This is a genomic window from Streptomyces sp. DT2A-34 (assembly GCF_030499515.1).
Classification (GTDB): domain Bacteria; phylum Actinomycetota; class Actinomycetes; order Streptomycetales; family Streptomycetaceae; genus Streptomyces.
Genome location: NZ_JASTWJ010000001.1, coordinates 2,863,700 through 2,921,370, shown reverse-complemented (window position 1 = coordinate 2,921,370; position 57,671 = coordinate 2,863,700). Strand labels below are relative to the sequence as shown.

Sequence of the window (57,671 nt, the reverse complement as noted above, 5' to 3'; positions counted from 1 at the left end):
GGCGGTCTCGATACCGGTCGGACCGGCGCCGACGACCGTCACCGGCGCCTTCGCGGACGCGGCGTCGAGAACCGGCCGCAGCCGCTGCGCCTCCTCCAGGCCGGCGATCGGATAGGCGAACTCGGCCGCTCCGGGCACGCCCGGGTCGGCGCTGCCGCTGCCCACCGCGTAGACCAGGTAGTCGTAGCCGACCGTGCCGCCGGCCGCCAGCGTCACGCTGCGCTCGGCCGCGTCGATCCGCGTCACGCTGTCGACCACCAGCCGGACGCCCTCGGCCAGGACCTCCCGGTAGTCGACGACCGCGTCGTCGGACCCGCCCACCAGCTGGTGCAGGCGGACCCGGTGGACGAAGGTCGAGCGCGGGTTGATCAGCGTCACGGTCACGTCGTCGCGCAGGGTCAGGCGATTGGCTGCCATGACGCCCGCGTATCCGCCGCCGATCACGATGACGTTGTTGTTCTCGGTCATGACGTTGCTGTTCTCGGTCACGGTGCCTCCTCCGGTTCCAGGGGGTTCGACCTCAAGACACCGGGGCCTCGCTCGTTGTGACATGACGTGACCCAGATCACTGCACCGCTGCCACGTAACCGGGCGGTGAACTCAATGAACGGAAGGGTGACCGCCCTCACACGGCAAGGGATAGTCACCGCATCGCTGGAGTACGACGACCCCCGCTCCCCGGGGCGCGCTTCCCCGTCAGCGAACCCCCACCCCGGACGTGAGCCGCACGCCGGTGATACCGACGAAGACGTCAAGGAGGGCAGCCGTGGCCGCCGCCAAATCCCCCGATACGGCACCTGCCGCACCCGTCGCCAAGCGGGACCGCACGCACTACCTCTACATCGCGGTGATCATCGCGGTGGCTCTCGGTATCACCGTGGGCCTGGTCGCGCCCGACTTCGCGGTCGAGCTGAAGCCCATCGGAACGGGCTTCGTGAACCTGATCAAGATGATGATCTCGCCGATCATCTTCTGCACGATCGTCCTCGGCATCGGCTCGGTACGCAAGGCCGCCAAGGTCGGTGCCGTCGGCGGTATCGCGATGGGCTACTTCCTCGCGATGTCGCTGGTCGCCCTGGGCATCGGGCTCGTCGTCGGCAACATCCTGGAGCCGGGCACGGGTCTGCAGATCACCGACGCCATCAAGGACGCCGGTCACGAGCAGGTCGACGCGGAGGCCAAGGACACTACCGAGTTCCTGCTCAGCCTCATCCCGACCACGATGGTCTCCGCCTTCACCTCGGAAACGGTCCTGCAGACCCTGCTCGTCGCCCTGCTCGTCGGTTTCGCGCTCCAGGCCATGGGCTCGGCGGGGGAGCCGATCCTGCGCGGCGTGCAGCACATCCAGCGGCTCGTCTTCCGCATCCTGGCCATGGTGATGTGGGCCGCCCCCATCGGTGCCTTCGGCGCCATCGCCGCCGTCACCGGGTCCGCCGGCGTCGACGCGCTCAAGCAGCTCGCCATCCTGATGGTCGGCTTCTACGTCACCTGTTTCCTCTTCGTCTTCCTCGTGCTCGGCGCGCTGCTGCGCATCGTCGCCGGCCTCAACATCTTCACGCTGTTCAAGTACCTGGGCCGCGAGTTCCTGCTGATCCTGTCCACCTCCTCCTCCGAGTCCGCGCTGCCGCGCCTCATCGCGAAGATGGAGCACCTGGGTGTCAGCAAGCCGGTGGTCGGCATCACCGTCCCGACCGGCTACTCCTTCAACCTCGACGGCACCATGATCTACATGACCATGGCGTCCCTGTTCATCGCCGACGCCATGGGTACGCCGATGTCGATCGGCGAGCAGATCCCGCTGCTGCTCTTCCTGCTGGTCGCCTCCAAGGGCGCCGCCGGTGTCACCGGTGCGGGTCTGGCCACGCTGGCGGGTGGCCTCCAGTCGCACAAGCCCGCCCTGGTGGACGGCATCGGCCTCATCGTCGGCATCGACCGCTTCATGAGTGAGGCCCGCGCCCTGACGAACTTCGCGGGCAACGCCGTGGCCACCGTCCTGATCGGCACCTGGACCAAGGAGATCGACCGCGGGCGCGTCGACCAGGTGCTCGCCGGTCAGCTCCCGTTCGACGAGGCGACCCTCCAGGACGACGGCCACGGCGCCCCGGCTGCCGAGGCGTCGGAACGGGGCGACGAGAAGGAACTCGCCAAGGCGTAGGCGCTGCGCCGGGCGAGCCGGGGACGACTCGGGGCTCGCCGCCCCGACGCCCCTCGGCACCTTCCGCCCCTCCTCGCTCCGGACGTCCGGCCCCTCCTGAACCGGGGCCGGGCGTCCGGCCGTCATACTCCGGGCGGCTGGGATGCTCCCCCGTCTCTCAGCCGCCCGGTCGCAATCTCTCCACCCCGGCCCCACCACAGGCGCACGGCAACTGCCGTGCGCCTGACGGCGTTACCGGAAGCTTGCGTTCCCTGGCCACCGGGGCCGTGCGCCTCACGGCCGGCGTGGTTTCCGACCCCAGCCGTCCACGGGGCGTGACCACAAGAGCATGGCCCGCCCCGCCGGGGTGATGTCCACGGGAACGCTCCGCTCGGTCTGCGGCCGAGCTGCGGTCCCGGTGCCCGGCCGACGCACAGGCGCGCACACGGCCGAGCCGGGGCGGCCGCGTCACTCGGCACCCGGCCCGCTGCTCGCCGTGCCCAGCAGCGCCACCCCCGCGTTCAGGGCACGCCTGTCGGCGCGGTGGCCCATGTCAGCCGGTCGTTCCGAGAGTCTCGGCGACGGCCTTCGGGAGCCACTGCCGGGCGGGTGTGAAGGGGAAACCCAGGCGTGCGGCACGGGAGTTGTCCATGCCGTAGGCGCGGGTGAAGGAGAGCGGCGAGACCTCGCCGACCTCGACGTGCCGGAAGACGGGCTTGCCGTCCGGGATGTGGGCGGCGATCGCGTCGCACAGGTCGCCGGTGGTCAGCAGGCCGTGCGAGGCGGCGTTGACCGGCCCCGTGAAGTCCTGGCCCACCGCCCAGAACAGGAAGTCGGCGATCTCCTCGACATGGATGTACGTCGCCGGCTGGTTCACCACGGGCACGGCGATCGGCGTGCCGGTGCGGATGCGGTCCGCGTAGTACGTCATACGGCCCGTGAAGTCGTCGTCCCCGCCCAGCACATGGGCGACGCGCACCGCCGCGTACGGCAGGTCGGGGCCGGCGGCGAAGACGGCCTCCGCCTGCCGCTTGCCCTCGCCGTAGTGGGCGTCGAGGAACTCCGGGTCGTCCCAGGGCAGTTCGAGGTCGACGGTCACGTCCAGCGGATCCACGTCCGTCTCGCGCACGGGGGCGATCGAGTCCTCGTACTCGTACACCTCCACCGTCGATGTCAGCACGTAACGACGGGTACGGCCGGCGAGGACCCGGCGGGCGATCTCCGCCTGCCGCGGCGTGTAGCAGACCTGGTCGACCACGGCGTCGAACGTCCGTGAACCCAGCGCCGCCGTCAGGGACTTCTCGTCGTTCCGGTCGGCGACAAGGTGGACCGCGCCCGACGGGGGCGCCGACGATCCGCGATTGAGAACCGTCACCCGGTCCCCGGCCGCCAGCAGTCGCGCGATCAGCCGCTTGCCGAAATAGCGGTTGCCGCCGATGACCAGTACCTCTCGTGCCTTTCGCATGACCATAATTCTCCGGGCCATACACCGCGTCCTGAAGGGGAAGACATGGGAGATCAGGCCGCCGTGCCGAAAGAACCACGGTATCTGCGCCCAGCCACCAGCGAAACACCGGTGGCCTTCGACGCCCTGGACCGGCAGATCCTCGAACTGCTCCAGACGGACGGCCGGATCAAGCTGAGCGAGCTGGGCCGCCGCGTACGGCTCAGCCCGGCGGCCGTCACCGAGCGCGTACGGCGACTGGAGGCGGCGGGCGCGATCACCGGGTACGGCGCCCAGGTCGCCCCCGCCCGGCTCGGCTACGGCATCCAGGCCTTCATCCGCGTCAACCCGCACGGCGGCTACACCCTCAAACACCCCCGCACCCTGGAACTGCTCGACCGCCCGGAGATCATCGAGGTCCACCACGTCGTCGGCGAGGACTGCTGGGTCCTCAAGGTCGCCGTCGAGGACACCGTCCACCTGGAGGAGGTCCTCGAACAGACCTCGGCGCTGGGCCGTACGACGACATCGATCGTGCTGTCCTCCCCGGTGCGCGGAAAGCCGCTCCTGCCGCGGTTGCCCTGACGTCGGCGTCAAGGATTACGTTCGTACGCATGCGAATCGGCGAGCTGGCCGCACGGGCCGGGACCACGACGCGCACGTTGCGCTACTACGAGTCGCGGGGGCTGCTGCCCGCGCGGCGCAGCGGCAACGGGTACCGGACATACGACGAGAGCGACCTGAAGCTGCTTCGGCAGATCCGGACGCTGCAGGACTTCGGGTTCGACCTGGAGGAGACGCGGCCGTTCGTGGAGTGTCTGCGGGCCGGGCACCCGGAGGGCGACACGTGCTCCGCCTCGCTCGCGGTCTACCGGCGCAAGCTGGACGAGCTCGACGCGCTGATCGGGGAGTTGCAGACCGTGCGCGCCAAGATCGGGCTGCGGCTCGCACTCGCCGAGGGGGAACCACCGTTGTGCGAACTGGGAGGGCAGGAGCTGTGATCAAGGCGGCGGGCGTGGCAGAGGTGACGGACGAGGACTTCGAAGCGGAGGTGATCGGCTCCGACCTGCCGGTGCTGGTGCAGTTCACGGCCGAGTGGTGCGGCCCGTGCCGCCAGCTCGCGCCGGTCCTGAGCGCCATCGCCGGCGAGGAGGGCGAGCGGCTGAGGATCGTCCAGCTGGACGTGGACCGCAATCCGAACACCACGATCGCGTACGGCGTGCTGTCGACGCCGACGCTGATGGTGTTCCGGGGCGGCGAGCCCGTGAAGTCGATGGTGGGCGCGCGGCCCAAGCGCAGGCTCCTGGAGGAGCTCGCCGACGTGCTGTGACCCACTTCGGATACTCGGATACGAAGAAATCCCCCGGGCAATTGCGCCCGGGGGATTTCTTTGCGTATATTCAATGGTTCGCGACTTCAAGTCGGATTGGGCCCGACGAAGTTGCGGTGAAGTCCAGTGAGCACACTATATCCGGGCGGGAGCAGAATTGTCAAACACCGAATTGCAAGACGGTGAAATGCGACGCGAGCAGGAATTCATCGACTCCCTGTACGTGCGCGTGGACGCGCTGCGCGGCGACACCGAGGTCTCCGTGGGGGACGCGCTCGCCCAGGGCAACACGCCCATGCAGGCCCGGCTGGAGCGGGACATCCTCGTCGCCGAGCGCTCGGGGCTGCTCGCCGCGCTGAACGCGGTGGACGGTTCGCTCTGCTTCGGCCGGATCGACCTCGCCTCGGGCGTCCACCACCACATCGGCCGCATCGGCCTGCGCACCGACGACGCCGAGCGCACGCCGATCCTGATCGACTGGCGGGCCGACGTCGCCCGCCCCTTCTACCTGGCCACCGGCCACACCCCGATGGGCATCAGGCGCAGGCGGCACATCACCACCAGCGGCCGTACGGTCACCGCCCTGCACGACGAGATCCTCGACCTGGGGGACCAGGAGCGGACCGGCCACGAGGACCCGACCGGCGACGCGGTCCTGCTCGCCGCGCTCAACTCCGCGCGCACGGGCCGGATGAGCGACATCGTGCAGACCATCCAGGCCGAGCAGGACGAGATCATCCGGGCACCGCACCGCGGAGTGCTCGTCGTCGAGGGCGGCCCCGGCACGGGCAAGACGGCGGTCGCCCTGCACCGCGCCGCCTATCTCCTCTACGAGCACCGCGAACTGCTCGCCAAGCGCGCCGTTCTGATCGTCGGCCCCAACCCCGCCTTCCTCGGCTACATCGGCGAGGTCCTGCCCTCGCTCGGCGAGACCGGCGTCCTGCTGGCCACGGTCGGCGAGCTGTTCCCCGGCGTGAAGGCGACCGCGACGGACACGCCGCAGGCGGCCGCCGTGAAGGGGCGGGCGGAGATGGCCGACGTGCTCGCCGCCGTCGTACGCGACCGGCAACTGCTGCCCGACCCGGTGATCGCGATCGAGCACGACCGCGAGGTCCTGATGCTCGACGACGACCTGGTGAACGTGGCGCGCGAGCGGACGCGGGCCGCGAAGCTCCCGCACAACGGGGCGCGCGAGCACTTCGAGGGCTACATCCTCAACACGCTCACGGACATGGTCGCCGAGCGCATCGGCACGGACCCGTACGACGGCGGCAACCTCCTCGACCCGAGCGACATCACCCAGATCCGCGACGAACTCGCCGAGAACCCCGAAGTCTGGTCCGCCATCGACCAGTTGTGGCCGGTGCTCACCCCGCAGCGGCTGGTCGCGGACTTCCTCGCCGACCCCGAGGGATACGTCCGCGACGAGGACGCCGCCGCCATCCGCCGCCCGGTGACGCGGGCGTGGACGGTCGCGGACGTGCCGCTGCTGGACGAGGCGGCCGAACTGCTCGGCGAGGACGACCGGGTCGCGCGGGCGCGTGCCGAGCGCGAGCGGGAGACCCAGATCGCCTACGCGCAGGGCGTGCTGGACGTGTCGTACGCCTCCCGGACGTACGAGTTCGAGGACAAGGAAGACAGCGATCCCGACGGCTCCGAGGTGCTGTCGGCCCACGACATCATCGACGCCGAGCGCTTCGCCGAACGCCAGGAGGAGGACGACCACCGCAGCGCCGCCGAGCGTGCGGCGGCCGACCGCACCTGGGCGTTCGGGCACATCATCGTGGACGAGGCGCAGGAGCTGTCGCCGATGGCGTGGCGGCTGCTCATGCGGCGCAGTCCGACCCGCTCGATGACGCTGGTCGGCGACCCGGCCCAGACGGCCGAGGCGGCCGGTGTCGGCTCCTGGGCCGGGATCCTGGAGCCGTACGTCGAGGACCGCTGGGACCACACCCGCCTCGGCGTCAACTACCGCACGCCGGCCGAGATCATGGAGCTGGCCGCGGCGGTGGTCCGCGCCGAGAACCCCGAGTTCGAGCCCCCGAGTTCGGTGCGCTCGACAGGGGTACGGCCGTGGATCCGCGCCACCGACGACCTCCCCGGCGCCGTGGCCAAGGCGGTCGCGGAACTGACCCCGGAGGAGGGGCGGCTGGCGGTCATCGCCCCGCGCGATCTGCACCGGTCGCTGGCCGCGCGGCTGGACGGCGTGACGGCGGGCGCGGAACCCGACCTGACGCGGGCGGTCGTACTCCTCGATCCGCGCCAGGCGAAGGGGCTGGAGTTCGACTCCGTGCTGGTGGTGGAGCCCGGGCTGTACGGCACGAGCGACCTGTACGTGGCGCTGACACGGGCGACGCAGCGGCTGGGGGTGCTGCACACGGGGTCGCTGCCGCGGGGCTTGGCCGACAAGGCGCTGCCGCTGAGCTGAGCGTCTCTGGGGGCTGCCGCCCCCAGACCCCCGCTTCGGCCCTGAACGGGCCTCGTCCTCAAACGCCGGAGGGGCTGAAAGATCCAGCCCCTCCGGCGTTTGAGGAGGCGAAAACTAGGCCGGGCGCAGCCACACCGTCGCCAGCGGTGGCAACGTCAGCCGGATGCTCGCCGCGCGGCCGTGCCACGGCTGGGCTTCCGGCTTGAGCGGGTCGGGGTTGACGACGTCGCTGCCGCCGTACTTCGCCGCGTCGGTGTTCAGCGACTCGTGCCAGGCCGGGACGTCGTCCGGGACCCCGAGGCGGTAGTCGTGCCGGACGACCGGCGACAGGTTCGACACCGCCAGCAGCGGAGCGCCCTCGGCGTCGTAGCGCAGGAACGCGAACACGTTGTCGTCGGCCGCGTCCCCGACCACCCACTGGAAGCCGGACGGGTCGGTGTCCCGCTGCCAGAGGGCCGGGGTGTGGCGGTAGACCGTGTTCAGGTCGCGGACCAGGTCCCGCACCCCGCGATGGTCGGGCTCCGCCCCGTACGCCGGGTCCAGCAGCCACCAGTCCGGGCCGTGCGCCTCCGACCACTCCGCGCCCTGGGCGAACTCCTGTCCCATGAAGATCAGTTGCTTGCCGGGATGCGCCCACATGAAGCCCAGATACGCGCGGTGGTTGGCGCGCTGCTGCCACCAGTCGCCCGGCATCTTCGACACCAGCGACCGCTTGCCGTGCACCACCTCGTCGTGGGAGATGGGCAGGACGTAGTTCTCGCTGTAGGCGTACACCATCGAGAACGTCATCTCGTTGTGGTGGTACTTGCGGTGGATCGGCTCCTTGGCCATGTACTCCAGCGAGTCGTGCATCCAGCCCATGTTCCACTTCAGCCCGAAGCCCAGGCCTCCGAAGCCGCCCGGCCCCGCCACATGCGTCGGGCGGGTCACGCCGTCCCAGGCCGTGGACTCCTCCGCGATCGTCACGACCCCCGGCACCCGCCGGTACAGGGTCGCGTTCATCTCCTGGAGGAACGCCACCGCGTCCAGGTTCTCCCGGCCCCCGTGCTCGTTCGGCACCCACTGGCCCGGCTCGCGTGAGTAGTCCAGGTAGAGCATGGAGGCGACGGCGTCCACCCGGAGCCCGTCGATGTGGAACTCCTCGCACCAGTACGTGGCGTTGGCGACCAGGAAGTTGCGCACCTCGGTACGTCCGTAGTCGAACTCCAGCGTGCCCCAGTCGGGGTGCGCGGAGCGCAGGGGGTCCTCGTGCTCGTAGAGCGGACGCCCGTCGAACTCGGCCAGCGCCCAGTCGTCGCGCGGGAAGTGCGCCGGCACCCAGTCCATCAGCACGCCGATCCCGGCCTGGTGCAGGGCGTCGACCAGGAACTTGAAGTCGTCCGGCGTGCCGAGGCGGGCCGTGGGCGCGTAGAGGCCGGTGACCTGGTAGCCCCAGGAGCCGCCGAAGGGGTGCTCGGCGACCGGCATGAGCTCGACGTGCGTGAAGCCCAGGTCCTTGACGTAGGCGGGGAGCTGCTCGGCGAGCTGACGATACGTCAGTCCTGGGCGCCAGGACGCCAGATGGACCTCGTACACCGAGAACGGCGCCTCATGCGTCGGGATCTGCCCGCGCCGCGCCAGCCACTCCGCGTCACCCCACTCGTGCTGCGAGGCGTGCACGATGGACGACGTGTCGGGCGGGGCCTGCGTACGGCGGGCCAGCGGGTCGGCGCGCAGTGTCTTCGAGCCGTCGGGCCGGGTGATCTCGAACTTGTACAGCTCGCCCTCGCCGATGCCGGGCACGAACAGCTCCCAGACGCCGGAGCCGCCGAGCGAGCGCATCGGGTACCCCGTGCCGTCCCAGAAGTTGAAGGTGCCGGCCAGGGACACGCCGCGTGCGTTCGGCGCCCACACCGTGAACCGGGTGCCGGTCACGCCCTGGTGCGTCATCGGCTCGGCGCCGAGCGCCCGCCACAGCTCCTCGTGCCGTCCCTCGCCGATCAGATGCAGGTCGAGTTCGCCCAGCGCGGGCAGGAAGCCGTACGCGTCCTCGGTCTCCTGAACCGACCCCTCGTACGCCACGAGGAGCCGGTAGTCCTCCGGTACGTCCCGCAGCGGCAGCAGTCCCGAGAAGAACCCCTCCCCGTCGTCGTGCAGCTCGGCCCGCAGGCTGCCCGCGACGACGGTGACCGACAGGGCGTACGGCCGGAAGGCCCGGAAGGCGACACCGCCGGGCACGGGATGCACGCCGAGGACGGAGTGCGGGTCGTGGTGGGTGCCGGTGAGGAGGCGGTCGTGGTCGGCGGCATCGAGGGCGGGGGAGACGGCGACGTCCACGGGCGCCGACGGCTCGACGGGAGCGGCCTTCTGAGCGGGGATCTTCTTGGGTGCCGCCGCCTTCTGCGCGGGGATCTTCTTGGCGGCGGCCTTCTTCGGGGCCGTGCTCTTCGACGCGGCCGTGCTCTTCGGCGTCGTCGTGCTCTTCGCGGTGGTGGTCTTCGCGGCCGCCTTCTTGGCCACGGCCTTCTTCGCGACGGCCTTCTTGGCGGCAGCCTTCTTCGCGGGGGCCTTCTTCGCAGCTGTCTTCTTCGCGGCCGTCTTCTCCGCGGCGGTCTTCTTCGCCGCGTCGGCCTTCGGCGTCGCCTTTTTCGCTGTCCCCTTCTTCATGGCCTCCGCGGCCTTCTCGGCGGCCTTCACCGTCTTCGTCGTCGCCTTCTTCGCGACGTTCGTCTGCTCAGCCGGCTGTTCGGCCGTCTTCTTCGGATCCGAACCGGTGGAGGGAGTGGTGCGGGGGGTCACGGGCGGGGCCTCCTAGGCGAAGGTGGGGATGGGGGCGTGGAGGGGGACGGGGCTGCGGAGTCCGCGGCGAGGCGGCGTATCGCGGACAGCGGTACGGGGAGCCAGTCGGGGCGGTGGCGGGCCTCGTAGACGACCTCGTAGATCGCCTTGTCGGTCTCGTACGCGCGCAGCAGCACCGGATCGGTCCGCGGATCGGCGCCGCTGACCTGCGCGTACCCGGAGCAGTACGCGGCCCGGCAGGCGTCGGCCCAGCCCGGTACCGGAGGGTCGGCCGAGTGGGCGGCGTAGTCGAAGGAGCGCAGCATCCCCGCGACGTCCCGCACCGGCGGCTGCGGCATCCGCCGTTCGGCCAGCGGCTTCGACGGCTCGCCCTCGAAGTCGATCAGCCACCACTGCCCCGCGGGCGAGCGCAGGCACTGCCCGAGGTGCAGGTCGCCGTGGATGCGCTGGGCGGTCCAGGTGCAGCCCTCGGCGGCCAGGTCGGCCAGCGCCGCGAAGGCGGAACGCAGACCGGGCGCGTACGGCCGCAGCGCGGGCACCGCCTGGGCGGCCTCGTCCAGCCGCTCGACCATGCCGTCGACCAGCTGCTGCACCTGCGCGCGCCCCAGGGTCACGGTCGGCAGCGTGCGGGCCAGCGCCATGTGTACCTCGGCCGTGGCGCGCCCGAGTGCCCGTGCCGCGGCGGCGAAGTCCTCGCCCTTGGCCAGTTCGCGCAGCGCCAGCTCCCAGCCGTCCGCCGCGCCCTGCACGAAGGGCTGGAGCACGCCGAGGACGTATGAGTCGCCGGACAGTTCCGCCCGGATCCACGCCGTCGGCGCGGGCACCCGGTCGCAGCTCTCGCGGGCCAGCGCCAGCGGCAGCTCCAGGTCGGGATTGACGCCGGGCACGATGCGGCGCAACAGCTTCAGGATGAACGTATCGCCGTATACGACGGACGAGTTCGACTGCTCGGAGGTGACCAGGCGCGGCACCAGGCCGGACCGGATCTCCTGGCTTTCGTCCCGCTCGAAACGCAGTCCGCCGATCCGGGCCCCGGTGCGCAGCGCCTCCAGGAGCAGCTCGGTGGGGCGGGTGTCGTACAGGGCGTCGTACACCGTACGTCCGGCGAGCGGGCCCTCGGCCACGTGTCCGATCAGCGCGGGCGCGAGCCGCGGCGGCAACGCCTCGCGCTCTCCTATGAGGAGCTGGTAGCAGTCCGCGGGCTGCTCGGGGGCGCCCGTCAGGGGCGCGAGCGGCTGATGGGCGCGCACCAGCAGGTGGTACAGGCCCAGCTTGCCGCCGGGCGGCAGCAGCTCGGTGGCCGCCACCAGCGAGAACCCGGTGACCGGACGCCCCTTGCCGGCGAACCATCGCTGCCGTGGCAGCCACTCCCGCAGGAGTGGGTCCAGCGACGCGAGGAGGCTGGGAGGGGTGGTAAGGGTGCGGGTGACGGCTTTCGACATGGCGTCACGTCCTTTCCCCGGGCCGGTCGGGGTGTTACTGATGCGTGCCCCGGGCGGGGCGGGAGAAACCGCCCCGCCGGGCTGTCAGGCGGCGTCCTTGCGGAGCCGGAACCAGTAGAAGCCGTGGCCCCCGAGGGTCAGCAAGTACGGCAGCTCACCGATGGCCGGGAAGCGCACCCCGCCGAACAGCTCCACCGGGTGGCGTCCGCTGAACTCGCGCAGGTCGAGCTCGGTGGGCTGTGCGAACCGCGAGAAGTTGTTCACGCAGAGGACGAGATCGTCCTCGTATTCGCGCAGGAAGGCGATCACGGCCGGATTCGACGACTGGAGTTCGGTGTAGGAGCCGAGTCCGAAGGCCGTGTTCTGCTTGCGGATCTCGATCATGCGGCGGGTCCAGTGCAGCAGCGAGGACGGGGAGGCCATGGAGGCCTCGACGTTCGTCACCTGGTAGCCGTAGACCGGGTCCATGATCGTGGGCAGGAACAGCCGCCCCGGGTCGCTCGACGAGAAGCCCGCGTTGCGGTCCGGGGTCCACTGCATCGGCGTGCGGACGGCGTCGCGGTCGCCGAGCCAGATGTTGTCGCCCATGCCGATCTCGTCGCCGTAGTACAGGATCGGCGAGCCGGGCAGCGACAGCAGCAGGGCGGTGAACAGCTCGATCTGGTTGCGGTCGTTGTCGAGCAGGGGGGCCAGTCGGCGCCGGATGCCGATGTTGGCGCGCATCCGCGGGTCCTTGGCGTACTCCGCGTACATGTAGTCGCGCTCTTCGTCGGTGACCATTTCCAGGGTCAGCTCGTCGTGGTTGCGCAGGAAGATGCCCCACTGGCAGCCGGAGGGGATGGCGGGGGTCTTGGCGAGGATTTCCGAGACGGGGTAGCGGGATTCCCGCCGTACGGCCATGAAGATGCGCGGCATGACGGGGAAGTGGAAGGCCATGTGGCATTCGTCGCCACCGCTGGCGTAGTCGCCGAAATAGTCGACGACGTCTTCAGGCCATTGGTTCGCTTCCGCCAGCAGCACCGTGTCGGGGTAGTGGGCGTCGATCTCCTTCCGTACCCGCCTGAGGAACTCATGCGTCGCGGGAAGGTTCTCGCAGTTCGTGCCTTCCTCCGCGTACAGATAGGGCACGGCATCGAGCCGGAATCCGTCGATTCCCAGGTCCAGCCAGAACTTCAGCGCGGAGAGGATCTCCTCCTGCACGGCCGGGTTCTCGTAGTTGAGGTCCGGCTGGTGGGAGAAGAAGCGGTGGAAGAAGTACTGCTTGCGGACCGGGTCGAAGGTCCAGTTGGAGGCCTCGGTGTCGACGAAGATGATGCGGGCGTCGGCGTACTGCTTGTCGTCGTCGGCCCACATGTAGTAGTCGCCATAGGGGCCGTCGGGGTCCTTCCTCGACTCCTGGAACCACGGGTGCTGGTCGCTGGTGTGGTTCATGACGAAGTCGATGATGACCCGCATGCCCCGCTGGTGGGCGGAGTCCACGAAGTCCACGAAATCGGCGAGGTCACCGAACTCGGGCAGCACGGAGGTGTAGTCGGAGACGTCGTAGCCGCCGTCCCTGAGCGGTGATTTGAAGAAGGGCGGCAGCCACAGGCAGTCGACGCCGAGCCATTGCAGGTAGTCGAGTTTGGCGGTCAGTCCTTTGAGGTCGCCGACGCCGTCGCCGTTGCTGTCCTGGAAGGAGCGGACCAGGACCTCGTAGAAGACGGCGCGCTTGAACCAATCCGGGTCACGATCCTTGGCAGGCGTGTCCTCGAAGGTGTCCTGAACGGGCTCGTTGACGATCATTTTGTGGGTGACCCTCCGATCTGCGGGGTGGACGGTCGCAGGACGGTGAGGATGTGCGCGGGACGAGTGCCCGGTTCGAGACGCACGTAGTTCGCCCTGCCCCAGTGATAGGTCTCGCCGGTGAGCTCGTCGCGCACCGGCACCGACTCGTGCCAGTCCAGGCCGAGTTGCGGCATGTCCAACGAGACCGTGGCCTCCTGGGTGTGGTGAGGATCGAGGTTGGCGACCACCAGAACCGTGTTCGAACCGCTGCGCTTCGAGTACGCGATCACCGCTTCCTGGTCCGCGTGATGGAAGTGGAGGTCGCGCAATTGCCGCAGGGCCGGATTGGCCCGCCGGATGGCGTTGAGCTGGGTGATCAGGGGGGTGATGGTGCGGCCTTCGCGTTCGGCGGTTTCCCAGTCGCGGGGGCGGAGCTGGTACTTCTCCGAGTGGAGGTATTCCTCGCTGCCGTCGCGCAGGGGGGTGTTCTCGCACAGTTCGTAGCCGCTGTAGATGCCCCAGGTGGGGGAGAGGGTGGCGGCCAGGACGGCGCGGACCTCGAAGGCGGGGCGTGCGCCGTGCTGGAGGTAGGCGTGGAGGATGTCGGGGGTGTTGGCGAAGAAGTTCGGCCGCATGTAGGCGGCTGCTTCGCCGGTCAGTTCGGTGAGGTACTCGGTGAGTTCCTGCTTGGTGTTGCGCCAGGTGAAGTAGGTGTAGGACTGCTGGAAGCCGATCTGGGCCAGGGTGTGCATCATCGCCGGGCGGGTGAACGCCTCGGCCAGGAAGATCACGTCCGGGTCGGTGCGGTTGATGTCGGCGATGACCTTCTGCCAGAACACGACCGGTTTGGTGTGGGGGTTGTCCACGCGGAAGATCCGCACCCCGTGGGCCATCCAGTGCCGCAGCACGCGCAGGGTCTCGGCGATCAGGCCGTCCATGTCCGCGTCGAAGGCGAGGGGGTAGATGTCCTGGTACTTCTTCGGCGGGTTCTCCGCGTAGGCGATCGTGCCGTCCGGGCGGTGGTGGAACCACTCGGGGTGCTTGTGTACCCAGGGGTGGTCGGGGGAGCACTGCAGGGCGAAGTCCAGGGCGATCTCCAGGCCCAGCTCACCGGCCTGGGCCACGAAGTGGTCGAAGTCCTCGATGGTGCCCAGGTCGGGGTGGACGGCGTCGTGGCCGCCCTCGGGCGAGCCGATCGCCCAGGGCACGCCGACGTCGTCGGGGCCGGCGGAGAGGGTGTTGTCGGGGCCCTTGCGGAAGGTGGTGCCGATCGGGTGGACGGGCGGGAGGTAGACGACGTCGAAGCCCATCGCGGCGATCGCCGGGAGCCGGCGCGCGGCGGTGCGGAAGGTGCCGTGGGGCTGCTGCGGGGTGCCTTCGGAGCGGGGGAAGAACTCGTACCAGGAGCCGTACAGGGCCCGTTCCCGTTCCACCAGCAGCGGCAGCGGATCCGACGCGGTGACCAGATCCCGCAGCGGGTACCGCCCCAACACCGCATCCACCTCGGGCGTCAACGCCGCCGCCAACCGCCAGGCGGCCGGGCGGCTCTCGTCCCGCAGGGCCTCGACGGCCGCGAGGATCACCGGCTGTCCCTCGGCCTCGGGCACGTCGGCGGCCGCACGCTCGTACAGCCGCGCGCCCTCCTCCAGGACCAGGTCGGTGTCCATGCCGGCCGGAATCTTGATCTGGGCGTGGTGCCGCCAGGTCGTGACCGGATCGCCCCAGGCCTCGACCCGGTAGGTCCAGTGGCCGGGCTCGCCGGCGGTGACGGTGGCGCCCCAGCGGTCGGTGCCCGGGGCCAGTTCACGCATCGGCGTCCACGGGCCCGGACGGCCGTCCGGGTCGGTCAGCACGACATTGGCGGCCACGGCGTCATGGCCCTCGCGGAACACGGTGGCCGAGATCTCGAAGGTCTCGCCGGTCACCGCCTTCGCGGGCCTGCGCCCGTGCTGGACGATCGGCCGGACATCGAGGACTGGTATGCGCCCCACGCCGCCGGCCGTGTCGCTCGCGGAGGGTCGCTCCGGAGCCGGCGGTCCGGGGTCGGCGGTGACGGCGCGGGGCTCGGGGGGTGCGTCGGTGCTGGACGTCGGGGGTGAGGACGACTGGTGGTGCATGGCGGGCATGACCGCTCCTGTCCGCGTCAACTTGGGTGGGCGGATGGCTGTGGGGAGGTGGGTCCTGCGTGGGGCGCGCCCGGGGGCGCAAAGCTGCGGTGTACCGGAGGAGCCTTCCCACCCTATTCGGGTACGCAATCCGGCACTTTGTTAACTACTCACGCGTATGTCTACACACAAGACCGGCCCCGTTCCTCGGGGAACGGGGCCGGTGTTCGCGGTTGGCCGACAACAGACGCTACGAGCCCGGCACTTGCAGGAGTTTGTTCGGTGAACCGAGCCCCCTGCCGGAGACCTTGCCGGACACCGCCTGCGCCACCAACGCCTTGGACACCTGTGCGGGCCCGGCCTTCGGGTGGTCGGCCAGATAGAGCGCGGCCACGCCCGCCGCGTGCGGCGAGGCCATCGACGTACCGGAGAAGGTCGCCTTGCCGGTGTCGCTCGCGTACGACGCGGAGGTGATCGAGACGCCCGGGGCGAACAGGTCCAGTACCGAGCCGAAGTTGGAGAAGTCGGCCCGCGCGTCCTTCTTGTCGGTGGCGCCCACGGTGACGGCCTCCCGCACCGCCGCGGGGGAGTACAGGCCGGCCGGCAGCCCGTCGTTGCCCGCCGCGACCGTGTAGGTGACGCCGGACGCGATGGAGTTGCGTACGGCGGCGTCGAGCTGCGTGTTGCGGTAGCCGCCGAGGCTGACGTTGGCGACCGCGGGCTTCTTCGCGTGCTTGGTCACCCAGTCGATGCCCGCGATGACCTGGGCCGTGGTGCCACCGCCGTCATTGTCGAGCACGCGTACGGCGACGACCTTGGCCTTCTTGGCGACCCCGTACTGCTTGCCCGCGACGGTGCCGGCGACATGGGTGCCGTGGCCGTTGCCGTCGCTCGCGGTCCGGTCGTTGCCGACGAAGTCCCAGCCGTAGCTCGCCCGGCCGCCGAAGTCCTTGTGCGAGATGCGAATGCCGGTGTCGATCACGTACACGGTCACTCCGGCGCCCGCGGACTCGGGCCAGGTGTAGCTCTTGTCCAGCGGCAGGTTGCGCTGGTCGATGCGGTCGAGCCCCCAGGACGGCGGGTTCTTCTGGGTGTGGGCCGGCGTGACGCGGGTGTCCTGGACGACCGACGCGACGCGGGAGTCGGCTGCGAGCCGCTTGGCTTGTCTCTCGTTGGCCTGGACGGCATAGCCGTTGAGGACCGTGTCGTAGGTGTGGCTTATTTTCGCCCCGTACTTCTCGGCGAGGCTCTTTCCGGCCGCCGAGGGAGCCTTCGTTCCCCCCTTGAGTGTCACCAGGTAACTGCCGCTGACGGAGCCGGGGTCCCCGGCGCCGAGTATCTGCCCCTCCGGTGCGGCGTGCGCGGGCATGGTGGTGGCCGAAAGCGCGGCGACACAGGTCACCGCGGTCAGGCCACCGGCCCAGCGCAGACGCCGTATGCGCGTCCGTGCCATGGTGTGAGTCCCCTCCTCAACTCGGCGCAGGGCGGCCCTCGTTCGCCGGGTGCACCCGACCTGGACCGGTACGCCACCGTCAGCCTCTCGTGACGTGAGAAGTCGCCACAAGGACGCCTACGGGGGCGGAATCGGCCATACCGGCTAGGGGGGATGCGTAAAGGTTGCGGCGCTTTTCGGACGGACGTGCTCTTTCACCCCCGCTTGACAGCCGTGACCGGCCACCGACAGCCACAAAAAGGCACGGTGGTTACGAAGCCCCGCATACCGATACCGTCGGGGGCGATGACGGGACGCACACCGCCGTGCGTCCCCTGCCACGCGCTGCCCGAGGTGGAACCGTGAAGGCGATCCGTCGATTCACCGTCCGTCCAGTCCTCCCCGAAGCCCTCCGGCCGCTGAGCGATCTGGCCCGCAATCTGCGCTGGTCCTGGCATGCCGAGACCCGCGATCTCTTCCAGTCCGTGGACCCCGAGTGCTGGGCCGCCTCGGGCAACGACCCCGTACGGCTGCTGGGCAGCGTGTCGCCCGGGCGGCTCGCGGAGCTGGCCCAGGACCACGACTTCCTGCGCCGGCTGACCGCGGTCGCCGCTGACCTCGACGACTACGTCACGGGCGAGCGCTGGTACCAGGGCGAGTCCGCCGAACTCCCCGCCGCCGTCGCCTACTTCTCGCCCGAGTTCGGCATCACGGCCGCCCTGCCCCAGTACTCCGGCGGCCTCGGCATCCTCGCCGGCGACCACCTCAAGGCGGCCAGCGACCTCGGCGTACCCCTCATCGGGGTCGGGCTGCTGTACCGGCACGGCTACTTCCGGCAGACCCTGTCCCGGGACGGCTGGCAGCAGGAGCACTATCCGGTCCTGGACCCCAACGAGCTGCCGGTGGCCCTCCTGAAGGAGCCCGACGGCACCCCCGCCCAGGTCTCCCTCGCCCTGCCCGGCAGCAGGCAGCTGCACGCCCGCGTCTGGCTCGCCCAGGTCGGCCGCGTCCCCCTGCTGATGCTCGACTCGGACGTCGAGGAGAACGACCTCGGCGAACGCGGCGTGACCGACCGCCTGTACGGCGGCGGCAGCGAGCACCGTCTGCTGCAGGAGATGCTGCTGGGCATAGGGGGAGTACGGGCGGTCCGGACGTACTGCCGCCTGACCGGCCACCCCGAACCCGAGGTCTTCCACACCAACGAGGGCCACGCCGGCTTCCTGGGCCTGGAGCGCATCGCCGAACTCTGCGACGACGACGGCCTGGACTTCGACGCGGCCCTGGAGGCGGTCCGCGCCGGCACGGTCTTCACCACCCACACCCCCGTCCCGGCCGGCATCGACCGCTTCGACCGCGAGCTGGTCGCCCACCACTTCGGTCCCGACGCCGAACTCCCGAGCATCGATGTCGAGCGCATCCTCCAGCTCGGCATGGAGACCTACCCCGGCGGCGAACCCAACCTCTTCAACATGGCCGTGATGGGCCTGCGCCTGGGCCAGCGGGCGAACGGCGTCTCCCTGCTCCACGGCAACGTCAGCCGCGAGATGTTCTCGGGACTGTGGCCGGGATTCGACCCCGACGAGGTCCCCATCACCTCGGTCACCAACGGCGTCCACGCCCCGACCTGGGTCGCGCCCGAGGTCTTCCGCCTCGGCGCCCGCCAGATCGGCGGCCGGCGCACCGAGGACGCGATGACCGTCGGCGGCTCGGACCGCTGGGACGCGGTCGCGGAGATCCCGGACCAGGACATCTGGGAGCTGCGCCGCAACCTGCGCGCGCAGCTGGTGACGGAGGTACGGTCCCGCCTGCGCACCTCCTGGCGGCAACGCGGCGCGGGAACGGCCGAGTTGGGCTGGATCGACGGCGTCCTGGACCCCGACGTCCTGACGATCGGATTCGCGCGCCGGGTCCCGTCGTACAAACGCCTCACGCTGATGCTGCGCGACCGCGACCGCCTGATGGACCTTCTCCTGCACCCGGAGCGGCCGATCCAGATCGTGGTGGCGGGCAAGGCGCACCCGGCGGACGACGGCGGAAAGCGCCTGATCCAGGAACTGGTGAGGTTCGCGGACGATCCGCGGGTGCGGCATCGGATCGTCTTCCTCCCGGACTACGGCATGGCGATGGCGCAGAAGCTGTACCCGGGCTGCGACATCTGGCTGAACAACCCGCTGAGGCCGTTGGAGGCCTGTGGGACCAGCGGGATGAAGGCGGCGCTCAACGGGTGTCTGAACCTGTCAGTGCTGGACGGCTGGTGGGACGAGTGGTTCCAGCCGGACTTCGGCTGGGCCGTCCCCACCGCGGACGGCACCGGCACGGACCCGGACCACCGCGACGCCATAGAGGCGGCGGCGCTGTACGACCTGCTGGAACAACGCGTCACGCCCCGCTTCTACGAGCGCGGCCGGGGCGGCCTGCCGGACCGCTGGATCGAGATGGTCCGCCAGACCCTGACGCTGCTCGGCCCGAAGGTCCTGGCGGGCAGGATGGTCCGCGAATACGTCGAGCGCCTCTACACCCCGGCCGCCCACGCCCACCGCGCGATGACACCGGACACGGCGCGCGAGCTGGCGGGCTGGAAGGCGCGGGTCCGCTCCGCCTGGCACGGCGTCACGGTCGACCACGTGGAGACGTCCGCCTTGACCCCCACCGCGGAACTCGGCTCGACGCTCGGTCTCCGGGTGCGGGTGGGCCTGGGCGACCTCGGGCCGGACGACGTCGAGGTCCAGGCGGTTTCGGGGCGGGTGGACTCCGAGGACCGCATCGCGGACGCGTCGACGGTGCCGCTGAAGTCGGCGGGGAGTCCGGACGCGGAGGGGCGGTGGGTGTACGAGGGGCCGCTGTCGCTGGACCGGACGGGGCCGTACGGCTATACGGTCCGGGTCCTTCCGGCTCATCGGTTGCTGGCGTCCGGCGCGGAGTTGGGGTTGGTGGCGGTGCCTTCGGAGGATGTGGGGGAGGGGGCGGGGGTTTTGTTGCGGTGACGGCTCATAAAGGCTGGTGACGCTCTCGAGGGCTGAGGTGTTCCTCAGCCCTCTTCGAGCTCTCGCTCGCACAGCTGCCGCAGCACATTGCCGCACCGCCGCGCATAAGCATGCTGCAACCCCCGCGTGGCCGGTCCCCCCGCCCGCGCGTACCACTTCGCCCCGCGGCTGAACGCGTTCACCGTCAGCCACACCGTGCCGTCCCCCGTGCGGTCCACGATGAACGACTCCTCGCCGCACTCCGGATGACCGGAAAGCGTCCCGTACGCCCACCCCACCCGGCGGTACTCCTCCACCGTCCACACCACCCGGCACGGTGCCTTGATCATGCCGGCGAGGGTGACCGTGACGTCGGCGTCGGGGGCCGCGCGGTCGGCCGAGGCGTCGATGCCGACGCCCATCGCGCGGTGCATCCGCCAGGTCATGACGGCGTCGGCGGCTCTGCGGAAGACGTCCTCGCCCTCGCCTATGCGGGTGCGGACGTGCAGGGGGTGGAAGCCGGGCGGGCAGAAGCCGGGCTCCCGGGTCGCGCCGACGTCGTCGTACGTGAAGGACATGGGTCCCAAGAGTAAGGCGGCACCCGGGGATGCCTTCGTCCCGGGTGCCGCCCCACTCAGTCTTCCCGACAGTCCTGCTTCAAAGGCCGGTGCTCAGCTGACGTTGACCGCCGACCAGGCCGACGCCACCGCGTTGTACTCCGTGCTGCCGGAGCCGTACAGGGCGGACGCCGCGCTCAGGGTCGCCGTGCGGGCGGCCTTGTAGTTCGTGGTCGACGTCATGTATTCCGTCAGCGCCTTGTACCAGATCTGAGCCGCCTTGGCGCGGCCGATCCCCGTGACCGTCGAGCCGTTGGACGTCGGGGAGTCGTAGCTCACCCCGTTGATCGTCTTCGAGCCGCTGCCCTCCGAGAGGAGGTAGAAGAAGTGGTTCGCGGGGCCCGAGGAGTAGTGGACGTCCAGGCCGCCCAGCGAGGACGACCAGTAGTCGGCCGAGTTGCCGTCCTTGCTCGGCTTGTCCATGTAGCGCAGCGGGGTGCCGTCGCCGTTGATGTCGATCTTCTCGCCGATGAGGTAGTCACCGACGTCGGACGAGTTCGCCGCGTAGAACTCCACCGCTGTGCCGAAGATGTCCGAGGTCGCCTCGTTGAGGCCGCCCGACTCTCCCGAGTAGTTCAGGCCCGCCGTGTTCGACGTGACGCCGTGGGTCATCTCGTGGCCGGCCACGTCGAGGGACGTCAGGGGCTTCGTGTTGCCCTCGCCGTCGCCGTACGTCATGCAGAAGCAGCTGTCGGACCAGAAGGCGTTGACGTACGCGTTGCCGTAGTGGACGCGGGAGTACGCCGCCACGCCGTTGTTCTTGATGCCGTTGCGGCCGAAGGCGTTCTTGTAGTAGTCCCAGGTCGTCTGGGCGCCGTAGGCGGCGTCGACGGCGGCCGTCTGGTCGCTGGAGGAGCTGGAGGCGGCGCCGGTGCCCCACGTGTCGTCCGCGTCGGTGAACAGCGTGCCCGCGGAGGAGCTGGTGCTGCGGGCCTTGTTGTACGTCTTGTGGCCGCCGCGCCCGCCGTCGGTGAGGTTGTACGTCGAGCCCGACAGGGTCGTGCCGAGGGTGACCGTGCCCGAGTAGAGGCTCTTGCCGGTGCCGGTCTCGATGCCCTGGTACTCGTACAGCTTCTTGCCGGTGGCGGCATCGGTGATGACGTGCAGCTCGTTCGGGGTGCCGTCCTCCTGGAGGCCGCCGACGACCGTCTCGTAGGCGAGGGTCGGCTTGCCGTTCGCCGCCCAGATCACCTTGCGGGGCGCGCTGTCCGCCTCGGTCTTCTCCGAGCCGGCCGCCTTGGCCAGCTTCACGGCCTGGCCCTCGGCCTTGGCCGCGGTGATCGCCGGCTTGAGCGAGGCGACCTTGAGGGTGGCCTTCGTCGCCTTGGTGACGCCCAAGGCCCCGCCGGACGCCGACTCGTGGACGACCAGGTCTCCACCGAGGACGGGCAGGCCGGCGTAGGTGCGCTCGTAGCGGGTGTGGACCGTGCCGTCGGCGTCCTTGACGACGTCCTTGACGACCAGTCTCTCCTGGGCACCGAGGCCTATCGCGTCGGCGGTCTCGGCCGCCTCGGCCTGCTGGTCCTTGATGAGGGCGGTGCGTGCCGCGGGGGCCAGCGCGACCGGGACGGCGAGCGGGGTCGCCTTGGTGCCGGCGTCCACGGGAGCGGCGGCCGAAGTGCCGGTGGTCAGACCGGTGGTGAGGAGGGCTCCGGCCGCCACGGCGGTGGCGACGGCCAGAGTCGTGCGCTTGTGACGCGCGTAGAGGGGGGTCACACGAGCTCCTTTTGTGGGGGAAGTGCAGGGGGTGCTTGTGCGGCGGGTGCACGAAGAGTGACACCTGGGGCGCGTACATGTCAGGAGGGTGTGGTGATGTTGGCCGAAAGTTGACTGTCCGGTAAATGTTTCGGACATGTGAACGGGCGCCGCCCCGACGGGAGTTGAACCCACCGGGACGGCGCCCTGTCCTGGGCAGACCGCGAACGGGCCTACGGGAAGGTGAGCTTCCAGCTGTTGATGTGACCGGTGTCGACGGCCGCGTTGTCCTGGACGCGCAACTTCCAGACGCCGTTGGCGACTTCGGAGGACGCGTTCACCGTGTACGTGGTGTTGAGGTTGTCCGTGCTGCCGCCCGTGCCGTACCCCTTCAGCGTGTACGCCGAGCCGTCGGGGGCGACCAGGTCCACCTTGAGGTCACCGATGTAGGTGTGGACGATGTCCACGGCGACCTGGAGGTTGGACGGCGCGTTGCCGGTCCGGCCGGAGACGGTGATCGAGGACGTCACGGCCGATCCGTTGTCCGGAATCGATACGTCGGTTCCGCTCTCGAAGGACGTGCCGCCTCCGCCGCCCCCGCCGTCGGAGCGCGAGCCCACGTTGACGCCCGCCCAGGCGTCCTGCACCGCCTTGTACTCGGCGCTCGTGGTGCCGTACAGCTCACCGGCCGCCGCGAGGGTGCCGGTGCGGGCGCCCGAGTAGTTCGTCGTGGAGGTGAACTTGGTGGTCAGCGCGCGGAACCAGATCTTCTCCGCCTTGTCCCGGCCGATGCCGGTGACCGGAAGGCCGTCCGAGGTGGGCGAGTTGTAGGTGACACCGTTGATCGTCTTGGTGCCGCTGCCCTCGCTCAGCAGGTAGAAGAAGTGGTTGGCGGGGCCCGACGAGTAGTGCACGTCGATCGAGCCGATGCCCGAGTACCAGGCGTCCTTGGACGAGCCGTCCTGGCTCGGCTTGTCCATGTAGCGCAGCGGGGTGCCGTCGCCGTTGATGTTGATCTCCTCGCCGATGAGGTAGTCACCGACGTCGGAGGAGTTGTTGGCGTAGAACTCGACCGTCGAGCCGAAGATGTCGGACGTGGCCTCGTTCAGACCGCCGGACTCGCCGCTGTAGTTGAGGCCGGCCGTGTTGGAGGTGAGCCCGTGGGTCATCTCGTGCGCGGCCACGTCGATCGACGTCAGCGGGTTGGCGTTGCCCGAGCCGTCGCCGTACGTCATGCAGAAGCAGCTGTCGGACCAGAACGCGTTGACGTAGTTGTTGCCGTAGTGGACCCGGGAGTAGGCGCCCACGCCGTCGCCGCGGATGCCGCTGCGCCCGTGCACGTTCTTGTAGTAGTCCCAGGTCAGCGCGGCACCGTAGTGCGCGTCGGCGGCCGCGGACTCCAGGTTGGACGGGCTGCCGTTGCCCCAGACGTCGTCGGCGCCCGAGAAGAGGGTGCCGGTCCCGGAGGTGCCGCGGTTCAGGTTGTACGTCTTGTGGTTGCCGCGAGCGCCGTCGGTGAGGTTGTACGTCGAACCCGACTGCGTGGTGGTCAGGTTGACCGTCCCGCTGTACACCGTGTTGCCGGTGCCGGTCTCGATCGCCTCCCACTCGTACAGCTTCTCGCCGGTGGTGGCGTCGGTGATGACGTGCAGTTCCTGCGGGGTGCCGTCGTGCTGGAAGCCGCCGACGACCGTCTCGTACGCCACGGTCGGCTTGCCGTTCGCGGCCCAGATCACCTTGCGCGGCGCCCGGTTGACGTCGGGGCTCTTGGCGTCCTCCGCCTTCGCCGCGGCCAGCGCCTGCTTCTCCGCCTTGGCCGTGGGCACGGTGGCCTTGGTGGTGGCCGGCTTGATGGCGGCGCGGGTGGCCTTGACGACGGCCTCGGTCGCACCGGACTTCGCGGTCTCGACGACCAGGTCGCCGCCGAGGACGGGCAGGCCGTCGTACGTCCGCTCGTAGCGGGTGTGGACCGTGCCGTTGCCGTCCTTGACGACGTCACGGACGACCAGCTTCTCCTTGGCGCCGAGGCCCAGGTCCTTCGCGGTGTCCGCCTTGGTGGCGTTGGCCTCGCGTATCAGCGCGGCGCGCTGGGCGGGGGAGAGCTTGACGGACTCCGCGCCCGGTATGACCTTGCCCGCGGCCGACGGTGCCTTCTCCGGAGCTGCGGTGGCGGCGCCCGACTGGACGGCCGCGGCGATCAGGGCGGAAACGCCGACGAGGGCGACGGCGGCGGCCCGGCGGTGCGTGGTGTGACGACGCGTCGTGTGGGAGGTGCGTCTGTGGGAGGAACTGTCTCTCAACACTGACTCCTTCTGCGCGGCCGCGGGTCACGCGGCCAGGGGAGACCGGCCGGCGGGTGGGCCGTCCGGGCAGAGCGAGGTGCGAGGTGGTACGCAGAACGACGTGCGCGTGCGGAATACGACGTGCGCGTGCGGGAGTTCAGCCGCGAGCGCCACCGTGTGACGGTGCTGTGGGGTTGCTGTGTCGCGGCCGTGGGAAGAGTGCCAGCTGATTGCGGTTTCTGTCAGGACCGCGTCAGGAAGTTGGCCGGAAATCGTTCGTTGTCCGGGAGTTCATGTTCGGTATACGGACCGGAACGGTAGGGGCCCATCCACCCGAGTCGGATGGATGGGCCCACATGTCCCCGCCGCAGCGCCTACTGCTCGGCGCCCAGCACGTCGAAGCGGTCGAGATCCCGCAGCCACGCATGCGCCGTACCGTCGGACGGGGCGCGCCAGTCGCCGCGCGGGGAGAGCGAACCGCCCGCCGAGACCTTCGGCCCGTTCGGCATGGCCGAGCGCTTGAACTGTGCGAACGCGAAGAAGCGACGGCAGAAGACCTCCAGCCAGCGCCGGATCTCGGCCAGGTCGTACGCCACCCGCTTGGCCTCGGGGAAGCCCGGCGGCCAGGCACCGGCCTCCGGGTCGTGCCAGGCGTGCCAGGCCAGGAAGGCGATCTTCGACGGCCGGAAGCCGTACCGCAGCACATGGAAGAGCGTGAAGTCGTGCAGCGCGTACGGGCCGATCTTCGACTCCGTGGACTGCATCTCCTCGCCCGGCACCAGCTCCGGGCTGATCTCCGTGTCGAGGATCGCGGCCAGCGTCCTGCCGGTCTCCTCGTCGAACTGGCCGCTGCCGATGACCCAGCGGATCAGATGCTGGATCAGCGTCTTCGGCACACCGGAGTTGACGTTGTAGTGGCTCATCTGGTCGCCCACGCCGTACGTGGACCAGCCGAGCGCCAGCTCCGACAGGTCGCCGGTGCCGAGCACGATGCCGCCGCGCTGGTTGGCGAGCCGGAACAGGTAGTCGGTGCGCAGCCCGGCCTGCACGTTCTCGAAGGTGACGTCGTACACCGGCTCGCCGGACGCGAACGGGTGGCCCATCTCCTTGAGCATCAGCCGTGCGGTCGGCGTGATGTCCAGCTCGGCCGCGGTGACGCCGAGGGAGTTCATCAGCTTGTGGGCGTTGTCCTTGGTGTGGTCGCTGGTGGCGAAGCCGGGCAGGGTGAAGGCCAGGATGTCGCTGCGCGGGCGCCCGGCGCGGTCCATCGCCCGGGCGGCGACGATCAGCGCGTGCGTGGAGTCCAGGCCGCCGGACACCCCGATGACGACCTTCGGGCCGCCGATCGAGGCCAGCCGCTGCTGGAGGCCCGCGACCTGGATGTTGTACGCCTCGTAGCAGTCCAGGGCGAGCCGCTCGGCGTCCGCGGGCACGAACGGGAAGCGCTCGACCCGGCGCTTCAGCCCCAGGTCCGCCGCCGGCGGGTCGAGCCGGAACCGCACCCGCCTGAAGTCCCCGGTCCGCGCGGCGTGGGCGCGGCGGTTGTCGTCGAACGTGCCCATCCGGTGCCGCTCCTGCCGCAGCAGGTCGAGGTCGACGTCGGCCACCGCGTACTGGTCGTCGAGCGGGAAGCGGTCCGACTCGGCCAGCAGCACGCCGTTCTCGTAGATCATGGTCTGCCCGTCCCAGGACAGGTCCGTGGTCGACTCGCCCAGACCCGCCGCCGAGTAGACGTACGCCGCCAGGCAGCGCGAGGACGCCGCCCGGCACAGCAGCCGCCGGTCCTCGGCCCGGCCCACCGTGATCGGGCTGCCCGAGAGGTTGGCGAGCACGGTCGCACCGGCCAGCGCCGCCTCCGCGCTCGGGGGCACCGGCACCCACATGTCCTCGCAGATCTCCGCGTGCAGCACCAGCCCCGGGACGTCCTCCGCCTCGAAGAGCAGGTCCACGCCGAACGGCACCTCCTCGCCGCCGACGCGGATCGTCCCGCCGCGCTCGTCCTCGCCGGACGCGATCTGGCGCCGCTCGTAGAACTCCCGGTAGTTCGGCGGGTACGACTTCGGCGCGACGCCGAGGATCCGGCCGCGGTGCACGATCACCGCGCAGTTGTAGATCCGGTGGCGGTGACGCAGCGGGGCGCCCACGATCAGCACGGGCAGCAGCTCCGCCGATCCGGCGACCACGGCCCGGAGCGCCTGCTCCACCTCGTCGAGCACCGCGTCCTGGAGCAGCAGGTCCTCGATCGAGTAGCCGGTCAGGCCCAGCTCGGGGAAGACGGCGACGGCGACCCCCTCCCGCGCGCACCGGCGCGCTTGCCGCAGCACCGCCTCGGCGTTGGCCTGCGGGTCGGCGATGACGGTGTGGCCGGTGCACGCGGCGACCCGCGCGAAGCCGTGCTCGTAGATCGACCAGAAGTTCAACGGACTTCCCCAGGAGAAGCGGACAGTGCTGGTACCGAGCATAGATCGCCTGATCAGGCCTACGCCGTTCCGGGCGAGGCGGGCCGCTCCCCGTGCCACGACCGCCACAGCGCCGCATACGCCCCGCCCGCCGCGACCAGGTCGTCGTGCGTGCCGAGCTCGATGAGGCGGCCGTTCTCCATCACGGCCACGCGGTCCGCGTCGTGCGCGGTGTGCAGGCGGTGGGCGATGGCGATGACCGTGCGGCCCTGAAGTACGGCGGCCAGGGCACGCTCGGTGTGGCGGGCGGTCGTCGGGTCGAGCAGGGCCGTCGCCTCGTCGAGGATCAGGGTGTGCGGGTCGGCCAGCACCACGCGGGCGAGGGCGAGCTGCTGGGCCTGCGAGCCGTCCGTACGGCAGCCTCCGTCGCCCAGCGCCGTGTCGAGGCCGTTGGACAGCTCCCGCACCCAGGTGTCGGCGCCGACCGCGGTGAGGGCGGCCCACAACTCCTCGTCCGTGGCGGACGGTTCGGCGATACGGAGGTTGTCGCGGACCGTGCCGAGGAAGACGTGGTGCTCCTGGGTGACCAGGACGACCTGGCGGCGCAGCTGCTCCGGGCCGAGCGCGACGACCGGGACGCCGCCGACCGTGACCGAGCCGGCGGTCGGCGCGTCGACACCGGCCAGGAGTCGGCTGAGGGTCGTCTTCCCGGCGCCCGAGGGGCCGACGACGGCGAGACGCTCGCCCGGCCTCACGGTCAGGTCGACGTCGCTGAGGACCTCGCCGCCGCGGTCGTAGGCGTAGCGCACGCCCGTCACGTCGATCCGGTCGTCCGCGGGGGTCGGCGAGCCGGTCTCCGTCGCCCGCGGGGCTCGGGCCAGGCCCTCCACGCGAGCGAACGAGGCGCCGCTGCTCTGCAGTTGCTCGACCCGCATCAGGATCTCGTCCAGCGGTTCGCTCAGCCGTTGCAGATACAGGGCGGCCGCGACGACCGCGCCCAGGCTCAGCGCGCCCCGCTCCAGCAGCACGCCGCCGAGCAGCAGGACCGTCGCCACGGGGACGACGTACGACACCTCGACGGCCGGGAAGAAGACGGTGCGCAGGAACAGGGTGTGGAACCGGGTGCGGCGGGACGTCTCCAGCGCGTCGCGGCTCGCCGCCACGCGTCGCCGTTCGAGGCGCAGGGCCTCCACCGTGCGGGCGCCGGTCGCGGTCGCCGCGAGGATCTCCGCGACCTCCGATGTGGCGGCCCCCTCGGCGAGGTAGCCGTCGCGGGCGCGGCGCAGGTACCAGCGCATGGCCCACCAGATGCCGCCGAAGCCGAGTACTCCGCAGAGGCCGAGCAAGGGGTCCAGGGTGATGACCGCGGCCAGCAGGAACAGGGCCTGTACGGAGTTGATCAGCAGTTCGGGGCCGACGTCGCGCAGGGTCGTGCCGACGAGGGCGACGTCTGTGGTGCCGCGGGCGGTGAGGTCGCCTGCGCCGGCTCGTTCCACGACGGATGCGGGGAGGGCGAGGGTGCGGTCCACGAATTCCTCGCGGACGCGCGCCAGTGTCCGTTCCCCGAACCTGTGGCCGACGTACCGTGCCCAGCGGGCCAGCAGCAGCTGGGCTGCTGCGGCCATCAGGATGGCCAGGGCCAGTTTGTCGACGGCCGTTACACCGCCGCCGCGTCTGACTTCGTCGATGATGCGGCCCACCAGCCAAGGGCTTGCCAGGCCGGCGATTGCTGCGAGGGAGTTCAGGGCGAGGGTGGCTGTGAAGGCTTTGGTGTCGGCTCGGATCAGGCGGAGGGTGGCTCGGCGGACGTCTTTGGGGGTGGCGATGGGCAGGGTTCGGCGGGCGAGAGCTCGGGACTTGGGGTCGTCTGCCGGGTGCGGGTGCTTCGTGGCTTGTCGCGCAGTTCCCCGCGCTCCTGAGGGGCGCTGCTCTCCCGTCACTTGGCAAGCTCCTCGGCGTTCTCGTCCCGTGCTACCAGGGCTCGGTATCCCGGCTCGCTGTTCATGAGTTCTCGGTGCGTGCCCGTGGCCGCCACCTTGCCGTCGACCAGGAAGTGGACCGTGTCCGCCTGGTCCAGGAGTAAGGGGGACGTCGTCGTCACCACCGTCGTACGGCCCCGCCTTCCCGCGTGCAGGCGTTCCGCGACCCGTGCCTCGGTGTGGGCGTCCAGAGCGGACGTCGGCTCGATCGCCAGCAGTACCTCGGGGTCGGCCAGCAACGCGCGGACCAGGCGGACGCGTTGGCGTTGGCCGCCGGAGAGGTTGCGGCCCTGGGCGTCGATCGGGGTGTCGAGGCCGTCGGGCAGGCCCCGGACGATGTCCTCGGCGACCGCCGTGTGGACCGCCCTTGTGATGGCCGCCTCGTCCAGGCCGTCCGGGCCCGCGTGGCCGGCGATCAGCTCCCGCAGCGTGCCCGCGAACAGGTCGGCCTCGTGGTCGGCGACCAGGACGCGTGCCCGCAGCTGCGGCAACGCGATCTCGCTGAGGGGTACGTCGCCCCAGGTCGCCGCTGAGGGCACGTAGCGGCCGAGGCGGTCCACGACGGCAGTGGCGTCGGCCGGCAGTGCGGCGGCCAGGGCGGTCAGGCGGCCCGGCAGCACCCGCACCCCGGACTCGGGGTCGTGCAGTGCCGCCGGCTCCGCGGGCGCGTCGAGGGTGCCGGTGTCGGGCATCGGCTCCAGGCGCAGGAACCGTACGACTCGCCGCGCCGCCACGATGCCGCGCGAGACCTGGTAGACCATCTCGACGACGAACGCCATCGGGCGGACCAGGACCGCCACATAGCCGTAGACCGACACCAACTCGCCCACCGTGATGGCCCCTTGGGCGGCCAGCCGGGCCGCCAGCCACGTCACCACCGCCAGGAACAGCGTCGGCAGCCCCACCCCGAGCGCCTGCACCCAGCTGGTCACCGCCCCGACCCGGTACCCCTGCGCGCGCAGCCGCTGCGAGTCGCGGTGGAAGGCGTCGGCGACCAGGCCCTTGCCGCCGAGGCCGTTGAGGACGCGCAGGCCGCCCGAGAGGTCGGCGATCCGTGCGGTCAGTACGCCCTGCCGCTCCCGGTACTCGGTCTCGGTGCCTTGCAGCCGGCCGAGCAGGGGGCCGACGAGTACGGCGATCGCCGGCATTCCGAGCAGCACCACGACCGCGATCGGCACCGAAACGGACACCAGCAGCACGGCTACCGCGAAATAGGCGACGATCGCGCCGAAACCGGGGCCGATGACGGTCAGGCAGCTGCTGATCGTGTGGACGTCACCCACCCCGATGGTGACGACCTCCCCGGTCCCGATCCGGCGCGGCAGTGCGGCGCCCAGCCGGACCGACTGCCCGACGAGGACCTTGATGGTGCGGAACAGGGCGTCCATCCGCACCCGCGTCATCGTGCGGTGCCGCATGATGCTCAGCCAGGCGTTGAACACGTGCACCCCGGCCAGCACACCGGTCCAGGCGATCAGCGCCGCGTAGTCACCGGGCGCCAGGCCCTCGTCCACGGCGCGCGAGAGCAGATACGGCGTCGCCGCCAGCAGCACCATCCAGACGGCGGAGATCAGGGACCCGAGGGCGGACCGCCCCGCCTGCTGGGTGACCAGCCACCACAGGTACCGGGCGCTACCGCGACAGTCGGGCTCGCCCGGATCCTCGTACGCGTCGATCATCGTTCCCCCGTGCCTCGTTCCGTGCTCGTGCCGTTCGGCTACGCCAGACTGTCCCGCCACGCCCGGTGCAGATCCGCGAACCTGCCCGTCCCCGCGACGAGTTCGGCCGGTGTGCCGTCCTCGACGATCTTCCCGTCCGCCATGACCAGCACACGGTCCGCGATCTCCACCGTGGACAGCCGATGCGCGATGACGACGGCCGTACGCCCGTGCAGGACCGTCGACATCGCGCGCTGCACGGCCCGCTCGCCCGGGATGTCGAGCGAGCTGGTCGCCTCGTCGAGGATCAGCACGGCCGGATCGGCGAGCAACGCCCTTGCGAACGCGACGAGTTGACGCTGACCGGCGGAGATACGGCCGCCCCGTTTGCGTACGTCGGTGTCGTAGCCGTCGGGCAGCGAGCTGATGAAGTCGTGCGCGCCGATGGCCTTCGCCGCCCGCTCGATCTCCTCGCGGGTGGCGTCGGGCCGGCCGATGGCGATGTTCTCGGCGACCGTGCCGGAGAACAGGAACGCCTCCTGCGTCACCATCACCACCCCGCGCCGCAGTTCGGGCACGGCCAGCTCGCGCAGGTCGACCCCGTCCAGCAGGACCCGTCCTTCGGAGGGGTCGTAGAACCGGGCGAGCAGCTTGGCCAGCGTCGACTTGCCCGCGCCGGTGGAGCCGACGACCGCGACGGTCTGCCCGGCCGGGATCGTGAGGTCGAAGCGGGGCAGCACCTCGCCGCCGGTGCGGTAGCCGAACCGGACGCCGTCGAAGACGACCTCGCGGCCGGGGTGCTCGCTCTCCAGGGCCGGGAGCTGCGTGGGCTCCGACGGCTCGGGCACGGACGGCGTCTGGGCCAGCAGTCCGGCGATCTTCTCCAGGGAGGCCGCCGCCGACTGGTAGGAGTTGAGGAACATGCCGAGGCGGTCGATCGGGTCGTACAGCCGCCGCAGATACAGCACGGCCGCCGCCAGCACACCCAGGGCCAGCGAACCGTTCGCGACCCGGTGGGCGCCCCACAGCACGATCCCCGCGACGGCCGTGTTGGCGACCAGGCGTGAGCCGATGACGTAACGGGCCATCTCCAGCAGCGCGTCGCCGTTCGTCCGCTCGTGCCGCTTGTTGAGTACGGCGAAGTCGGCGTCGTTGGCGGCCTCGCGACGGAAGGCGCGCACCGGGCGGATGCCGTTCATGGTCTCGACGAACTTGACGATCACGGCGGCGATCGCGGTGGACCGCAGCCGGTACACCCGCTTGGCGCGCCGCTGGTACAGCCGCACGAGCCCGTACAACGGCACGAACGACGCGACCGCGACCGCACCGAGGCCCAGGTCCAGCCAGAGCAGCATCGCCGAGATGTAGACGAAGGACAGGATGACGGTGACGAGTTCCTGCAGGCCCTCGCTGAGCAGTTCGCGCAGGGACTCCACGTCCGTGGTGGAGCGGGAGATGAGCCGTCCCGAGGTGTAGCGCTCGTGGAAGTCGATGCTCAGGGCCTGGGCATGGCGGAAGATACGGCCGCGCAGGTCGAGCAGCACGTCCTGGTTGACGCGGGCGGAGGCGAGGATGAACGCGTACTGCAGGGCCCCGGCGGCCGCGGCGCACAGCAGGTAGCCGACGGCGACGGCGATGACCGGCCCGTGGTCGGCGCGCCGGAACGCCGGTACGGCCTCGTCGATGGCGTACGCGACGAGCAGCGGGCCCGCCTGGACGGCCGCCTGCTGGAGCAGCAGGAGCAGCGTGGTGAAGGCGACGTGGGCCTTCATCGGGGCGAGCAGGGAGCGCAGGAGGGCGGCGGTGGCGCCCGGGGGAGTGGGCAGGACGTCGCGGTCGAAGAGGTCGCGGGCGTCGCCGGACTGGTTCTTCGGGCTGTCCTTGGCCGGGGCGTCGGCCGTGGTGGGTGCCGTCATCGGTGGGCCTCCTCGCCGGTTCCGTCCGCTCTGTCTGCTCTGTCTGCTTCATCCGCACCGTCCGTGCCGTCCGCACCGTCCGTGCCGTCCACGCCGGACATGAGATGGGCGTACTCGGCGTTGCCGCGCAGCAGTTCGTGATGGGTGCCGACGGCGGTGATACGGCCGCCGGAGAGCAGGGCGACGCGGTCGGCGAGCAGCACGGTGGACGGGCGGTGGGCCACGATGAGGGCGGTGGTCTCGGCGAGCACCTCCCGCAGGGCGGCCTCGACGGCGGCCTCGGTGTGCACGTCGAGCGCGGAGAGCGGATCGTCGAGGACGAGGAAGCGGGGCCGGCCGACGACGGCCCGCGCGAGCGCCAGCCGCTGCCGCTGACCACCGGAGAGGCTGAGGCCCTGCTCACCGACCTGGGTGTCGGTGCCCTGCGGAAGCGCGTGGGCGAAGTCGGCCTGCGCGACCCCGAGCGCCCGCTCCAACTCGGCTCTCCCGGCGCCGCCCTCGGCCCCCATCAGCACGTTCTCCCCCACGCTGGCCGAGAAGAGCGTGGGCTCCTCGAAGGCGACGGCGACGAGCGAGCGCAGCTCTTCGCGGGTCATCGCGGTGATGTCCTCGCCGTCGAGCGTGATCCGCCCGGACGTCAGCTCGTGCAGCCGGGGCACGAGCGCGGTGAGCGTGGTCTTCCCGCTGCCGGTGGCCCCGACGAGGGCCATGGACTCGCCGGGGCGGATGTGCAGGTCGATGTGGTCGAGGACGGGAGGGGAGCCGGAGGGGGCGTCGGGGTAGCGGAACCGCACGTCGTGGAAGCGCAGTCCGAGGCCGGCGCGGTCGTCCGCCGCTGCCCGGACCCCCGGGTCCTCGGGCTTCTCGTCCATCACCTCGAAGTAGCGCTCGGTCGCGGTCGCCGCCTCCTGACTCATCGCCAGCAGGAACCCGATCGACTCCACGGGCCACCGCAGCGCGAGAGCCGTCGACAGGAACGCGACCAACGTGCCGGCCGACAACACCCCGTCGGCGACCTGCACCACCCCCAACACCAGGGCCGCCCCGATGGCGACCTCCGGCAGCGTCACGATGACCGCCCAGATGACGGCCAGCAGGCGGGCCTTGCGCAACTCCGTGCCCCGCAGCGTCCGCGACAGCTCACGGAACGCGCGCGCCTGACTGCGATGCCGCCCGAACCCCTTGATGATCCGGATCCCGAGCACGCTCTCCTCGACGACCGTCGTCAGGTCGCCGACCTGGTCCTGCGCGCGCCGTGCCACGGCGGCGTACCGCTTCTCGAAGGCGAAGCACATCGCCATCATCGGCACGGCGGGAGCGAGGATCACCAGCCCCAGCGTCCAGTCCTGAAGCAGCATGATGATCACGCCGACGAGGATGGTCACGCTGTTGACCAGCAGGAATGTCAGCGGAAACGCGAGGAACATACGCAGCAGCATCAGATCGGTCGTGCCCCGCGACAGCAACTGCCCCGACGGCCACCGGTCGTGGAAGGCCACCGGCAGCCGCTGCAGATGCCGGTACAGATCCGCCCGCATCCCCGCCTCGACGCCCGCCAGCGGCCGCGCCACCAGCCACCGCCGCAGCCCGAACAGCAGCGCCTCCCCGAGCCCGAGCAGCAGCAGATACAGCGCCCCGAGCCACACGCCGGCCGGATCCCGGTCGGTGACGGGCCCGTCCACCATCCACTTCAGGACGAGCGGAATGACGAGCCCCGCACACGAGGCGAGCACGGCCACGAACGCGGCCGTGAACAACCGCACCCGCACCGGCCGGACGTACGGCCACAGGCGCAGCAGCGTACGTACGGCGGAACGGTCGGACCGGTCGGATCGGTCGGATCGGCCAGAGCTGTCCTCGGCGGTTGCACCTGTCGTCACCATCATCAGCGAGCCTACGGATCGCCACTGACACTGCCCACCGAGTTTTGGCCGGTCCGCGATCGGCCGCTGGACCTACGACCTGCGCGTTCGAGCGGTCGTACAGACCAGACGCGATACCTCCCGGGGACTGAAGCCCCGGGGTTCCTCACGTGATTCCGCTGAAACGCCACCGTCAGCAAACCACCGTCAGCAAACCACCGTCAGCAAACCGCCGTCAGCGAACCACCCGCAGCAGCAGCACCGCCCGCGCCGGCACCGTGATCGCCGCCCCCGCCCGGTGCTCCACCCCCGGCGCCTCCCCCTGCTCCTCCCGCGACGTGTCGACGACCACCTCGTACCGCTGCGCCCACGGCGGCCCCGGCAGCACGAAACTCACCGGCTGGTCCCCGGCGTGCAGGACGGCCAGGAAGCTGTCGTCGAGGATCGGCGCCCCCCGCTCGTCCCGCCCCGGGATGTCCCGCCCGGACAGATACATGCCCAGTGTGGCGGCGGGCGCGTACCAGTCCCGTTCCGTCATCTCCGAGCCGCGCAGGGTGAACCAGGCCAGGTCCCGCAGCCCGTCGGCCGAGTGCGCCCGCCCGGAGAAGAACGCCCGCCGCCGCAGCACGGGATGCCGGTGCCGCAGCTCGATCAGCCGGGAGGTCAGGTCGAACAGCGCCTTCCAGCCCGGGTCCTGAAGCAGCCCCCAGTCCAGCCAGCTGATCTCGTTGTCCTGGCAGTAGGCGTTGTTGTTGCCCCGCTGGGTGCGCCCCAGCTCATCCCCCGCGACCAGCATCGGCACGCCCGTCGACAGCAGCAGGGTCGTCAGCAGGTTCCGCAGTTGCCGCCGCCGCAGCGCCCGTACGCGCTCGTCGTCCGTCTCGCCCTCGGCCCCGCAGTTCCAGGACCGGTTGTCGTTCGACCCGTCCCGGTTGCCCTCCCCGTTCGCCTCGTTGTGCTTGCGTTCGTACGAGACCAGGTCCCGCAGCGTGAAACCGTCGTGCGCGGTCACGAAGTTGACGGAGGCGTACGGCCGCCGCCCGCCCCACGCGTACAGGTCGCTCGACCCCGACAGGCGGTACCCCAGATCCCGCACGTCCGGCAGCGCGCCCCGCCAGTAGTCCCGTATGGCATTGCGGTAGCGGTCGTTCCACTCCGTCCACAGCGGCGGGAAGGCGCCCACCTGATATCCGCCCGACCCCACGTCCCACGGCTCGGCGATCAGTTTCACCCGCCGCAGCACCGGATCCTGCGCGATCACCGCCAGAAACGGCGACAGCATGTCGACGTCGTGCATGGAGCGGGCCAGTGCGGCCGCCAGGTCGAACCGGAAACCGTCCACCCCCATCTCCGTCACCCAGTACCGCAGCGAGTCGGTGATGAGCCGCAGCACGTGCGGCTGGACGACGTGCAGCGTGTTCCCGCAGCCCGTGTAGTCCGCGTACCGGCGCGCGTCCGACTGCAGCCGGTAGTACCCCCGGTTGTCGATGCCCTTCAGCGACAGCGTCGGGCCCAGCTCGCCCGCCTCCGCGGTGTGGTTGTAGACGACGTCGAGGATGACCTCGATCCCGGCCGCGTGCAGCGCACGCACCATCCGCTTGAACTCGCCGACCTGCTGACCGGTCGTACCGGAGGCGGCGTAGGCGGCGTGCGGGGCGAAGTAGCCGATGGAGTTGTAGCCCCAGTAGTTGCGCAGGCCCTTGCGGAGCAGATGGTCCTCGTGCGCGAACTGGTGCACCGGCAGCAGCTCCACGGCCGTCACGCCCAGCTTGACCAGGTGCTCGACGGCCGCCGGGTGCGCGAGACCGGCGTACGTGCCCCGCAGCTCCTCCGGAATCCCGGGGTGCAGCTTCGTGAACCCCCGTACATGCACCTCGTAGATCACCGAGTCGGCCCACGGCGTCTTCGGCCGGCGGTCGTCCGCCCAGTCGTAGTCATCGTGGACGACGACACCCTTCGGGACGTACGGCGCCGAGTCCCGGTCGTCGCGCACGGTGTCGGCGACATGCTGCTGGGGCCAGTCCCGGACATGCCCGTACACCTCGGGCGGCAGACTGAAGTCGCCGTCCACCGCGCGCGCGTACGGGTCGAGGAGCAGCTTCGCCGGGTTCCAGCGGCCGCCGGTCCACGGGTCCCAGCGGCCGTGCACCCGGTAGCCGTAGCGCTGCCCCGGCATGACTCCCGGCACGAAGCCGTGCCAGATCTCGTGCGTCAGTTCGGTGAGCCTGGCCCGCGTCTCCCTGATCTCATCGCCTCGCTCGTCGAAGAGACACAGCTCGACCGCCTCCGCTCCCCCCGCCCACAGCGCGAAGTTGGTGCCCGCCACCCCGTCCGGGCCGACCCGGAAGCGGGCGCCGAGCGGCACGGGCGTGCCCGGCCACACGGGCACGGCAGGGGCCTTGCGCCGCGCGCCGTTCACGACGGCGGCCGGGCGCCCCTCCTCAGCGGCGACCGCACCGGCCACCGCCTCCTGCTCGGCTGCGCTCGACACCTGTCGGCCTCCCACGGCTCAGGGACCACACGAATGGGGAGGAAGAGCCCACGGTGTCCCGTCCGCGGCTCCCCGTCGCGTCGTCCTCCCCACTGTTCTGCCCACCGGGTGGCTCGCACTCACGTTTCCCCAGGGCCGCCCCGGTCGTTGGGGTCTTCGTGAGGCACGTACAAGGGCGCGCGCGGCGCGCGGGGGCCGTGTTGGCCGCCGTACTGACATGGGCCGGCCTGCTGGCCGGGGTGGCCGGCTGCACTGCGGACGGCGGTGGCGTCGACCAGATGCTGGGCAAACCGCCGGCGCCCGAGGACGTCATCCGGGTCACGCCCGACGACCGCAGCAAGGGCGTACGCCCCGACGACAGGCTGCTCGTCCGCGTGGCCGACGGGCGCCTGGAGTCCGTCGAGGTCGTCAAGTCCCAGGACGCCCAGGAGTCCCCGGTGCCCGGGCACATCTCCGAGGACGGCCGGCGCTGGGAGCCCGAGGACCCGGGGCTCGCGCTGGCCGCCAAGTACACGATCGACGCGGTGGCCGTAGACGGCCAGGGGCGTCGCAGCGCACGGCACACGACCTTCACCACGTACGTCCCCGAAGAGCGGTTCATCGGATACGTCACCCCGGAGAACCGCTCCACCGTCGGCACCGGAATGATCGTCTCCCTGGAGTTCAACCGCGAGATCGAGAACCGGGCGGCCGTCGAACGCGCCGTGCAGGTGACCGCCGAGCCGGCCGTGGACATCCGCCCGCACTGGTTCGGCAGGGCCCGCCTCGACTTCCGCCCCGAGCACTACTGGAAACCCGGCACCCAGGTCACCGTCGCGCTGCGCCTGCGGGACGTCGAGGGCGCGCCCGGCGTGTACGGACTGCAGTACAAGACGTTCTCCTTCACCGTCGGCCGCCACCAGGTCTCCCTGGTCGACGCGGCCCGGCACACCATGGAGGTACGGCGCGATGGCGAGCTGCTCACCACCGTGCCGATCACGGCCGGCGCACCCAAGAACACCACGTACAACGGCAAGATGGTGGTCACCGAGATGCTCGAGCTGACCCGGATGAACGGCGCCACGGTCGGCTTCAAGAAGGCCAACGGCAAGAGCGAGTACGACATCCCGGACGTCCCGCACGCCATGCGCCTCACCGACTCCGGCACCTTCCTGCACGGCAACTACTGGGCGGACGCCTCGGTCTTCGGACGGAGCAATGTCAGCCATGGGTGCGTGGGGCTCAGGGACGTCAAGGGCGGCGGCTCCGAGACGCCCGCGGGCTGGTTCTTCGACCGCAGCCTGATCGGGGACGTCGTCGAGGTCGTCCGCAGCAACGACAAAAAGGTCGCTCCCGACAATGGCCTCGGAGGCTGGAATATGGGCTGGAAGGAGTGGAAGGCAGGGAGTGCGGTGAAGTAACAGGAAAGGGGGGCGAGTTGCTCGACCAACCGGCTATCTGCCGATGTTGGAACGGAACGGTGACAAACGCGCGGCGCCGACGCCGATGACCTTGTGGTTAATATGCGCCGGTGCGCGCGGCAAACGCGCGGGGGCGCGGGCCTGACCAGGCCCGGGGAGGGGAGAAGGACTTGAACGTGCGGCCGATATCGGGGGCGTCGGTTGACGCGCGCGGGAGGCAGGGGCGCAAGGGGCTGGCGGCACTGGCCGGAGTGCTGCTGCTCGCCGTCACCGCGTGCGGCGGGGGCGGGGGATCGGACTCGGGGTCCGGCGACGGCAAGGGCAAGGACTCCGGCACGGCCGAGGCCAAGAAGTCCCAGGCCGTCGTGACCATAGCTCCGGGCGACGGCGCCAAGTCCGTCGACACCAGCGGCGCGCTGAAGGTGACGGCGGCCAAGGGCAAGCTGACGGACGTCGAGGTCAAGGACGCCAAGGGCAACGCGATCGACGGCAAGATATCCGGCGACGGCGCCACCTGGACGCCGTCCACGCACCTCGCCGCCGCCACGGCGTACACGGTGCACGCGGTCGCCAAGGACGCCGAGGGCCTGGAGGCGGCAGAGGAGGCCGACTTCACCACCCTGACCCCGAAGAACACCTTCCTCGGCACCTTCACGCCGGAGGACGGCTCCAAGGTCGGCGTCGGAATGCCGTTCTCCCTCCGCTTCACCCGGGGCATCACCAACCCCGAGGACGTCGAGAAGGCCATCACCATCAAGACGGAGCCGGCTGTCGAGGTCGCGGGCCACTGGTTCGGCAACGATCGCCTCGACTTCCGTCCCGAGAAGTACTGGAAGGCCGGCACGAAGGTCACGGTCGACCTCAACCTCGACGGCGTCGAGGGCCGCCCCGGCGTCTACGGCGAACAGGACAAGAAGGTCTCCTTCACCATCGGCCGCAACCAGGTCTCGGTCGTCGACGTGAAGACCAAGAAGATGAAGGTCACACAGGACGGCAAGGTCATCAAGACCATCCCCGTCACCACCGGCAAGCCCGGGTACGACACCTGGAACGGCCAGATGGTCATGACCGAGAAGTTCGTCGAGACCCGCATGAACGGCGACACCGTCGGCTACGACGGCGAGTACGACATCGCGGACGTCCCGCACGCCACCCGCCTGACCGACTCCGGCACGTTCATCCACGGCAACTACTGGGGCGGCGGCGCCTTCGGCAACTACAACGCCAGCCACGGCTGCATCGGCCTGCGCGACGTCAAGGGCGCCTACGACGGCAGCACGCCGGCCGCGTGGTTCTTCAACCACTCGATGATCGGCGACGTGGTGGTCGTGAAGAACTCCAACGACGCGACGGTCGCTCCCGACAACGGCCTGAACGGCTGGAACATGCCGTGGGAGAAGTGGAAGGCGTAGGGAAGGCGCAGGAAGACGTAGGGAAGGCGTAGGCCTACGGCGATCCGTGGCCCCGGTGTGAGGTACTGCACCGGGGCCGCAGCCGTTAATCCCCGTTAACCTGCCTCCATGACCGTGAATCTCGAAGTCGCCGAAGGCGTCGGCACCCTCCGCCTCGACCGTCCGCCCATGAACGCGCTGGACGTCGCCACCCAGGACAGGCTCAAGGAACTCGCCGAGGAGGCGGGCCGTCGTGACGACGTACGGGCCGTGGTGATCTACGGCGGGGAGAAGGTGTTCGCGGCCGGCGCGGACATCAAGGAGATGCAGGCCATGGACCACACGGCGATGGTCCTGCGCGCACGGGCCCTGCAGGAGTCGTTCACGGCGGTGGCCCGGATCCCGAAGCCGGTCGTGGCGGCCGTGACGGGCTACGCGCTCGGCGGCGGCTGCGAGTTGGCGCTGTGCGCGGACTACCGGATCGCCGGGGACAACGCCAAGCTGGGCCAGCCGGAGATCCTGCTGGGACTGATCCCGGGCGCGGGTGGCACCCAGCGGCTGGCCCGCCTGATCGGCCCGTCGAAGGCGAAGGACCTGATCTTCACGGGCCGTATGGTGAAGGCCGACGAGGCGCGGGAGCTGGGCTTGGTGGACCGCGTGGTGGCGCCGGACCAGGTCTACGCCGAGGCGCACGCCTGGGCGGCGAAGCTGGCGCAGGGTCCGGCGATCGCGCTGCGTGCGGCGAAGGAGTCGATCGACACGGGCCTGGAGACGGACATCGAGACGGGCCTCGCGGTGGAACGGGGCTGGTTCGCGGGGCTGTTCGCGACGGAGGACCGTGAGCGGGGGATGCGGAGCTTCGTGGAGGAGGGCCCGGGCAAGGCGAAGTTCCTCTGACGGCCGGCGAGAGCCGATGGGCGAGACCCGGCACAAGTCCGGCCCGAAACTCCCCCGAACCACTTGCAATTGACGGGATGTCTGATCCGGGTCCCTCGATGGGGCGGTTTATGGCAGCCTTAAGGCAACCTTAAGCGTGCCTTGTCGAGGGAGCCCGTCGATTGCCTGCAACAGACCCTTCGTCGCAGGTCAGAGGGGCTGTGGGCGATGCCGAACTGCCACTGTCATATGCCAAAGGGGTCCGCCGGAATGGGGGATTCCGGGGGGCGTATTCCGCCGGAACGGCCCCGGAGGGCCCTGTCGGCGGCCATGATGGGGGCATGGCGGGGCTGGAGGGTATCGAACAGCCGCGGGGACACAGCCGTGCTGCCGCGGCGCGCTGGTCGCCGGCGGCCGAGGACGAAGCTGCCTCCAAGGTTTTGGAGCTGTTCGGCAATCCCACGGAGGCGGAGGTTCCGCTCCCGTCCCGCCCCGAGTCCGCGGCGACGGCGCGGCGGCTGGCCCAGGTGGTGGTCCTGCGCCAGTGGGGCCTGACCCCGAAGATGACGGAGGACGCGGTCCTGCTCGTCTCCGAACTGGTCGGCAACGCCGTCCGCCACACCGGCGCCCGCGTCTTCGGCCTCCGCATGCGCCGCCGCCGAGGCTGGATCCGCATCGAGGTCCGCGACCCTTCCCGCGGCCTGCCCTGCCTGATGCCGGTCCAGGAGATGGACATCAGCGGCCGGGGCCTGTTCCTGGTGGACAAACTCGCCGACCGCTGGGGCGTGGACCTGCTGCCACGCGGCAAGACGACATGGTTCGAGATGAGGGTGGCAGACCGCTAGCCCGCGCCTCTCGGCCTACCGGGTGCCCCGCGCCTGCGGCCGACCCCGCGCCATTCCTGGCCCTGGGGCCGACCGGCATCACCCAGCCCGTCCGGCGTTTGAGGAGGAGGCCGTTCAGGGCCGAAGGCGGGATCCAGGGGGCGGCAGCCCCCTGGCGGGGTCGAAGGGGCGGAGCCCCTTCAAGGATGGGACGGGCAGGGGCGGCGGGGGTGAGAACAACCAGGCAGCGACGACCCGAACAGACCGCTTATCGAGTGAATCGTGCGTTTTTAGACGTAATCCTCATTAAATGGTCGAGTGATCACTACCGATCGCCGCTCCGGCCGCACGGCCCCGGTCGCCGCCCTCCCGCCGTACTGGAAGAACTGCCGATGAACCTCCTCCACCGCACCCTCCTCGCCGGCGTAGGCCTACTCGCGCTCGCCGCCTGCGGCACCGAGTCCGCCAAGGACAAGCCCCGGCCCGCCCCCGAGCCCCCCGGCGGCACCCAGGCCGCCATCCCCGCCCCACCGGAGAAGAAGCCCCTCGACGGCCTCCCCGGCATGCCCCCCGTCCTCGACCCGAAGGACGTCTACGCCGCCGACCGCCCCAACAAGCTCTCCCCGGTCGTCAAGGACTTCCCGTCCCGCGTCTACGTCCCCAACACCGAGTCGGACACCGTCTCCGTCATCGACCCGAAGACGTACGAGATCATCGAGACGATCCCCGTAGGCCGCCAGCCCCAGCACGTCGTCCCGTCCTGGGACCTGAAGACCCTCTGGGTCAACAACAACCGCGGCCACACCCTCACCCCCATCGACCCGAAGACGGGAAAGGCGGGCAAGCCGGTCGAGGTCCACGACCCCTACAACCTCTACTTCACCCCCAACGGCAAGTACGCCGTCGTCATGGCCTCCCTCGACCGCGAACTCGTCTTCCGCGACCCCCACACCATGAAGCGGATCAAGACCGAGCCGGTCACCTGCTACGGCGTCAACCACGCCGACTTCTCCCTCGACGGCCGCTACTTCATCGTCTCCTGCGAGTTCAGCGGCGAGCTGCTGAAGGTCGACACGGAGAGCATGAAGGTCGTAGGACAGCAGAAACTGCCCTTCGACGGAGCCATGCCGCAGGACGTGAAGGTCTCCCCGGACGGCAAGAGGTTCTACATCGCCGACATGATGGCCGACGGCATGTGGGTCCTGGACGGCGACAAGTTCACCGAGCCCACCCTCCTGCCCACCGGCAAGGGCTGCCACGGCCTCTACGTCAGCCGCGACTCGCGCGAGATGTACGTCTCCAACCGCGGCGAGGGCAGCGTCTCCGTCTTCGACTTCACCAAGAACAAGCTCACCAAGAAGTGGCACCTCCCCGACGGCGGCAGCCCCGACATGGGCGGCGTCTCCGCCGACGGCAAGGTGCTGTGGCTGTCGGGCCGCTACGACGCCGAGGTGTACGCCATCGACACCCGCACCGGCGAGCAACTCGCCCGTATCCCCGTCGGCAGCGGCCCGCACGGCCTCGCCGTCTACCCGCAGCCGGGCCGCTACTCCCTCGGCCACACCGGCATCTTCCGTTAGCCGAAGCCCAGTTGACCTGCGGTCAGTGGACACGCCGCCGTACGGGTGACGGTCCACGACTCGCCGCCACGGGCCCGGGATCGTGCTCCTCATGATCACAACTCGCCTGCGGCGGCGGGCCGCTGCCGCCGTCCTGTCCCTCTCGGCCGTCCTCGCGACGACGGCCGCCACGGCTCCCGAGACCGTCCCCGCCTCGGCTCGCACGACCGCCGTCAAGGCCGCCGCCCCCGCCCCGGCCGCCTGCCCCGTCCAGTACGACGACAAGGTCAAGGCCGCCGTCGACCGCCGTGTCGACGTCGACCGCATCACTCCCGAGCCCGCGTGGCGCACCACCTGCGGCACGCTCTACCGGGCCGACGGCCGCGGCCCGAACATCGTCTTCGAGGAGGGCTTCAAGCCCAAGGACGTCGTGAACGGCCAGTACGACCTGGAGCAGTACGTCCTGGTCAACCAGCCCTCCCCGTACGTGTCCACGAGCTACGACCACGACCTGTACAAGAACTGGTGGAAGTCGGGCTGGAACTACTACATCGACGCCCCCGGCGGCATCGACGTCAACAAGACCATCGGCGACACCCACAAATGGGCCGACCAGGTCGAGGTCGCCTTCCCCGGCGGGATCGCCCGGAAGTACATCATCGGCGTCTGTCCGGTGAACAAGACGACCAAGGTCGAGATCATGAGCGGCTGCCAGAGCAACCCGCACTACGAGGCCTGGCACTGACGCCTACCCGGCGTGCAGCAGTGCCTCCGCGCCCACCGGCCGGTAGCCGGCCGCCAGGAACGCCCGCGTGCTGCGGGCGTTCCCCGGGGCGACCTGCGCCCACAGCGGCTCCGTGACGAGATGCCGGGCCGCCGTCACCAACAGCCGCCCCAGCCCCCTGTGCCGTACCTCGTCGTCCACCTCGACCGAGACCTCCAGTCGCCCGGCGACGCCGCGCCCCATCACCAGCACGCAGCCGTCCGCCGCCCACGCGCGCACGTCGTCGCGCCGCCGTCGGGCATAGACGATCCGGGGGTGGCCGGCATCCTCGATCTACGTCAGCGCGAGCGACGGCTCACCCGGCAACGCGGAGCCGACCAGCACCGCGTCGATGGTCTCGGCCGTGCGCCCCGTCCGCTCCATGAGGGCCGCCAGGAAGCGCGGGTTCATCGGTGCGGCCGGCTCGTCGCAGTCGACGTCGCGCAGTGCCGCGTACACCCACGCGGGATCCTCGTCGGTGAAGACGACGGAGTGCGCGGTGAAGGCGAGGACGCCCGCGTTCCGGGGGGAGGGCTGGGGGACCACCGTCGTACGGCCGTCCGTAGGCGGGAAGACACCCCGCGCCGCCGCGTCGAGAATGTCCCGCAAGGTCTTGGCCACGACCGCCCCCGTCCCGCTCCTTGAGTCTCCACCCGCTGGAAGCCCCACACTCGCAGACATGATCGAAGACGGCACCGGACTTCTCACCATCGGCGACCTGGCCCGGGCCACCGGACTGACCGTGCGGACGATCCGTTACTGGTCCGACGAGGGCGCCCTGCCCCCGGTGACCCGCTCATCGGGCGGCTATCGCCTCTACGACGCCGAGTCCGTCGCCCGCCTGGAGCTGATCCGCACCCTGCGCGAACTGGGGCTGGGCCTGGACGACGTACGGAAGGTCGTCAGCGGTGAGAAGGATGTGGCGTCGGTCGCGGCCACGCATGTCGCCGCACTGGACGCGCAGATCAGGTCGCTGAAGGTGACCCGTGCGGTGCTGTCGACCGTGGCGCGACGCGGCTCGACCGCGAAGGAGATGACCCTCATGAACAGACTGGCGAGGCTGTCGGCCGCCGAGCGGCGGCGGATCCTGGAGGAGTTCGTGGACGAGATGTTCCGCGGACTCGACACGGCGGACCCGGCGATCCGCGAGCGGATGCGGACCATGACCGTGGACTTGCCGGACGAGCCGACGCCCGAGCAGGTGGACGCCTGGGTGGAGCTGGCCGAGCTGCTGCGGGACCCGGAGTTCCGGGCGCACATGCGCACGGTGGCCGAGTTCAACGCGGCCGGTCGTGGGCCCGAGGCCCCCGCCGGGGCGTCGATGTGGTTCGCGCGGAGGCTGGTGCAGTCGGCGGCCGAGGCGCGGCAGCGCGGGGTCGCCCCCGAGTCCCCCGAGGCGGAGCGCATCCTGCGGGACCTGCTCGGCGGTGCCGACCCGGCCGTCGTACTCGAAGGCCTGAAGGCGGGCGCGAACGACAAGGTCGCCCGCTATCGCGAGCTACTGGCCGTCGTGAAGGGCCAGGGACTCGCCTCGGCGCACCGCGCGGAGTTCGCCTGGGTGGTCGCCGCACTGGAGGCGCGGGCGGGCAGTTAATCTGACCTGCGGCAGTGAGCCGGCACAACACGACAGACGCGAGTAAGACGCGAGTAAAGGGGCGGATCGGTGGGGCACATCGACATCGAGGAAGCACGCAAGCAGTTCGAGCGCATCGATGCGGACGGTGACGGCACCATCACCGCCGCCGAGTTCAAGTCCGCCCTGGCTCAGGGAGGCGACTGGAACGTCACCGAGTCGGTCGCCGAGGCGATCATCAAGAGCCGCGACCTGAACGGCGACAAGCTCCTGACGTTCGACGAGTTCTGGTCCTTCCTGAACAAGTAACAAGTAACAAGTAACAAGTAACAAGTGACGCATGACGCATGACGAAAGGTGCCCGCTCACCGCCGCCGTGGTGAGCGGGCACCTCCGTCTCACGCGGACCGCTTGCGTTTACTGCCCCGGCGCCTACGTCACACGATCTCCAGGGTCCGATGCGGCCCGTCCGGAAGCTCCACGCGGATCGGGTCCCCGGCCCTCACCACACCCCCGCTGACGACGACACTCATGATCCCGGCCTTGAACCGCACACCGCCCTCGGCGTCCCGCCCGACAACCTGTTTCAGCAACCCACGCTGAAATCCGTCGATCTGAGCGCAGGGGTTGCGCAGCCCGGTCACCTCCACGACGGCCTCGCCCCCGAGCCTCAGGAGCGTCCCCGTCGGCAGCCCGAGCAGATCGATGCCCCGGGTGGTGACGTTCTCCCCGAGCTCCCCGGCCGCCACCTCGAACCCGGCCTCGCGCACCTCGTCGAACAGCTCCGCGTGGATGAGGTGCACCTGCCGCAGATTCGGCTGCGAGGGATCCTTCCGCATCCGGGACCGATGCTTCACCGTGGCGCCCGCGTGCACATCGCCCTCCACTCCGACGCCCGCGATCAGCGTGATGCTCTCGCGGTTCGGCTTGGTGAACGAGTACGTCCCCTTGCTGCTGACCGCGGCGACAGTCCCACTCATGCCGAGAAGCTCCCCTCTTCCGCAGCGGCGACTGCTTCGCCGCAGGTCGGAGCCTATGCGGTCAGGCGTTCTCGGCCCACTCCCGCAGTGCGGCCTTGCTGGCGAAGTCGGCGACGTTCTTGTCCAGCGGGTCGTCGGTGTACTGGTGGAAGCGCCACTTGGCCTTGATGCGGGGCTTGCCGGCGGTCACATAGTCGGCGATCCAGAGCCCGTCGCCGGCGTAGGACGTGGTGTCCACATTGAGCCAGTAGTTCCGGTTGCAGTACAAAATAACCGGATTGTTCGGTCGCTTCTCCTTCACCTTCCGGATGAAGAGGTCCTTCTCCGCGTTGCTCGCATGTGTCCCCGCGCTCGTCGTCTCCCAGTCGACGGCGAGGATGTCACCCGCTCTCTCGGGGGCCTTGCTGACGAAGTACTCCGCCTGGGCCGAGAGGTTGCCGGGCCAGAGGAAGTGGTAGAAGCCGACGACCAGGCCGGCGTCGCGGGCGCGCTTGGTCTGGGCGGCGAGTTTGGGGTTGATGTAGGAGCGGCCCTCCGTCGCCTTGATGAAGACGAAGGAGAGGCCGTCGGTGTCGTAGCTCGAGGACTGGTACGCGCTTACATCGATGCCGCGGAGCATGGGGGACTCCCTGAAGTACCGGTGGGGGGACAGGGGTTGGACTTGTTGTATGCCCCACCTTGGCACGCGTGAGCCGTTCCTGACGTGGAAATGTCAACTTCGTCGGGTGGGGCATTCGATGTTGGTCCGCTCCACCTTCGGCCGAGGCGTGACGGAAAGGCGCTTGGCGGTCTGGTGTGGTTTTCCCCGGGTTTGGTCTCGCGGGTCTCGGTGGCCGGTCCGGCGACGGGGCGGGCCCTCAGCACTCGATGATGTTCACCGCCAACCCGCCCCGCGCCGTCTCCTTGCACTTCACCGACATGTCGGCGGCTGTTGATCATGGGTTTGACCTGCGGATTTGAAATGAGCAGGCTCGCCATGCGTCACGTCAGGGACTTTTCAGGGACTTCTCGACGAGGGCTGCCTACACGGCATCCGATGGTGCATAGCATGCCTGCGGAGCCGGAGCCGGAGCTGAGCTTGTCGGTGGCCGGTGCAGACTGCTGTGATCGGCGACGAGCACTCGGATGTTCGCGGCGTGTCACCCGACCGAGGCGATCGAACTGGATGCCTTTCGCCGCACCCAGGCCGGCGGCAGACCCTCCCGGTCACCTGGTGAGGTAGCCGCAGGACGCGTTCGTACCCGGGTTCGGGGCGGACACACGCGTCGCGTCCGGGCCGGGCCGCCGTACAGCGGCCCGGCCCGGACGGTCGTCACCGCCGTTTGTCGAGGAAGTCCAGGATGTACCCGAACACGTCGAGGGCGGCGCCCCGGCCGAGGAACGTGTCCAAGTGGCCGTAGCCGGGGATCTCCCGGTACGTCACGTCCAGTTGGGGCTGGCGGTGGGTGAGGACCTCGTGGCAGAGCTTCTGGGAGTCCAGCCACAGCCCGTTCTCGCTGCCGGCGATGAGCAGGACCGGGGTGTCGATGCGTCCGGCGGCATCGAGGGCGTTCTGCGGCAGCGCCCGGTAGCGGTGGTCGGTGTCGTGCCAGCGCACCACGCTCCTGGCCAGTTCGATACGGCGCAGATGCGGCACGATCCACAGTGGTGCCGGGCCGAGCAGATCGGCGAGCCGGTCGTGGGTGGTCTCGGACAGGTGGTCGTGGACGAAGAGGGAGGCGCCCATGCCCCAGGCCGAGTTGTGCAGGACCTGGCAGGTCGGGTCCGGGCAGTTCGCCTTGCGGGAGGCCAGCGCGAACAGCGGCGTGTACTTGGACCGGAAGCCGACCTTGCGGAAGTCGATCGGCACATGGTCCAGGTGTTTCTTCAGCAGTTCGTGCGCTATCGACATGCTCAGCGACATGCGGCCCGCGAGCTTCGGCGTCAGGAACACGCCCTGCGAGACCACGCCCGCGAGCCCCGGGACCAGGCCCGCCGCCATGCTCATCGACAGGGTCAGCGAGCCCATGCAGTGCGCCACGACGAACAGCGGCCGGTCACCGATCCGCTGCCGGATGTGGGAGACGGCCTCGGGGATGTCGTACAGGGAGACGTCGTCGTACGTGTACTTCCTGCCGGTCTCGCTGTACGGGAGACGGCAGCTGCCCCGCCAGTCGAGGAGCCACGGCTCGTAACCGCCGTCCAGCAGGACATCGACGAGGTTGCGGGTCTCGGGCAGCAGGAACATGTCGGCCGACGCGGTGTGCCCGTGCAGGAGCAGTACGGCCGGCCGGTCGTCTCCGCCGGGCCCGATCCGGGTCAGGCCGAGCCGGACGCCGTCCGTGGTGTGGAACGGGATCTCCTCCACGGTCGCCGGGTCGAGACGGTGGTACCGCGGCCGGAGAGCGGCGCCCGTGCGGACCTTGCGGACGAGGGACCTGCTGCCTGATGGCTTGGGAGTCCTGGAGAGGATCATCGGTTGCGCTCCGTGAGGTTCGGGGTCTGACGCAGGTCGAGCAGGTCCGCCGCGGCTCGGGCGAAGGGGCCGAGCACGCTGCGGCCCGTCTCCATGCCGAACCAGGCGAGCCAGGTCAGCTTCGCGGCCCGCTTCTCCTGGGCGGTGAGTCGTGGGTCGACCTTGATGCCGTCGATCTGGTCGCGCACATAGCTGTCGGAGGGGACGACGATCTCGCCCTCGTACCGCGCGGGTTCGCCCTCGACGCCGATCCTGACGGTCAACGCCCGTGTCTGCCGCCAGACGTCACGTCGGGCGCGGACGAACTTGCGGCCCTCCAGCCACCAGCTGCCGCCGTCGGCGTCACGCAACCACAGCCGGTACAGGAGGAACGGGTGCCGCAGGCCGTGCTCCAGCGGGATGCCCTCCTCCGGGCGGACCCAGGCGTCCCCGTGCTGCACCACGAGCGGTTCGGGGTGCAGGGCTGTGCAGGTCAGCGTGCCGCTGACGTCGATCCTGCGATCCTTCACCAGCTGGTACATGCCCGCGATCGACAGGGTGAGGGCCATCGAGCAGGGGATGTCGGCGCCTTCGCCGACCAGGCCGATCCTGCCCTCGATCGTCTCGGGGAACCACAGGTAGGGCTGGTCGTCCTTGTGCGGCAGCCGGGACAGGCCGTTGTCCGCCAGCCGCTCGAACGTCTTCAGCTGGACCTCGGCGCCGTAGCGGGCCGCGGGCGGCAGGCCCAGCGCTGCGACGAGCGCGTCGGTGCGCTCGCTGGTCGCCGCCGGTCCCTTCAGCGTGGCCTCGCACAGCTTGAGGGCGGGGGACTCTCCAACACCCGTGTGAGGAAGTCCAGTTCGGGGACGGGCTCGGCCCGGAGCCGGGCCAGGGTGTCGACGCGCCACTCGTCCCAGTCCATCACGCGCGCGTTCATGCCGCTGAGAGCCATGTCCCGTACGACGTCGTCCAGGGTGCTGGGCACACCGGTGAGGTTGTAGTCGTAGCCCCAGGCGTCCGGTTCGCAGATGACGCCGACCGCGACGCGGCTCACCCAGTCGACGGGGGCCCCGTTGAGGTAGCGGAAGGCGGGCACGGTGCGGAAGCGGGCGAACGCCGAGAACAGGCCGCTGCTCAGGTCCTGCGGATTGTAGGCGCCGGTGAGGGTGTGTCCGGCGATACCGCCGGGACGCAGCGCGCTGACCACCAGGCCGTGGTCGCGGGCCCGGCGCAGCGCGACCTCCGCGGCCCACTTCGTCTGGTCGTAGCCGGAGATCAGACGGTCCACATGGGCGAGGGGGTCGTCCTCGCCCATGGAGGTGATACCGACCTCGTTGAAGACGGCGATGGAGGAGATGTGGTGCAGCGGCTTGGGCCGACCGGTCGCCGCCAGTTCGGCCAGGGTCAGCGCACCGAGGACGTTGCTCCTGCGCAGCGACTGGTAGCCGCGCAGGAAGTCCACGGCGGCGGCCACGCCGACGATGCTGTCCAGCTCGTACGAGAGGGCGTTCCACACGTCGTCGGAGAGACCGAGGTGGGGCTGGCGGATGTCGCCGGGCAGGACGGTCACCCGGCGGCGGATCTCGGCGGACCACGGCAGCTCGTAGCTGCGCAGCGCCTCGCCGAGCCGGGCGACCGCTGCCTCCTCGTCGGCCGCGCGGACCAGACAGTAGACATGGGCGTCGCTGTGCCGCAGCAGGTCGAGGAGCATGTGGCCGCCGAGGAAGCCGGTGGCGCCGGTCAGCAGGACGCGGGTGGGCGGCAGCGGTTCGGGGACGTCGGTCCACGGGAGGCGGTCGGCGAGGGAGAGGTCGGCGAGGATCTGGTCGAGGTCCTCGGGGCGGGCGGTGGTGTGGGGGGCGTCGGTGGTGGGTGCGGTGCGGAACGCGGGGGCTGCCGAGGGGCGGGACACGGGGCGGTGGGTGTGGGGGGCGGGCGCGGGCGCGGTGCCTGCCGCGGAGAGAGGGAGGGCGCTGCGGGGGGCGGGAACCGGGAGCGGCTGAACCGGTGCCGACTTGCCTTCAGGTGTTTCGGGTGCCTCTGGCGCCTCTGGTGCTTCAGATGCTCCGGTGGTTCTGAGCCAGCGTGCGGCCAGGGTGCGGGGACGGGCGTCGGCGAATACGTCGTCGAGGGCGATCGTCATGCCCAGCTCGCGTTCGAGCGTGGCGACGAGCTCCACCGCGTGGACGGAGGTGCCGCCGGCGTCGAAGAAGTCGGCGTCGGGTGACAGGTGCCCGTCGGGCAGATAGCGGCCCGCTTCGGCCGCGATGGAGGCGGCCAGGCCGTCCTCGGTCCGCGGCGACGAGGCGGGGCCCGTGCGCGGCCCCGTCCCGCCCTCGCCCGCGCCGTTCGCGTCGTCCGGTGTCACGCCCGGCTGTGCCGTGGAGGTGGTCATGACCTTGGCCAGCAGGTCGCTCACGCTGAGCCCGCCGCCACCCCGCTCGATCGACTCGCCCTCCGGCCGCCGCCCACCGCCGTACGCCGACGTGTCCTCGTTCACCTCGCGCATGGAGTGCCCTTCGCGGTGTGGCTCTGCTTCACGGTGTGCTTTTCCTTCGCTGTTCGTCATTCCTGCTTGCCGTCGCTGTTCATCGCTGCCAGGAGCGGAACGCCCCCAGGTGCTCCGCTGTCGTGATGAGGCTCAGACGCTCGTCGTCCTGGTCGCCGCCCCCGAGGGCCGCGATCAGTCGGCGGGCCGGTAGGTTGCGCGGCGTGCGTTCCGCCGACAGGCGGATCTTCGTGCAGCCCAGTTCCTTGGCGCGGTCGGCCAGCCAGCCCAGCAGCCGTTCCTCGATGCCGCGGCCCAGCGCCCGGCAACTCATCGCCCAGGCCAGGACGTCGAGTTGGTCGCCGTCGTGGCGAACGGCGAGGAGTCCGATCTGGCCGTAGTCGCCGAACCGGTCCCGGGCCGCCGCCGTCCACACCTCACCCACCTCCCGCCACCGCTCCAGATCACGGCCGTCCGCCGAACGGGCTCGCATCGTGAACTGGTTGGTGCGGCGCACCAGTTGCTCGGCCCGCTGGACGTCGTCCTCCGTCAGTTCCCGGATGTCGACCTCAAGCTCCAGCTGGGCGAGGAACTCCTCGAACGCGTTGCTCTCGCGTACGGCGTCGCGCTCCCGCTCCTGCTCGTAGAACCGGGCCCGCTGGGAGTCCTCCGCCGTTGCGGCGAGGGGCACCAGCGGCCACAACCAGCCGAGGAACTCCTCCAGTTCGCCCACCGGCGGGCAGGTCACGGACAGCACCTCCGGCAGCGCCGCACGCACGCCCGCGATCTCGACCGGGTTGTCGTCCAGGAACAGGAAGCTGTCCGGCCCGAGGTTCAGCTCCCGAGCCGCGCTCGCCAGGCGACCCGACTTGGGACCCCAGGTCGCCGAGAACACACTGAAGTGCTCCTCCTTGAGCAGGCTGTCCGGGCGGCTCAGGACCGCTCGCACGGTGGCCTCGTCGTTGTTGCTGACCAGGGCCAGCAGGGTGCCCGCGGCCCGCCACTGCAGGAGCCTGCGGGCGAGAAGGGCACGTGGACCGGTCAGGTCCACCGCCTCCGGGCCGGCCTCCCCTGCCACCCCGCTCCACAGGGTCTCGTCGCCGTCCACCACGATCACCTTCGGCGCGGGGCGCCGCACGGCTCGTACGACGTCCGCGAGTGTCAGGGCCACCGCCGCCTGAAAGGGCGGGGTGAAGGGGAGATGGGCGAGCTGCTCGGTGCGGGGGTCGAAGATCTCGTCCACGGCGTGGTGCCGGGTCCAGTCATCGGGCCGCAGCACCGCGATGCCGGGCGTCTCCGACAGCTCGTCGGCGATGTCCCGTTCCCAGCGGGCCAGCCGTTCGTCCTGGGCGGAGGTGGGCAGGAAGCCGACGACCAGGGGCTTACGGGTCCGCTCGGCCAGGGATCGCAGGGCCGCCGGATACTGGGTGCGCAGTTCGGCCAGGAGCGGGTCGTCGACCGGGCCGAAGCGCTCCAGGTCCGCCGCCCGCAGCAGGACCACACCCAGCGCCGCCGACGGGTCGGCGAAGACACCGGCGGGGTCGTGCAGGCTCGCCAGCACCTGGTGGTAGGGGGCTTCCGCCACCGTGAGCGTGCCGCCGTCCGGGGCCCCGGCGCCGAGGGCCGCCTCGCACATCGCCGGGAGGTTGCCGAGGGCGCAGGTGGCGGCGAGGGCGAGGGACGGGCGTGGGGCCGGTGCCGGGCGGGCGGGGGTGGCGGGGTCCTCGGCCACCTCCGCGAGCAGGCGCAGGAACTCCTCTCCCAGTGCGGTGGTGGCCGCCCCGTCGAGAATGTCGAGGTTGTGGTCGAGCCGGATCGAGCCCGCGTCCGGGATCATCGTGATCATCAGGTCGAGGTCGGAGTGGCCCGACCCGACCGGCAGCATGGCCAGCCGGTCGAACCGGCCGCCGCCGGAGGCCCGCACGAAGTTGAAGTACACCTCGACGAGCGGTGCGTTCGGCCGGTGCAGCCCCTGTGCGGCGAGCGTGGGCAGCACGTCGGAGAACATGGCGCCCCGCGTGAGCACCCGGTCGAGGCGGCTGTCGGTGCGGCGCAGCACCTCCGCGACGGAGTCCTCGCCGCCGGCCTCGGCCGGGAAGGGCACCGGCACTCCGAAGAAGCCGATCGCGTCGTACGCGTCGGCGTGGATGCGGGTGTCCACGGGGACGGCCAGGACGAAGCGGTCCCGCTGCCGCTCGCGTGCGAGGAGCACGGTCAGGGTGCCCAGGCAGAAGGCGGCGGGAGTGATCGCCAGTCGGATCGCCCGCTCCGAGACCCGCTCCATCAGCTCGTCGGGGATCGCGAGGGTCACGCTGCCGGCCCGGAAGGACCGTGTCCCTGGACGCGGCCGGGACAGCTCCAGGTCGAGCCGTGCGCTGCCGTCGAACGCGGCGCGCCACTCGGCCGCCCCCGGGTCGGGGAGACCGTCTCCGGTCTGCTGCGCCTCGATGAGCAGGTCGATGTCCCGGTTGGTGACGGTGTCGTCCAGCGGGGTGCCGGACAGTTCGGCGTCGATCTCGGTCGCGACGAGCAGCAGCGACTGCAGGTCGCTCACCGCGTGGTGGGCGCCGAAGACCAGGATCTGGCCGCCCGCGTCACCGCCGTCGAGCAGCTCGAAACGCCACAGGGAGGAGACGGTGAGGTCGAACGGCGGCTCCAGCAGCGCCCGCAGCCGCTCACCGGCGTCCACGGTGCCGTCCACCGTCGTCCGGCGCAGCAGCGGCCCGGTCGCCTCCCGGTCCACCCGCAGCTGCCGCTCACGTCCCGTGCCGCTGACGATCGCCGTACGCAGTGCCGCATGCCGTGCCGCCAACCGGTCCAGGATCTCCGCCAGTGAGTCGCCGGTGGTCGGCGTCGTCAGCCGTACGGCGAGGCCGATGGCATGGGCGGCGCTCGGGACGCCCTGCTGGGCGGTGCGCAGCAGGCGTACGACATCCCGGGTCGCGGGCCGCAGTTCGGTCTCGGCCACCTCGGGCCGGGCCGGGCCGGGGGCGACGCCGGCCGCCGGTTCCCCGCCCGCCGCGGCCGTGCCGGCGCGCTCCGGCAGGGCTTCGCCCAGCGCGCGGGCGAGGCTGCGGACGTCGGCGGCCGAGAACACGGTGGCGACGGGCAGTTGGACGTGCAGGTCACGGGCGAAGGCGTTGCGCAGCCTGACCAGCATCAGGGAGTCCAGACCCAGTTCCTTCAGGGCGGTGGTCGGGGACAACTCGGTGGCCCCGCCCGAGACTTCGCCGACCATGGCCCGTACGTAGGCTTCGAGACGTTCGGCGCGGTCCTGGTCCCCGGTGGCCGTGAGCACCTTCCCGGCGAGGTCGTCCGGGCCGCCCGGGACGTCGCCCGTGGAGACGGTGACGACATCACCGAGGATCGGGAGGGCCCGCGCCATGTCCGGGTCGCGCGCGAGGGTTTCCCAGTCCAGGGCGACGGGGGCGAGCTGGCGGCGGCCGGAGGACAGCACCCGCTCGAACAGTTCGCCGCCGTCCTGCGGGGAGAGGCCCACCAGTCCGGACCGGCTGGTCGAGGCGGCCCGGAGATCGGACTCGGCGACCATGCCGACGCCGGTCCACGCTCCCCAGTCGAGGCTGAGCGCGGGGCGTCCGGTGTGGGAGAGGTGGTGCGCCCAGGCGTCGAGGAAGGCGTTCGCCGCCGAGTACGGGCTCTGGCCCGCCGAGCCGAACAGGCCCGCCACGGAGGAGAAGAGCACGAGGCTGCCGGCCTCGGGGACCAGCTCGGTGAGCAGGGCGGTGCCCAGCACCTTGGGAGCGAGGACCCGCAGGACACGGTCGTCGGTCAGGTTGGGCACGGTGGCGTCGTCCAGCACACCGGCCGCGTGCACGACACCGGTGATCGGCCCGAGCCGGGTGCGTACGGCGTCCAGTGCGGCGGTCAGACCGGCACGGTCGGCCACGTCCGCGCGGGCCAGGTGCACGCTCACCCCGCGCTCTTCGAGCGCCGCGATCCAGCGTGCCGCCTCGGACGAGGGCGTGCCACGGCTCATCAGGGCCAGCCGCCGGGCTCCGAGCCGTACCAGCCGCTCGGCGACGACCTGGCCGAGTCCGCCCAGGCCACCGGTGATCAGATATGTGCCGTCCGGGCGGACCCGGGTGCCGCCGGTGCCGCCGGTGCCGCCGGTGTCGCCGGTGTCGCCGGTGTCGTCCGGGCGGGTACGGGTCAGCCGTGGCACCAGGCGCCCGGTGTCGCGCAGGGCGACCAGGCGTTCGTCGTCGGCGTGGCGCAGTTGTGTCCACAGGGCCTCGGTACCGCCGTCGGACGGCAGGTCGACCAGCGTGACCGACAGCTCCGGGTACTCCTGCGCCACCGCGAGGCCGAAGCCCCAGGCGAGGGCCTGCTCCGGGTGGGTCACCTCGGTGCTGCCCCCGGCGGCCTGACTGCCCCGTACGACCACGAACAGGCGGGGCGAACGGCCCCGGGGACGTTCGGCGAGCGCCCGCACCAGGTGCAGGGCGGAGAGGACACCCAGCCGGGCTGCCTCTGCCGCCGTGTCGGCCGCGTCGACGGCCGGGGCGTCGAGCGCGGACAGCAGGACGACCCGCTCGGGTGCCTCGCCGTCCCCGAACGCCTCGTCCAGCAGGCGGGACATGTGCTCCGGGTTCAGCGGGTCGAGGAGGTACCGGCCGGGAGCCTCGGCCGTGAACGTCGTGGACCTGCGGGCCACGACGTGAGGTGTGTCACCCAGGCGCGCCGAGAGTTCGGCGGCCACGCCCGTGTCGTCGGCCAGGATCAGCCACGGGCCGCGCGTCGGCGGCTCCTGGGCGGCGGGCCGGGGCTGCCAGCGGGTCTCGAAGAGGGCCTGGTCGAGTGGGGACAGGGCGGAGAGCGCGAAGCCCTCGATCTCCAGGAGGGGACGCTCCTCCTCGTCCAGGATGGTGAGGTCCAGGGTGACGCGGTCGCCGTCCACGGTGCGCAGCCGGCAGGCTGTCCAGGCCGGTGCGGTGCCCAGGCCGGTGAAGCGGAGCCGCCCGAGCCAGGCCGGCACGAACGTCCTGCCGGACGGCGTGTCGCCGGGCAGGGCCACCACCTGGAGGGCCGAGTCGAGCAGCGCCGGGTGCAGCAGGTGCCCGCCGGGTGCCTGCTCGGCGAGACGGCCCAGCGCCTGGCGCCGTCCCGCCCGGCCTTCCCGGATGAGGCGGAAGGCGGGGCCGTAGTCGAGGCCGGCGGCGGTGAACCCGGCGTACACGGCGGACGCGTCGACCGGGTCGGCGCACTCCTCCCGCAGCGCGGCCGCGGTCAGGTCCGCGAGGGGCCCGGCAGTGCCGGCGGCGGGGCCGACGCGGCCGGTGACGTGCGGTGTCCACGGGCCGGGGCGGCGGCCGGTGGCGGCCCTGGTGCCGGTGGCGGGCGCGGACGGCCGGGAGGCGATGGTGAAGCCACGGGAGCCGTCCTCCTTCGCCCGTAGGACCAACTGCAGCTGGACCGGCGTCTCGGCCTCCAGACGGAGCGGTCCCACGAATCCGACATCGGTCAGCCGCAGATCCCCGCTGTCCACGCCGTCCTGGCCGTCTCCGCCGTCCTGGAGCGCGGACGCCGCTTCGAGCGCCATCTCCAGGAACGCGGCGGCGGGTAGCCAGACCTCGCCGGAGACCCGGTGGTCGGCCAGATAGGCGAAGCGGGTGTCGCGCAGGTCGAGGGTCGTCTGGAAGACATGCCGGTCGGGTTCGTCGCTCGGCTCGACGTGCATGCCGATCAGGGGCGTACCGGAGATCCCGGCGGTTTGGGCGGCCGGGCCGGGGCCGGGCGTCAGCCAGTGCCGCTCGCGGGTGAAGGGGTAGGTGGGCAGGTCGACGCGGTTTCCCGAGGGGAACGTGACGGACCAGTCCGGAGTGTGACCGGCCGCGTACAACTCGCCGACCCGGCGCAGCAGACCCGCCGCGTCACCGTCGTCGCGGCGCAGCGAGCCGACCGTCACCGCGGCCACGCCCGCCGTGGCGGCGATCTCCTCGATCGACGCGGCCAGCGACGGATGCGGGCTCAGCTCGACGAAGTGCCGGTAGCCGTCGTCCAGCATGCGCCCGATGGTGTCGGCGAACCGTACCGGCTCGCTCAGGTTGGCGTACCAGTAGTCCGCGTCGAGCAGTTCACCGGGCACCGGCTCGGCCAGCACGGACGAGTAGAGAGGGACCCGCGGCTGCCCGCCGGTGACGTGAGCGAGCGCGCCCAGCAGTTCCGCGCGCACGGCTTCCATCCGGGGGCTGTGCGAGGCGAACGGCGTGCTCAGCCCGTGGACCTTGATCCCCCGCTCCTCGCAGTCCCGGCGCAGCCGCGCCAGCGCGTCCACGTCACCGGAGACCGCCGTGGAGTGCGCGCTGTTGACGGCCCCGACGAACAGTCCGTCCTCGTACCGGGCGAGCAGCTCCTCGACCTCGGCCCGGGGAAGCCCGACTGCCAGCATGCCGCCCCGGCCCACCAGCGGCGCCACTGCGGCGGCCCGCCGGGTTGTCACGGCCGCCGCGTCGTCCAGCGACAGCGCGCCCGCCGCGTACGCGGCGGCGATCTCGCCCAGGCTGTGCCCGACCACCGCGTCCGGCGACACCCCGAGGGCGCGCCAGGCCGCGGCCAGCGCGGCGTTCACCGCGAACAGCACCGGCTGCAGCACCTCCGTACGGCCGAAGGCGGCTTCGGCGTCCGGCGAGCGCAGTACGTC

General features: G+C 70.8%; 36 protein-coding genes and 1 pseudogene (2 of these 37 running past the window's edge). 14 read left to right on the top strand and 23 right to left on the bottom strand.

Going from position 1 to position 57,671, the window contains the following annotated elements; all coding sequences use genetic code 11:
- Nucleotides 1-468: the beginning of an NAD(P)/FAD-dependent oxidoreductase gene (locus QQM39_RS12560; protein ID WP_302003563.1), read on the bottom strand. Its footprint begins 810 nt before the window's first position; the window shows 468 of its 1,278 coding nt (coding positions 1-468); it begins with the start codon at nt 466-468; its stop codon lies beyond the left edge, outside the window.
- Between the two features lie 298 nt (nt 469-766).
- Between QQM39_RS12560 and QQM39_RS12555 the strand changes: the two genes are divergently transcribed.
- Nucleotides 767-2,155, top strand: a complete 1,389-nt coding sequence (locus QQM39_RS12555) for a cation:dicarboxylase symporter family transporter (protein WP_301996778.1) — start codon at nt 767-769, stop codon at nt 2,153-2,155.
- A 532-nt stretch (nt 2,156-2,687) separates the two neighbouring features.
- Here the strand turns inward: QQM39_RS12555 and QQM39_RS12550 are convergent.
- On the bottom strand, nt 2,688-3,599 hold the full coding sequence (locus QQM39_RS12550; protein ID WP_301996777.1) for an NAD-dependent epimerase/dehydratase family protein: 912 nt from the start codon (nt 3,597-3,599) through the stop codon (nt 2,688-2,690).
- 45 nt (nt 3,600-3,644) lie between these two features.
- Between QQM39_RS12550 and QQM39_RS12545 the strand changes: the two genes are divergently transcribed.
- From QQM39_RS12545 to QQM39_RS12530, 4 genes are all read left to right on the top strand, one after another.
- Nucleotides 3,645-4,163, top strand: a complete 519-nt coding sequence (locus tag QQM39_RS12545) for an Lrp/AsnC family transcriptional regulator (protein WP_301996776.1) — start codon at nt 3,645-3,647, stop codon at nt 4,161-4,163.
- Between the two features lie 29 nt (nt 4,164-4,192).
- Entirely contained in the window at nt 4,193-4,579 is a 387-nt protein-coding gene (locus tag QQM39_RS12540; protein WP_301996775.1) for a MerR family transcriptional regulator, read from the top strand.
- Complete coding sequence (gene trxA, locus QQM39_RS12535) at nt 4,576-4,908, top strand: thioredoxin (RefSeq protein WP_301996774.1); 333 nt, start codon at nt 4,576-4,578, stop codon at nt 4,906-4,908. Before QQM39_RS12540 ends, trxA begins: the two co-directional genes overlap by 4 nt.
- A gap of 187 nt (nt 4,909-5,095) precedes the next feature.
- Nucleotides 5,096-7,336 carry a UvrD-helicase domain-containing protein gene (locus tag QQM39_RS12530; RefSeq protein WP_301996773.1) on the top strand — a complete coding sequence of 747 codons (2,241 nt, stop codon included), beginning with the start codon at nt 5,096-5,098 and terminating at the stop codon, nt 7,334-7,336.
- 114 nt (nt 7,337-7,450) lie between these two features.
- On the opposite strand, the gene glgB is transcribed toward QQM39_RS12530, so the two are convergent.
- The 5 genes from glgB to QQM39_RS12505 form a co-directional block, all read right to left on the bottom strand.
- The gene (glgB, locus tag QQM39_RS12525) at nt 7,451-10,114 is read right to left on the bottom strand and encodes a 1,4-alpha-glucan branching enzyme (protein WP_301996771.1); all 2,664 of its coding nucleotides are present in this window, start codon (nt 10,112-10,114) and stop codon (nt 7,451-7,453) included.
- On the bottom strand, nt 10,111-11,556 hold the full coding sequence (locus QQM39_RS12520) for a maltokinase (protein ID WP_301996770.1): 1,446 nt from the start codon (nt 11,554-11,556) through the stop codon (nt 10,111-10,113). Before QQM39_RS12520 ends, glgB begins: the two co-directional genes overlap by 4 nt.
- Before the next feature lie 84 nt (nt 11,557-11,640).
- Complete coding sequence (gene treS / locus QQM39_RS12515; RefSeq protein WP_301996769.1) at nt 11,641-13,341, bottom strand: maltose alpha-D-glucosyltransferase; 1,701 nt, start codon at nt 13,339-13,341, stop codon at nt 11,641-11,643.
- Nucleotides 13,338-15,449: an alpha-1,4-glucan--maltose-1-phosphate maltosyltransferase gene (locus QQM39_RS12510; protein ID WP_301996767.1), complete on the bottom strand. Its 2,112-nt coding sequence runs from the start codon at nt 15,447-15,449 to the stop codon at nt 13,338-13,340. Before QQM39_RS12510 ends, treS begins: the two co-directional genes overlap by 4 nt.
- A gap of 229 nt (nt 15,450-15,678) precedes the next feature.
- On the bottom strand, nt 15,679-16,881 hold the full coding sequence (locus QQM39_RS12505; RefSeq protein WP_301996766.1) for a S8 family peptidase: 1,203 nt from the start codon (nt 16,879-16,881) through the stop codon (nt 15,679-15,681).
- A 341-nt stretch (nt 16,882-17,222) separates the two neighbouring features.
- On the opposite strand from QQM39_RS12505, the gene QQM39_RS12500 reads away from it, so the two are divergent.
- Nucleotides 17,223-19,844, top strand: coding sequence for a glycosyltransferase family 1 protein (locus QQM39_RS12500; RefSeq protein WP_301996765.1), 2,622 nt, complete (start codon nt 17,223-17,225; stop codon nt 19,842-19,844).
- 44 nt (nt 19,845-19,888) lie between these two features.
- Here QQM39_RS12500 and QQM39_RS12495 read toward each other — a convergent pair whose 3' ends face one another.
- From QQM39_RS12495 to glgX, 9 genes are all read right to left on the bottom strand, one after another.
- Nucleotides 19,889-20,401: a DUF1990 domain-containing protein gene (locus QQM39_RS12495; protein WP_301996764.1), complete on the bottom strand. Its 513-nt coding sequence runs from the start codon at nt 20,399-20,401 to the stop codon at nt 19,889-19,891.
- Between the two features lie 93 nt (nt 20,402-20,494).
- Entirely contained in the window at nt 20,495-22,156 is a 1,662-nt protein-coding gene (locus QQM39_RS12490; protein ID WP_301996763.1) for a M4 family metallopeptidase, read from the bottom strand.
- 212 nt (nt 22,157-22,368) lie between these two features.
- Nucleotides 22,369-24,435 (bottom strand): M4 family metallopeptidase, encoded by a 2,067-nt coding sequence (locus tag QQM39_RS12485; RefSeq protein WP_301996762.1) that lies wholly within the window; start codon nt 24,433-24,435, stop codon nt 22,369-22,371.
- 356 nt (nt 24,436-24,791) lie between these two features.
- Nucleotides 24,792-26,837, bottom strand: a complete 2,046-nt coding sequence (locus tag QQM39_RS12480) for an NAD(+) synthase (RefSeq protein ID WP_301996761.1) — start codon at nt 26,835-26,837, stop codon at nt 24,792-24,794.
- Between the two features lie 59 nt (nt 26,838-26,896).
- Nucleotides 26,897-28,648, bottom strand: coding sequence for an ABC transporter ATP-binding protein (locus QQM39_RS12475; protein ID WP_302003562.1), 1,752 nt, complete (start codon nt 28,646-28,648; stop codon nt 26,897-26,899).
- A 104-nt stretch (nt 28,649-28,752) separates the two neighbouring features.
- Nucleotides 28,753-30,474 (bottom strand): ABC transporter ATP-binding protein, encoded by a 1,722-nt coding sequence (locus tag QQM39_RS12470; RefSeq protein ID WP_301996759.1) that lies wholly within the window; start codon nt 30,472-30,474, stop codon nt 28,753-28,755.
- Nucleotides 30,475-30,512: 38 nt separating this feature from the next.
- Nucleotides 30,513-32,369: an ABC transporter ATP-binding protein gene (locus tag QQM39_RS12465; RefSeq protein ID WP_301996757.1), complete on the bottom strand. Its 1,857-nt coding sequence runs from the start codon at nt 32,367-32,369 to the stop codon at nt 30,513-30,515.
- Nucleotides 32,366-34,252 (bottom strand): ABC transporter ATP-binding protein, encoded by a 1,887-nt coding sequence (locus tag QQM39_RS12460; protein WP_301996756.1) that lies wholly within the window; start codon nt 34,250-34,252, stop codon nt 32,366-32,368. Before QQM39_RS12460 ends, QQM39_RS12465 begins: the two co-directional genes overlap by 4 nt.
- A 214-nt stretch (nt 34,253-34,466) precedes the next feature.
- On the bottom strand, nt 34,467-36,722 hold the full coding sequence (glgX, locus tag QQM39_RS12455; RefSeq protein ID WP_301996755.1) for a glycogen debranching protein GlgX: 2,256 nt from the start codon (nt 36,720-36,722) through the stop codon (nt 34,467-34,469).
- A 158-nt stretch (nt 36,723-36,880) separates the two neighbouring features.
- Here glgX and QQM39_RS12450 point away from each other — a divergent pair, with 158 nt between their 5' ends.
- From QQM39_RS12450 to QQM39_RS12425, 6 genes are all read left to right on the top strand, one after another.
- Nucleotides 36,881-38,122: an Ig-like domain-containing protein gene (locus QQM39_RS12450; protein ID WP_301996754.1), complete on the top strand. Its 1,242-nt coding sequence runs from the start codon at nt 36,881-36,883 to the stop codon at nt 38,120-38,122.
- Nucleotides 38,123-38,292: 170 nt separating this feature from the next.
- Complete coding sequence (locus QQM39_RS12445; protein ID WP_301996752.1) at nt 38,293-39,534, top strand: Ig-like domain-containing protein; 1,242 nt, start codon at nt 38,293-38,295, stop codon at nt 39,532-39,534.
- A gap of 108 nt (nt 39,535-39,642) precedes the next feature.
- On the top strand, nt 39,643-40,410 hold the full coding sequence (locus QQM39_RS12440) for an enoyl-CoA hydratase/isomerase family protein (protein ID WP_128437360.1): 768 nt from the start codon (nt 39,643-39,645) through the stop codon (nt 40,408-40,410).
- Between the two features lie 320 nt (nt 40,411-40,730).
- The gene (locus QQM39_RS12435) at nt 40,731-41,234 is read left to right on the top strand and encodes an ATP-binding protein (RefSeq protein ID WP_301996750.1); all 504 of its coding nucleotides are present in this window, start codon (nt 40,731-40,733) and stop codon (nt 41,232-41,234) included.
- Between the two features lie 371 nt (nt 41,235-41,605).
- Entirely contained in the window at nt 41,606-42,793 is a 1,188-nt protein-coding gene (locus QQM39_RS12430; RefSeq protein ID WP_301996749.1) for a YncE family protein, read from the top strand.
- Between the two features lie 91 nt (nt 42,794-42,884).
- Nucleotides 42,885-43,517: an ADP-ribosyltransferase gene (locus tag QQM39_RS12425; RefSeq protein ID WP_301996748.1), complete on the top strand. Its 633-nt coding sequence runs from the start codon at nt 42,885-42,887 to the stop codon at nt 43,515-43,517.
- 3 nt (nt 43,518-43,520) lie between these two features.
- On the opposite strand, the pseudogene QQM39_RS12420 reads toward QQM39_RS12425, so the two are convergent.
- A pseudogene (locus tag QQM39_RS12420) lies at nt 43,521-44,156 on the bottom strand (GNAT family N-acetyltransferase).
- A 58-nt stretch (nt 44,157-44,214) separates the two neighbouring features.
- On the opposite strand from QQM39_RS12420, the gene QQM39_RS12415 reads away from it, so the two are divergent.
- Entirely contained in the window at nt 44,215-45,129 is a 915-nt protein-coding gene (locus QQM39_RS12415) for a MerR family transcriptional regulator (RefSeq protein ID WP_301996747.1), read from the top strand.
- A gap of 69 nt (nt 45,130-45,198) precedes the next feature.
- Nucleotides 45,199-45,417, top strand: a complete 219-nt coding sequence (locus tag QQM39_RS12410; RefSeq protein ID WP_301996746.1) for an EF-hand domain-containing protein — start codon at nt 45,199-45,201, stop codon at nt 45,415-45,417.
- Nucleotides 45,418-45,545: 128 nt separating this feature from the next.
- Here QQM39_RS12410 and QQM39_RS12405 read toward each other — a convergent pair whose 3' ends face one another.
- The 6 genes from QQM39_RS12405 to QQM39_RS12380 all read right to left on the bottom strand — a co-directional run.
- Nucleotides 45,546-46,088, bottom strand: a complete 543-nt coding sequence (locus QQM39_RS12405; protein ID WP_301996745.1) for an MOSC domain-containing protein — start codon at nt 46,086-46,088, stop codon at nt 45,546-45,548.
- Between the two features lie 61 nt (nt 46,089-46,149).
- Nucleotides 46,150-46,707 carry a glycoside hydrolase family 25 protein gene (locus QQM39_RS12400; RefSeq protein ID WP_301996744.1) on the bottom strand — a complete coding sequence of 186 codons (558 nt, stop codon included), beginning with the start codon at nt 46,705-46,707 and terminating at the stop codon, nt 46,150-46,152.
- Between the two features lie 693 nt (nt 46,708-47,400).
- Nucleotides 47,401-48,543, bottom strand: coding sequence for an alpha/beta fold hydrolase (locus QQM39_RS12395; protein WP_301996743.1), 1,143 nt, complete (start codon nt 48,541-48,543; stop codon nt 47,401-47,403).
- Entirely contained in the window at nt 48,540-49,430 is an 891-nt protein-coding gene (locus tag QQM39_RS12390) for a hypothetical protein (protein WP_301996742.1), read from the bottom strand. The genes QQM39_RS12395 and QQM39_RS12390 overlap by 4 nt, the downstream gene beginning before the upstream one ends.
- Nucleotides 49,319-51,031 carry a thioester reductase domain-containing protein gene (locus tag QQM39_RS12385; RefSeq protein WP_301996741.1) on the bottom strand — a complete coding sequence of 571 codons (1,713 nt, stop codon included), beginning with the start codon at nt 51,029-51,031 and terminating at the stop codon, nt 49,319-49,321. Before QQM39_RS12385 ends, QQM39_RS12390 begins: the two co-directional genes overlap by 112 nt.
- A gap of 79 nt (nt 51,032-51,110) precedes the next feature.
- On the bottom strand, nt 51,111-57,671 hold the 3' end of the coding sequence (locus tag QQM39_RS12380) for a type I polyketide synthase (RefSeq protein WP_301996740.1). The gene runs 8,199 nt beyond the window's last position; 6,561 of the gene's 14,760 nt are visible here — the last part of the coding sequence; its start codon lies beyond the right edge, outside the window; the stop codon is at nt 51,111-51,113.

What these genes read in the sequence shown, in the direction of transcription:
- QQM39_RS12430 (WP_301996749.1), top strand. Translation starts at nt 41,606, where the DNA reads ATGAACCTCCTCCACCGCACCCTCCTCGCCGGCGTAGGCCTACTCGCG.
- QQM39_RS12520 (WP_301996770.1), bottom strand. Translation starts at nt 11,556, where the DNA reads ATGTCGAAAGCCGTCACCCGCACCCTTACCACCCCTCCCAGCCTCCTC.
- QQM39_RS12415 (WP_301996747.1), top strand. Translation starts at nt 44,215, where the DNA reads ATGATCGAAGACGGCACCGGACTTCTCACCATCGGCGACCTGGCCCGG.
- QQM39_RS12530 (WP_301996773.1), top strand. Translation starts at nt 5,096, where the DNA reads ATGCGACGCGAGCAGGAATTCATCGACTCCCTGTACGTGCGCGTGGAC.
- QQM39_RS12540 (WP_301996775.1), top strand. Translation starts at nt 4,193, where the DNA reads ATGCGAATCGGCGAGCTGGCCGCACGGGCCGGGACCACGACGCGCACG.
- QQM39_RS12435 (WP_301996750.1), top strand. Translation starts at nt 40,731, where the DNA reads ATGGCGGGGCTGGAGGGTATCGAACAGCCGCGGGGACACAGCCGTGCT.
- QQM39_RS12395 (WP_301996743.1), bottom strand. Translation starts at nt 48,543, where the DNA reads ATGATCCTCTCCAGGACTCCCAAGCCATCAGGCAGCAGGTCCCTCGTC.
- QQM39_RS12505 (WP_301996766.1), bottom strand. Translation starts at nt 16,881, where the DNA reads ATGGCACGGACGCGCATACGGCGTCTGCGCTGGGCCGGTGGCCTGACC.
- QQM39_RS12495 (WP_301996764.1), bottom strand. Translation starts at nt 20,401, where the DNA reads ATGTCCTTCACGTACGACGACGTCGGCGCGACCCGGGAGCCCGGCTTC.
- QQM39_RS12425 (WP_301996748.1), top strand. Translation starts at nt 42,885, where the DNA reads ATGATCACAACTCGCCTGCGGCGGCGGGCCGCTGCCGCCGTCCTGTCC.
- QQM39_RS12385 (WP_301996741.1), bottom strand. Translation starts at nt 51,031, where the DNA reads ATGCGCGAGGTGAACGAGGACACGTCGGCGTACGGCGGTGGGCGGCGG.
- QQM39_RS12465 (WP_301996757.1), bottom strand. Translation starts at nt 32,369, where the DNA reads ATGACGGCACCCACCACGGCCGACGCCCCGGCCAAGGACAGCCCGAAG.
- QQM39_RS12460 (WP_301996756.1), bottom strand. Translation starts at nt 34,252, where the DNA reads ATGGTGACGACAGGTGCAACCGCCGAGGACAGCTCTGGCCGATCCGAC.
- QQM39_RS12405 (WP_301996745.1), bottom strand. Translation starts at nt 46,088, where the DNA reads ATGAGTGGGACTGTCGCCGCGGTCAGCAGCAAGGGGACGTACTCGTTC.
- QQM39_RS12400 (WP_301996744.1), bottom strand. Translation starts at nt 46,707, where the DNA reads ATGCTCCGCGGCATCGATGTAAGCGCGTACCAGTCCTCGAGCTACGAC.
- QQM39_RS12545 (WP_301996776.1), top strand. Translation starts at nt 3,645, where the DNA reads ATGGGAGATCAGGCCGCCGTGCCGAAAGAACCACGGTATCTGCGCCCA.
- QQM39_RS12510 (WP_301996767.1), bottom strand. Translation starts at nt 15,449, where the DNA reads ATGCCCGCCATGCACCACCAGTCGTCCTCACCCCCGACGTCCAGCACC.
- QQM39_RS12440 (WP_128437360.1), top strand. Translation starts at nt 39,643, where the DNA reads ATGACCGTGAATCTCGAAGTCGCCGAAGGCGTCGGCACCCTCCGCCTC.
- QQM39_RS12470 (WP_301996759.1), bottom strand. Translation starts at nt 30,474, where the DNA reads ATGATCGACGCGTACGAGGATCCGGGCGAGCCCGACTGTCGCGGTAGC.
- treS (WP_301996769.1), bottom strand. Translation starts at nt 13,341, where the DNA reads ATGATCGTCAACGAGCCCGTTCAGGACACCTTCGAGGACACGCCTGCC.
- QQM39_RS12550 (WP_301996777.1), bottom strand. Translation starts at nt 3,599, where the DNA reads ATGCGAAAGGCACGAGAGGTACTGGTCATCGGCGGCAACCGCTATTTC.